Source organism: Bacillus sp. FSL R5-0512, assembly GCF_038593295.1.
Classification (GTDB): Bacteria; Bacillota; Bacilli; order Bacillales; family Bacillaceae; genus Bacillus; species Bacillus safensis.
In genome coordinates this window covers 2866672-2923971 of record NZ_CP151982.1, presented here as the reverse complement: position 1 = coordinate 2923971, position 57300 = coordinate 2866672, and the positions used below count along the sequence as shown (strand labels likewise).

Genomic DNA, 57300 nt, shown 5'->3' with positions numbered 1-57300 from the left:
ACGGTGGAGATGAATGTGCTGCAAACAGATGCAGCGATTAACCCAGGAAACAGCGGGGGGCCACTGATCAATACTGACGGTCAAGTCATTGGCATCAACAGCTTGAAAATCAGCGAAAGCGGTGTGGAATCACTCGGATTTGCGATCCCAAGTAACGATGTCAAACCGATTGTAGATGAGCTGTTAAAAAATGGAAAAGTTGAACGTCCATACCTTGGCGTACAAATGATTGACCTTGAGCAAGTGCCTGAGACATATCAGGAAAATACGCTCGGCTTATTTGATAAACAAATCGGCAAAGGCATTTACGTAAAGGATGTTTCAAAAGGTTCACCTGCACAAAAAGCAGGCTTGAAATCTGGAGATGTCATCATCAAGTTCAAAGGGAAAGACGTAGTGAACAGCTCTCAGCTGAAAGAAATTCTTTACAAAGAAACAAAAGTCGGCGATAAAACCACAATGACTGTCATCCGTGAAGGAAAGAACAAAAATCTAGATATTACCCTTGGACAGTCAGATAGCGAATAAATGAAAAAAACAGGTGGACATGTTGACATATCCACCTGTTTTTTTGTGCTTATTTTTTTGAAGAGAGTGTCCGTAGAATGATGTGTTCCCACATGTTCCAAGGCAGAAGCTGCTTTGCTGTGAATGAAAGCCGTACGCCTTTTCCAACAAGATATCTCAGCCGTTTCAGCCGCTTCTTTTCTGCTAATCGTACAACAAGCTCTGCCACTTCACGAGGATCTCCATAGTTGGATTTCTGGGCATCAATATGGGCCATCATCTTTTGATAGAGTTTTGTGTATTTCGATCCTTCTGCTGGCTGAATCATTTGCTCGTTCATGGAGGTGTTCCAAATATTCGTCTGGAAAGAGCCTGGCTCGATCAAGGCCGCCTGTATACCGAACGAAGCCAGTTCAATCCGCAAGCTTTCTGTATAGCCTTCCAACGCAAACTTAGACGATACATATGGAGAAAGTGCAGGCATCCCCATTAATCCGCTGATGCTGCTCATATTGAAAATCTTTGCACCACTCGTCATAAACGGCAGCACTGCTTGGGTCATTTCCATCACACCGAAGACATTCACTTCAAATTGCTGGCGGTACGTGTCGACAGGAACCTCCTCCGCAAAACCAGCAAAGGCTGTTCCCGCATTGTTCACAAGCAGGGTAATGGGTGCATAGGCATGAAGCTTCTTCTGAAATGCTTGAATCGACTGCGTATCGGTCACATCTAACGCTTCAATATGTATCATGCCAGATAAAGAGGCTTGATCAATTTCTTCAGCGAGCTTTTTGGCATTGGTTTCCTGTCTGACGCCGGCAATCACTGTATAGCCCCGCTTGGCGAGACGCATCGTGATGAGCTTGCCAAAGCCGCTATTGGCACCAGTTACAATGGCTGTTCTTTTCATCATCCCATTCTCCTTTTTGTTTCAATTTATCATAGTGCGATGTTTTATTGAATAACAAAAAGGAGCCTGGAGAAGAATAAAAAGCGATGCTGTGAAATAGGAGGAAACACATGATGTGTTGGAAGAAGGCGGGACGAATAGGAGTGCTGCTCTTTATGCTGTCCGGCTGTCAATCAGTTGAACCGTTACAACAAACACATGAAGCAGAAGCAGAAAGTCTGTCAGCTGTTCAAATGAAGGAACTGCCATTTCAGCATGTGCATCTGCATGTACAATATGGACAGAAAAACGAATTATACGAAGCGACTTATCGTCAGGCAAGAGGCAAAGAGGAGGCGATCATTCGTGATCATATGAATGGGGTCCGCTATGAAGGAGAAGAAGCCTTGCGCGAAATGAAGATGAAGCTGAATGATATGTCGATTCCTAGTGAAAAGATCAATGAAGTGTATGTAAAGGAACTATTAGCTGCTTTTAATTTAGATGATGATTATCAGCGGATACAGATCGATCTGAAGCTAGAAGATGGGACCAAACGTACATTCCAAAGGAAGAAATAAACGAGACTTTCTCATTTTTTAAATGAAAATGATTTTCAAGATCACTTAAATCTGATACACTAAATTGAGATAAGTGATCTTTTACGTCTGTACATAGACGATATTTCATATAAAAATTTGGATGAGAAAAGGAGCGTTTGAGCGGAATGAGTGCCATTTCTACTGAAGGTTTAAGCTTAGGCTACGGAGAAACAATGATCATCGATGAACTAAATGTATCAATCCCTAAGGGTGAAATCACAGTATTTATTGGCAGTAATGGATGCGGTAAATCCACGCTACTTCGCTCTTTGGCCCGTCTCATGAAGCCAATGGGTGGTTCTGTCCTGCTTGAAGGTCATTCCATTGCAAAATTACCTACAAAAGAAGTAGCAAAACAACTCGCCATTCTTCCACAAGGACCAGAAGCGCCAGAAGGATTAACCGTGCATCAGTTAGTGAAGCAAGGCAGATATCCTTATCAAAATTGGCTGAAGCAGTGGTCGAAGCAAGATGAAGAAGCAGTGAACCGCGCATTAAAGTCAACAAAGATGGAAGACCTTGCTGATCGGACCGTTGATTCATTATCAGGTGGACAAAGGCAGCGTGCATGGATTGCGATGACGCTGGCCCAAGAGACCGATATTATTTTGTTAGATGAGCCGACGACATATTTAGACATGACACATCAAATCGAAATTTTGGACCTTCTGTTTGATTTAAATGAGAAAGAGCAGCGCACGATTGTGATGGTTCTTCATGACCTCAATCTTGCATGCAGATATGCTCATCATCTTGTGGCGATTAAAGACAAGTCAATCTATGCAGAAGGCAGACCAGAAACAGTGATTAATTGTGATCTCGTGAAAAATGTCTTTGATATGAATTGCCAAGTGACAACAGATCCTTTATTTGGAACACCATTATGTATTCCGCACGGTAGAGGACGCTGTATTGTGCAGCAAGCGCAAGCTGAAACATTTCTTGCTGCAAGATAATCGTATGTCAAAAGCCTGACATCTGTATCTCACAGAGTCAGGCTTTTTTCTGAAAAAGGAGCGGAATATCAATGGGAAATGAATTAGATGAAAAGCTGAAAGGCTTGCTTGATAAATATACAGAGCTGCTGCTCGGTGAATCAACAGACGAGCTGAAACAAGATGTGAAACAGTGGGTGATCTACTCTCATATTGCAAAAAGCATGCCGCCGCTAGCAAAGCATTTCAATGAAACGTATCCAGAAGCAAAAGAAGAAATCAAACACACGATTCAACGGATCAAACAGTTGAACGAAGCTCATCGCGCCAATAAAGACCGTTAAAAAACTGCCAGCAGCGTGTAGACAAACCCTCGCATTCTTTGTCAGTCCTGTGCGCTGGTGCTCACGAATGTTCAATTCGCTCCGCGCCAGTGCTCGTCCTTCCTAGACTGCAAAGGTTTTCTATCACGCTGAAAAGAAGACAAAGGGCTAAAATAAAAATCATTTTAGCCCTTTATCAACAATTGACTGCCAGCACTAGACTGGCAGTTTTTTTCTTATGACATTTGTGATGAACCGTACGGCGATTGATCTATCAGTGTTTGCTGGAATTTCTGGTGTGCCTGCTGGAGCTTTTGCTGATCAGCGGCTTCAACAGAATACCAGCCATATCGGAACATGACATCATATAAATGTCTTTGTGTTTTCTGTGTTTCCAGTGCAATTCGCTGAATATCCTGATAAAGAGATTCATGACTGAATTCATTGAGCGCTGTGTTGTATCCACTTGTCATATATTTTTCAGTCGACAAGAGATCTGTGACAAAATCACGATCGTTCATGTTGGTTGTTGTGGGAACCGGAGTTTGTGGATTCCCGATTTTTTGTTGGTTTTGCTGTTCCATGTTTTTTCCTCCTATTGCATAAAGCCAGTAGACAGGCCTTGCCCTGAGCTGCCTAAATGCTGAAGAATTTGTGTATAATGCTGATGATGCATTTGCCCAACTTGATTCAATTCTTGTTTCAAGGTTTGATCCTGGCAATGCTCGGCCATAAAATGAGCCTTTTTCATGGCGATCAAGTTCCAGTTGAGCATATCCTCTAAGTACAAGGAATCCTTCACTGAAATGACTTCTGGGGGCATATTCATTTGCTGATTATTCAACATGTGTTCCTCCTTACGATTTTGTTTCCTTACTGATTCTTTTTATATTGCTGATTTTGACTGGTTTTTTTCCCGCCAAGGTCTGCTTCCTGTGATGGACCTGCGTTTCCTTTTACACTTGCAGCACTTACGCCTGCTTTCGATGGGTTTTTCTTCAAACGAGACATGTGGACATCACCTCCATTCTTACAATTCCCTCTCATCTTTAATTCATACGCCGCAAAATAAGGCACACGAGAATGTGTAAATTTTTGAAATCTGCTATTGAACTGTTTCGGAAAATCTTTTAAGATAAAGAAAGAGGCATTGCTTTTTTTTGGACAAAAAATGAATGACTGTTCATTCAAAATGTTTAGGGGGATATTTATGGGCAAACATATTCGCAAGGCGGCTGTCATTGGTTCAGGTGTCATGGGCTCAGGCATTGCTGCACATTTAGCCAATATTGGGATACCAGTTACACTGCTAGATATTGTGCCAAATGAACTGACAAAGGAAGAAACGGCGAAAAAGCGGACGCTTGATCACCCTAGTGTTCGGAATCGATTAAGTCAAGAAGCGATGAAAAAATTATTAAAGCAAAAGCCAGCACCTCTTACTTCAGCAAAAAACCTATCATACATCACACCGGGAAATCTCACAGACCACCTTTCCTTATTACACGATGCTGACTGGATCATTGAAGTCGTCACTGAAAAGCTCAGCATCAAACAACACGTATTCTCTCTCATCGACGAACATCGCAAAGAAGGAAGCATCGTATCAAGCAATACATCCGGTATTTCAGTTGAAAAAATGGCAGAAGGCCGATCAGATGACTTTAAACGCCACTTTTTAGGCACACATTTTTTTAACCCAGCTCGTTATTTAAAGCTCTTAGAAGTCATTCCTATTCAAGAAACAGATCCAGAAGTACTGTCATTTATGAAAACATTTGGCGAGGATGTACTCGGCAAAGGTGTGGTTGAAGCAAAAGACACACCGAACTTTATTGCAAACCGCATTGGCACTTATGGACTTCTTGTCACAGTGCGTGAAATGCTTGAGAACAAATACACCATTGGAGAAGTGGATTCTGTCACAGGACCCCTCATTGGAAGACCGAAAAGTGCGACCTTCCGTACACTGGATGTAGTGGGACTCGACACGTTTTCTCATGTGGCACGAAACGTATATGAACAGGTAGAAGGAAAGGAAAAAGAGATTTTTCAGCTGCCTGAGTTTATTGAAAGAATGCTCGAAAAAGGATGGATTGGCAGCAAGGCAGGCCAAGGTTTTTATCAAAAAAATGGGAAGGTCATTTTAGAGCTTGACCCAGTGACGCTCACATATGGAGAACGCACAAAGCTAAAAGATCCAGGCATTGAGATGGCGAAACAGCAAAAGGGTGCAAAAGCAAAGTTGAAAGCGCTTATTTATCAGGATGGCCGTGCAGGGCAATTGCTTTGGAATATGACAGCGCCCGTGCTTCTTTATTCAGCTCATCTAAAAGGTGAAATTGCGGATGATATTCAGTCTATCGATAACGCCATGAAATGGGGATTCGGCTGGCAGCACGGCCCATTTGAGCTGTGGGATGCAATAGGTGTCAAAAAAGCCGCCGAACGCATGGAAGCAGAAGGTCACAGCATCCCAGCGTGGGTGCAAGACATGCTGTCAAAAGGACACGAGACATTCTATCAAGAGAATGCTGATGGAGAGCGAGCGTTTTATCATAACGGGGCTTATGAACAGGAAAAAGGAAACGACAAACATATTTCTTTAGCTAGATTGAAAAAGAAACACGACGTCATCTTCAAAAATTCTGGTGCGAGCCTGATCGATATTGGTGATGATGTCGCCTTGCTCGAATTTCACTCTAAAAGCAATGCCATTGGACTAGATGTCATCGATATGATCAATCGTGCTGTTGATGAGACAGAAAAGAATTATAAAGGGCTTGTCATCGGAAACCAAGGGAAGAACTTCTGTGTTGGCGCTAACCTTGCCCTGATTTTAATGGAAGCACAGGACGACAATTTCTTTGAAATTGACTTTGTGATCAGACGCTTCCAGCAGGCAATGATGAAGGTGAAATATAGCAATCGCCCAGTCGTAGCCGCACCGTTTGGGATGACATTAGGAGGCGGAACAGAAGTTTGTCTGCCGGCAGCAGCTATTCAGGCGTCCAGCGAAACGTACATGGGACTTGTGGAAGCGGGAGTAGGACTGATTCCAGGAGGCGGCGGAAACAAAGAGTTATATCTTCGTCACCTGCAAGGGTCAGTGAAGCCGTCGCAGACGGCTATACAGGATGCCACGCTGAAAACATTTGAAACAATTGCGATGGCAAAAGTATCAACTTCAGCTGAGGAAGCGCGGGATATGAACATGCTCCGCGTGAACGACCGGATCAGTATGAACGGGGATCACCTGATCTATGATGCAAAACAACTGGTGCTCTCTCTTGATGAAGCCGGTTATCGTGCGCCGCTCAAGCAAAAGGTGCCGGTCATGGGAGAAACAGGCTATGCAGCGATGATTTTGGCTGCTGAAAATATGAGACTGTCTGGATACATTTCAGAGCATGACATGACCATTGTAAAAAAATTAGCTCATGTCATTTCCGGCGGGAAACTGCCATTTGGAACAGAGGTAGAGGAGCAATATTTATTAGAGCTTGAAAGAGAAGCCTTTTTAAGTCTTGTAGGAGAAGTGAAATCACAGGCACGTATGCAGCACATGCTCGTCAAAGGAAAACCTTTACGTAACTAAGGGGGAGTCAAAATGAGAGAAGCAGTCATTGTCGCTGGCGCAAGAACACCAGTAGGAAAGGCGAAAAAAGGATCGTTAAAACATGTCCGGCCTGATGATATGGGCGCATTATGTGTAAAAGAAACGTTAAAGCGTGCCGGTGAATACGACGGACAGATAGATGATTTAATCATTGGCTGTGCAACGCCAGAAGCAGAGCAGGGGTTAAATGTGGCGCGGAATATTGGGGCATTAGCGGGACTGCCTTATACAGTACCTGCCATCACCATAAACCGTTACTGCTCGTCTGGTCTTCAATCTATCGCTTATGCGGGTGAACGTATTATGCTCGGGCAGGCAGACACGATTTTAGCCGGAGGAGTCGAATCAATGTCGCAGGTGCCGATGATGGGTCATTCTATTCGTCCAAATGCTCTCTTGGCAGAGCAAGCACCTGAATACTACATGAGCATGGGTCACACGGCAGAGCAAGTGGCGCAAAAGTATCAGGTTACACGTCAAGATCAGGATGCCTTTGCGGTGAGAAGTCATCAAAAGGCAGCAAAGGCACTTCAAGAAGGGAAATTTTCAGATGAAATTGTACCCGTTGATGTAACAGAGCGACGGGTAGGAGATCAATATCAATTAGAAGAGCATCAATTCACGTTCTCACAGGATGAAGGTGTGAGAGCAGGCACAACGGAGGAGATTCTTTCCACATTGCGTCCAGCCTTCTCAACAAAAGGCACGGTGACCGCAGGGAACTCTTCGCAGACAAGTGACGGGGCTGCGTGTGTGATGATGATGGACCGCGAGAAAGCATCCTCACTTTCTCTTCAGCCGCTCGCTAAATTCAGAGCATTTGCTGTTGGCGGTGTACCGCCTGAAGTGATGGGAATCGGTCCGGTTGAAGCCATTCCGCGTGCGCTGAAAATCGCTGGACTTGAGCTGAAGGATATTGGCCTGTTTGAATTAAACGAAGCGTTTGCTTCTCAGGCAATTCAAGTCATTCGCCATTTAGGAATTGATGAGGAAAAGGTGAATGTCAATGGCGGGGCCATTGCGCTCGGACATCCGCTCGGCTGTACAGGAACGAAACTAACGCTGTCACTGATTCATGAAATGAAACGGCGAAACGAGCAATTTGGCATTGTCACAATGTGTATCGGCGGGGGCATGGGAGCAGCAGGCATTTTTGAATTGATCTAAAGGGGGAAATCAGGATGAAAGCATTGGAAGATGTAAAAAAGGGTGGAAGCTTTTTAATTGATGAGACGAATTATGAGCATATTTTTACACCGGAGGATTTCTCTGATGAACATCAAATGATTGGAAAAACAACAGAGGATTATATTTTACAAGATGTGGTTCCGCATATTGATCAAATTGAAAACCATGAGTTCGAGCATTCGGTCAGGCTTCTCAAAAAGGCTGGTGAGCTTGGGCTGCTTGGAGCTGATGTGCCTGAGGAATTCGGCGGGCTTGGATTAGATAAAATCAGTTCAGCGATCATTACTGAAAAATTCGCTAGAGCAGGAAGCTTCTCACTTTCCTATGGCGCTCATGTTGGTATTGGTTCTCTGCCGATCGTGCTCTTCGGAAATCAAGCGCAAAAGGAAGCGTACCTGCCTGGACTCGCCTCTGGTGAAACCATTGCAGCGTACGCACTCACTGAGCCAGGATCAGGCTCTGACGCTCTTGGAGCAAAAACAACCGCAGTTCTGAATGAAGCAGGTACTCATTATGTCCTGAATGGAGAAAAGCAGTGGATCACAAACTCCGCATTTGCCGATGTCTTTGTTGTGTATGCGAAGATTGATGGTGAACACTTCTCTGCTTTTATCGTCGAAAAGGATTTTCCAGGTGTCAAAACGGGACCTGAGGAGAAAAAGATGGGCATTAAAGGATCATCGACAAGAACATTAATTCTTGAAGATGCCCAAGTACCGAAGGAGAATTTGCTTGGTGAAGCTGGCAGAGGTCATGTGATTGCGTTTAACATTTTGAATATTGGGCGCTATAAGCTGGCAGTCGGCACAATCGGTGCATCAAAGCGCGTCATTCAATTGTCGGCAGAATATGCGAACCAGCGTAAGCAGTTCAAAACACCAATTTCTCAATTCAGCTTAATTGGTGAAAAAGCAGCCAATATGTCAGCAAAGCTCTATGCGATGGAAAGTGCTGTTTACCGTACGGTTGGATTATTTGAACAGCGGATGGGGCTCTTAAGTGATGAAGAGCAAAAAGACGGCAAACAAATTGCCCAATCCATTGCGGAATATGCGATTGAATGTTCTCTCTGTAAAGTGCTCGGCTCTGAAACGTTAGATTATATTGTGGATGAAGGCGTGCAGATTCACGGCGGATATGGATTCATGCAAGAATACGAGGTCGAAAGAGCCTATCGCGACTCACGAATTAACCGGATTTTTGAAGGGACAAACGAAATCAACCGTTTGCTTGTACCAGGTACATTCTTGAAGAAAGCGATGAAAGGAGAGCTTCCGCTGCTTCAAAAAGCGCAAACCTTACAGGAAGAGCTGATGATGATGATGCCGGAAGAGCCAGGCGATCAGCCGCTCGATCAAGAAAAATATTTGCTCGCTCATGCGAAAAAGATCGCCTTAATGGTGGCTGGTATGGCAGCCATGAAATACGGGAAAGCCTTAGACAAAGAGCAAGAAATTCTTGTGAACATAGCCGATATCGTCAATGAAATTTTTGCTGCTGAATCAGCGATTCTGCGCACAGAAAAGGCAATCGCTGCAACAGGGGCAGAAAAGAATGAACAAAAGCTTGCTTACACACAAATTTTCACGCAGGAGGCTTTCTTAAAGATTGAAGCCCATGCAAAAGAATCCTTGATTGCGATGGAGGAAGGAGATTCACTCCGCATGAGCCTGTCAGCCCTTCGCAAGCTGACGAGATTTACGCCGATCAATGTCATCGCCAAAAAGCGCGAAGCGGCAAAACGAATCTTTGAAGCAGAGAAATATATCGTATAAGGACGGCTTAAAAGGTGCGGATATCACTCCGCACCTCAGCGTGTAGACAAACCCTCGCATTCGTTGTCAGTCCTGCGTGCCGGTGCTCACGAATGTTTCATTCGCTCCGCTCCGGTACTCGTCCTTCCTAGACTGCAAAGGTTTTCTATCACGCTGAAAAGAAGACAAAGGGCTAAAATAAAGATCATTTTATCCCTTTGTCAACAATCTGAGGTGCGGATATCACTCCGCACCTTTTTGTAAGCATACATTTAGGTTTTTAAAATATTTTGTGATAAAATGTTGTCACAATTTGCAGGAGGTGAAAATGGTGGCTTTAGATTTTTACGAATACCCATCTTGCGGTACATGCCGAAAAGCAAAAAAGTGGCTGGAAGCACACAATAAAGACATCAACAGCATACATATCGTCGAAGAGACGCCTGATAAAGAAACATTAAAAGCTCTTTACGAAAAAAGCGGTTTAGAGCTGAAGAAATTCTTTAATACAAGCGGACAAAAATACCGGGAGCTGCAGCTGAAAGATCAACTTCCTGCAATGTCAGAGGACGAGCAGCTAGAATTACTCGCGTCTAACGGAATGCTGATTAAGCGCCCGATTACAACAGACGGAAAACGAGTCACGGTAGGATTTAATGAAGATACATTTAAAAGCGTCTGGAAATGATGTAACTTTCATTCAGATTGTGGTATCTTCAATATAGATTGTAAGAAAAGACTGGAGGGGTATTGAATGAGCACACCAAAAGATTTACGTTATTCAGAAGAACATGAATGGGTCAAAGTAGAAGGAGATAAGGTGCGTATCGGTATTACGCATTTTGCTCAATCTGAGCTGGGCGATATCGTGTTCGTTGAGCTTCCTGAAGTAGGAGACAAAATCACAGCGGACGAGCCTTTCGGAAGTGTAGAATCAGTAAAAACTGTTTCTGAACTTTATGCACCGATCAATGGCACAATCGTTGAAGTGAACGATGAGCTGGATGACAGCCCAGAATTCGTCAACGACTCTCCATACGAAAAGGCATGGATGATCGTTGTAGAACCAGCTGATGCATCTGAAATCGAGAACTTAATGACAGCTGAGCAATATGAAGAAATGACAAAAGAAGACTAATTCATGAGAAATTGGACACTCTACCTTTATGGGGGGTGTCCAATTTGTCTTTTCAAAAAGAACACGTGGATATAACAGAGCATGTCACTGGACGATTCAAAGAAAGCGGCATGGTGCTTTATCATCAAAATGAAGAGATTGGCACGATGATTAGTGAAAACCAATATGAGCTGAAATCGGGATATTCCTATGATCAAAATCGTTTTTATCGTTTAACGGATACATTGACCGATGGGACAGAAAAATATGTTGACTGTGACGATGAAAATGGCTGGTGCTAATCACAGATGAGACTGCAGTGAACAGAAGCTGCAGTCTTTTTGATGACGAGGCGCTCAATCTTTACAACCTGAATGAAAGATTGTAATCTAAGGAAGAAGTGAATCAACGTCAAAAGGGCCGGGTGATCGTGATGAATGTCGAGATAGAAAAGGTCATCATTGTAGAAGGTAAAACAGACAAACAAAAGCTAAAAGAAGTCATAAGTGAACCTGTTACCATCATTTGCACCAATGGCACGATCAGTACATCGAAGCTGGATCAGCTTGTGGACGATTTATTGGGGAAAGACGTTTACATATTAGCTGACAGTGACGATGCAGGCGACAAACTGCGGAAGCAATTTCGAAAAGAATTCCCTGAAGCACTTCATCTTTTTGTCGACAGAACGTACCGCGAAGTGGCCGCTTCACCCTCAGCCCACATTGCATCTATCCTATTAGCTGCAAACATTGATGTTCATTCGAAATATTTATGAGGGTGGACGTATATGAAAGAGATTGAAGAACACGAATTCAAGGAGATAGAGGACGATTTATTTCTTTTATACTTATATACACCGTTTTGCGGAACATGCCAGCTGGCAAAGAAAATGCTGGCAGTCGTAGACGCTATGCAGCCGGATGTACCATTTTACGAAAACAATTTAAACTATTCACCAGGCTTTGCGAAAGCATTTGAAATCGAGAGTGTTCCTTGCTTTCTCCTGTTTAAAAAAGGTGAATTGGTGCAAAAAGGCTATGCCTTTCACTCAGTTCCATATCTTCATGAAATGATTGAAACCGCTAAATAAAGCGGTTTTTTGTCATATTTCAAGAAATTCATTTGAAAATTTGTCGAGTTATTTATAAAGGACAAGAAGATGTTTGTAGAGAAATGTTATGTATAACCAAATGACAGGGAGGTTATACATGTGGAAAATGTGAAAGCCCATGGTAACACAGGGCAGCGTTTATTATTAAAGCCGCTGCTCTCATCATCATCCTTGAAGATTACATTTGAGGCGGAAACTGACTCTTGTACATTGATTGTGGATGAACGTGGTGAAGTGAAGAAACTACCTGCAATTGAGTTATCGGATCTCATCTTTTATGGTGAGAGGAAAGAAATTCTTCAATTATTAGACGGAGATATGTCCTTACAGCAGTTAATCAGCAGGGGACAAGTCAAAGTCAAAGGGTCATTCCGTGCGCTTCTTAGACTAGAGGCAGTGCTTTGGCTGACGAACGGCTTTTTTCGAAAAATGATAACGTAGTTGTTTACTTGGAAATTAGCGATTTACAGCGTTGACATATCTCGGGTAGCATGATATTCTACGTTAGTAAAAACATGAACATCACATAAAACAACATATTTTCTCTTATTAAGAGAGGTGGAGGGACGTGCCCTATGAAACCCGGCAACCGTCAGCATAGCTGAAATTGGTGCCAATTCACTCAAAGCCGCAGCGCTTTGAAAGATGAGAGAAAGGCGTAATTGACATAAAAGGCCTTTCTGCTTGCGTTGCAGTTAGGTCTTTTTTACTGACCTGGCGCCAGGCTAGAGTCATGACAGAAAGAAGAATAAATAACGTATGTGATGGAAACCTATAGATTCAGCAAGAAAGCAGGTGATCAGACTGTGATCCATTTACAGAATGTATCAAAAACGTACCATTCAAAAAGCGGAAATGTTGATGCCGTGAAAGACGTCAACCTGGATATTGATAAAGGTGAAATATTCGGAATTATCGGGTATAGCGGTGCAGGAAAAAGCTCGCTTATTCGCCTATTAAACGGTCTGGAGCTGCCAACAGAAGGAATTGTTGAAGTGGCAGGCAACCGGATCAATGAAGTATCGAATGCGAAACTTCGGAAAGCAAGACAAGAAATCAGCATGATCTTCCAGCACTTTAATTTGCTTTGGTCAAGAACGGTGAGACAAAATATTATGTTCCCGCTTGAGATCGCAGGTGTACCGACATCAAAACGGAGAGAGCGTGCGAATGAACTGATTAAATTGGTCGGTTTAGAAGGAAAAGAAAATGCGTATCCGTCTCAGCTGAGCGGCGGGCAAAAACAGCGTGTCGGCATTGCGAGAGCATTAGCGAATGATCCAAAGGTTCTTCTATGTGACGAAGCGACATCTGCGCTAGATCCGCAAACGACCGATTCGATCCTTGAGCTTTTGGCGGATATCAATAAACGATTAGGGCTCACGATTGTGCTCATTACACACGAAATGCACGTCATTCGCAAAATTTGTCATCGCGTTGCGGTCATGGAAAATGGACGCATTGTCGAAGAAGGCGAAGTATTACGCGTCTTCAGACAACCGAAGGAAGAAATGACGAAACGATTTGTGCAACAGCTTGCAGAACCAGAGGAAGCGAAAGAAACAATTGAGCATGTGCTAGAGCGAGTAAAAGAAGGTCAGGTCGTACGATTGTCCTTTATCGGAGATTCTGCCGAGCAGCCGCTGATCACTGAAATCATTCGATCCTTCAACGTCGATGTGAATATCCTTCAAGGGAAGATTTCTCAAACGCAGGAAGGCGCGTTTGGAACACTCTTTATCCACATTAATGGAGAAGAGACCGAGGTAGAAAAAGCCATCGCCTATATCCAAAGCAAACAGGTTGAAATCGAGGTGATGACACATGTTTGAGAAATGGTTTCCGAACGTTGATTTAGACGTCATCTGGAGTGCAACAGGTGAAACAGTGTATATGACACTCATTTCATTGGCATTTGCTTTTGCCATTGGTATCATCCTTGGACTATTACTCTTTCTAACGAGTAAAGGCGGTCTTTGGGAAAATAAACCGATTAATGCTGTCATCGGCGCTGTCGTCAACATTTTCAGATCGATTCCTTTTATCATTTTAATTATTCTATTACTAGGGTTCACGAAATTCTTAATGCATACGATTCTAGGCCCAAATGCAGCACTCCCTGCCCTTGTCATAGGGTCAGCTCCATTCTATGCACGTCTTGTCGAAATTGCACTGCGTGAGGTAGACAAAGGAGTCATTGAAGCAGCACGATCAATGGGAGCGAAAACGTCGACAATCATTTTCAAAGTATTGCTGCCAGAATCATTGCCAGCCCTTATTTCAGGTATTACCGTAACAGCAATTGCTCTGATTGGCTCTACTGCGATTGCAGGTGCAATTGGAGCAGGCGGACTTGGTGACCTCGCCTATGTGGAAGGGTACCAATCTGGTAATACAGATGTCACACTTGTAGCTACTGTGTTTATTCTCATCATCGTCTTTATTATTCAAATAATCGGTGATTTGATTACAAATAAAATTGATAAACGTTAAGGGAGGATTTATTCATGAAGAAATTGATATTAAGTGCACTATTTCTAGCATTTGCAGGTATTTTAGCTGCGTGCGGTTCATCAAATAACGCAAGTGAAAGCAAAACCATTACGGTTGCCGCTTCAAAAACGCCTCATGCCGAAATTCTTGAAGAAGCAAAACCACTTCTAAAAGAAAAAGGCTACGATTTAAAAGTGAAAGTGCTTAGCGATTATAAAATGTACAACAAAGCGTTAGCTGAAAAAGAAGTGGATGCGAACTTTTTCCAACATATCCCTTACTTAAACGAAGAAAATAAATCAAACAAAGATTATAACCTAGTGAGTGCTGGTGCGGTTCACCTTGAGCCTTTCGGTATCTACTCTAAGAAATACAAATCTGTAAAAGATATTCCAAACGGCGGCACAATCATCATGACAAACAACGTAGCTGAACAAGGCCGTATGCTTGCCCTGCTGCAAAATGCTGGTGTCATCAAGCTTGATCCAAAGGTTGATACAATCAACGCAACAGTAAAAAACATTAAAGAAAACCCAAAGAACCTAAAATTCAAAAAAATCGCGCCTGAATTAACTGCGAAAGCTTATGAAAACAGTGAAGGCGATGCTGTATTCATCAACGTCAACTATGCGATCCAAAATAAATTGAATCCGAAAAAAGATTCAATTGAACTTGAGCAAACAAAGAACAACCCATATGCAAACATCGTTGCGGTTCGCAAAGGTGACGAAAAATCAGATAAGATCAAGGCACTAATGGAAGTTCTTCACTCTGATAAAATCAAAGAATTCATCGACAAAAAATATGACGGTGCAGTATTGCCTGTATCTGAATAACAACATTTCAACCTCGCTTCTATCAAAGCGAGGTTTCAGCATGTAGACAAACCCTCGCATTCTTTGTCAGTTCTGCGCTCCGGTACTCGCCCTTCCTAGGGCTGCAAAGGTTTTCTATCACGCTGAAAGGAAGATAAAGGGCTAAAATAAAGATCATTTTAGCCCTTAATCAACAATCTGCAACCTCGCTTCTACCAAAGCGAGGTTTTTTGTGTATTTTTTCAAATCTCGCTCATAATAAAAACGTACAAATGACCTGAAGGGATGGAATCAAGATGAATGAACAGCATATGAGCGGATCCATGCAGCAATCACTGACTGATTATAAAACCGCAATGGGTGAATTCCAGAAGAAAATGCCGGTGTTTGGAAAGAAATTCAATGAATTTACGGAGCAGTGCTTCCAAAGCGATTCATTAACGCAAAAGGAAAAACAAATGATTGCCCTCGGTATCAGTATTCATGCGCAGGATGAATACTGCATGATTTATCATACAAAGGGAGCGCTCGATCAAGGGGCGACAGAAGAGAATTTGCTGGAGGTTGTCAGCGTGGCGGCAGCTTTTGGCGGCGGAGCAGCACTAAGCCAAGGAATCACTGTCGTTCAGCAATGTATTGATGAATTTGGAGGACAGACGCATTAAGGGAAGCATAACACGGTATTTTTCCATCTCAGGGAGTTGAGCGCTTCTCATCCGTTTGTGTGAGAAAATATGCCAGCATAGGGTGTCATATCCCTTTTGAGTGAAGCCGCATACGTTTGCTACAATAAAGCTACACTCAAGGAAGGGAATGGTTTATTATTTGTTCGGACCATAGTACACTAGGATTGGATTATACCGCCGAGATGGAAAAGGCCATGCATCAAGCTCATGGCATGAGCTATGCAGAGTACGAAAGAGACCATGACTTACGGATGAAAGTGGAATATAAACGAGAGCAGTCCTACCGAGATGAGAAAAGACAGCTCGCAAAAATGAATATACGAGGCTAATAATAGCTGAGGGGCGGGGAGAACAGTTTCCCGCCCTTTCTTTATGAAAACAGTCTTTTCGACATAAATCCTTTTATCTACCTGCTTTTTTTGTTAGAATTTTGAGAGCATCCTCTCACGCTTATCGTGAATGTGTTGTATTCAGTTTTAATTTGTTATAAAATTAGAATGAGAATAAATTGAGAATAATGATTATTTTGGAGGTATCGATATATGACTGCTTCGACATTAACAATTAAGGACTTGCACGTTGAGATTGAAGGGAAAGAAATCTTAAAGGGTGTAAACCTCGAGATAAAAGGTGGAGAATTCCACGCAGTAATGGGACCAAACGGAACAGGTAAATCTACTTTATCTGCTGCCATTATGGGTCACCCAAAATATGAAGTAACAAAAGGCAGCATCTTGCTTGATGGCGAAGATGTCCTTGAAATGGAAGTAGATGAGCGCGCTCAAGCTGGTCTTTTCCTTGCGATGCAATACCCATCTGAAATCAGCGGTGTTACAAATGCTGACTTCCTTCGTTCTGCAATTAACGCACGCAGAGAAGAAGGCGATGAAATCTCTCTTATGAAATTCATCCGCAAAATGGACGAAAACATGGAGTTCCTTGAAATGGACCCAGATATGGCACAGCGCTACCTAAACGAAGGTTTCTCAGGCGGGGAGAAAAAACGCAACGAAATTCTTCAATTAATGATGATTGAACCAAAGATCGCCATCCTTGACGAAATCGATTCTGGTCTTGATATCGATGCCTTGAAAGTTGTTTCTAAAGGAATTAACAAAATGCGCGGCGAAAGCTTCGGCTGCTTAATGATCACTCACTATCAGCGTCTGCTGAACTACATCACACCAGATCACGTTCATGTCATGATGCAAGGTCGTATCGTGAAATCTGGCGGACCAGAACTCGCGCAGCGTCTAGAAGCAGAAGGCTATGACTGGATTAAAAAAGAGTTAGGAATTGAAGACGAAACTGTTGGTCAAGAAGCGTAAGCGTTAGGAGGATTATTGATGACATTAGAAACGAAATTATCAGTAGATCAAGATTATGTCAAAAGCTTCTCCGAGAAGCATCAGGAACCGGCATGGATGAGCTCCCTTCGCTTACAGGCTCTTGAAAAAGCAGAAGACCTCCCAATGCCAAAGCCTGACAAAACGAATATTTCAAAATGGAATTTAACGAATTTCAAACAGCATACAGTCGAAAGTGCGCCATTTGGATCATTAGAAGAGCTTCCAGAAGAAGTGAAATCTCTGATTGATTTAGAGGACACAGATAAGACAGTTTACATTCAGCGTGATCAAACGCCGGCCTATTTGTCTCTTTCAGCTGAAGCAAAAGACAAAGGTGTGATCTTCACTGATCTTCATACATCGATTCGTGAGCATGGAGATTTAGTGAAACAATACTTCATGACAGATGCAGTGAAAGTGGATGAGCATAAACTAACAGCTTTACATGCTGCTTTAGTGAATGGCGGAGCTTTCCTCTATGTACCGAAAAACGTAGAGCTTGAAGCACCAATTCAAGCTGTTTATCTTCATGAAAATGATGAAACGACTTTGTTCAACCATGTCATCGTCGTAGCAGACGATCATAGTGCTGTGACATATGTAGAAAACTACATCAGTACAGCAAAACCGGAAGAAGCGATCTTCAATATCGTTTCTGAAGTGTTCACAGGCGCTAACGCCCGCGTCACATACGGTGCTGTAGATAACCTTGCAGAAGGAGTCACAGTATATGTAAACAGACGCGGTATGGCAAATGGCCGTGACAGTAAAATCGAATGGGCGCTTGGCTTGATGAATGATGGAGACGTCGTATCTGAAAACATCACAAAACTGATGGGCGACGGTACATTCGGTGATACGAAATCAGTTGTTGTCGGCCGAGGAAACCAAACAGAAAACTTCACAACAAGCATCATCCACTTCGGTAAAAACTCTGAAGGGTATATCTTGAAGCATGGTGTGATGAAGGATCAAGCATCTTCTATCTTTAACGGAATTGGCAAAATCGAGCATGGCGCAACAAAGTCAAATGCAGAGCAGGAATCACGTGTCCTCATGCTGAGTGAGAAAGCACGCGGTGACGCAAACCCAATTCTTTTAATTGATGAAGATGATGTGACAGCAGGGCACGCCGCTTCTGTTGGACGTGTTGATCCAATTCAATTGTACTACCTCATGAGCCGCGGGATTTCCAAAGAAGATGCAGAAAGACTTGTGATTTATGGCTTCTTAAATCCAGTTGTAAAAGAACTGCCGATTGAAGGAGTTAAAAAGCAGCTGATTTCTGTGATTGAAAGGAAAGTAAAATAATGAATATCAAAGACGTTCGTGAGCAATTTCCAATCCTTCATCAGCAAGTGAACGGACATGATTTGGTGTATTTGGACAGTGCAGCGACTTCTCAAAAACCAAGAGTGGTCATTGATGCAATGAATGAGTATTACCGGTCTTACAACTCGAACGTCCACCGGGGTGTTCATACCCTTGGCACAAAAGCAACGGACGCATACGAGGGTGCGAGAGAGAAAGTTCGTGCATTCATCCGTGCTTCATCTGTCCAGGAGATTATTTTTACTAGAGGTACAACAACTGCACTAAACACAGTGGCGATCAGCTATGCTAGAGCCAACCTCAAAGAAGGCGATGAGATTGTCATTACGCATATGGAGCATCATGCGAATATCATCCCTTGGCAGCAAGCAGCAAAAGCAACTGGCGCCACATTGAAATACATTCCGTTACAGGAAGACGGCACGCTATCGCTTGAAGATGTGAAGCAAACGATCACACATCAAACGAAAATTGTCGCAGTCACACATGTCTCAAACGTATTAGGAACCATCAACCCGATTAAAGAGATCGCCAAAATTGCCCACGGTCATGGGGCAATCATTGTCGTCGACGGTGCGCAAAGCACCCCGCACATGCAAATTGATGTTCAGGATCTAGATTGTGACTTTTTCGCATTCTCTGGGCATAAAATGTGTGGACCGACTGGCATCGGTGTGCTTTACGGGAAGAAGGACCTTTTGAATAATATGGAGCCTGCTGAGTTTGGCGGTGAAATGATCGACTTTGTGGATCTATATGATTCTACATGGAAAGAGCTGCCGTGGAAATTTGAAGCGGGAACACCGATTATTGCTGGAGCAGTTGGACTAGGAAAAGCAATTGACTTCTTAAATGACATTGGTATGGAGGAAGTCAGCCGTTACGAGCATCAGCTTGCGACTTACGCGCTTGAGCGCTTTAAAGAGCTTGACGGTGCGACTGTTTATGGACCGCAGCACCGAGCTGGGCTTGTGACGTTTAACTTAGACGACGTCCATCCGCATGATGCGTCAACTGTTCTGGATACGGAAGGTGTCGCCATTCGTGCTGGACACCACTGTGCACAGCCGCTCATGAAATGGCTTGGTGTATCAGCGACTGCAAGAGCAAGCTTCTATCTGTATAATACAGAAGAAGAGATTGACCAACTTATTGCAGCGCTCCGTAAGACAAAGGAGTATTTTACGAATGTCTTTTAATGTAAACTTAGATACACTGTACAGACAAGTGATTATGGATCATTATAAAAATCCGAGAAACAAAGGTGTGCTAAACGACAGCATTGTCGTCGATATGAACAACCCAACGTGTGGTGACCGCATTCGTCTCACGATGAAAATCGAAGACGAAAAAGTCATCGATGCGAAATTTGAAGGAGAAGGATGCTCGATTTCGATGGCATCTGCCTCTATGATGACGCAGGCGATTAAAGGGAAAGATATTGAAACAGCTTTGAAAATGTCTCAGATTTTCTCCGATATGATGCTAGGAAAAGAATACGACGATTCCATTGATCTTGGAGACATTGAGGCGCTGCAGGGAGTGGCAAAGTTCCCTGCCCGCATCAAATGTGCAACATTATCCTGGAAGGCGCTTGAAAAAGGCGCATCTGCCGAAGATAACGGCAAATCATAAGATTGGAGTGAAAATGGATGGCTAAAAAAATGCCAGATGTTGGTGAATATAAATACGGCTTTTCTGATAAAGACGTTTCCATTTTCCGTTCAGAGCGCGGACTGACAAAAGAGATCGTTGAAGAAATTTCTCGTATGAAAGAAGAGCCTCAGTGGATGCTCGACTTCCGTTTGAAATCTCTTGAGCACTTTTACAACATGCCGATGCCACAATGGGGCGGAGATTTAAATGCATTAAACTTTGATGAAATTACGTACTACGTAAAGCCATCAGAGCGCTCTGAGCGTTCTTGGGATGAAGTACCAGAAGAAATCAAACAAACCTTTGATAAGCTTGGTATCCCAGAAGCAGAGCAAAAATATTTAGCTGGTGTATCTGCTCAGTATGAATCTGAAGTTGTGTATCACAACATGAAGCAAGACCTTGAAGATCTAGGAATTGTGTTTAAAGATACAGACAGCGCATTAAAAGAGAACGAAGACATCTTCCGTGAGCACTGGGCAAAAGTCATTCCTCCGACTGACAACAAATTTGCTGCGCTTAACTCGGCTGTATGGTCTGGTGGTTCATTTATCTACGTACCAAAAGGCGTAAAAGTAGATACTCCACTTCAAGCATACTTCCGTATCAACTCTGAAAACATGGGTCAGTTCGAACGTACACTGATCATCGTTGACGAAGGCGCACATGTGCATTACGTAGAAGGCTGTACAGCTCCAGTTTACACAACAAACTCACTTCACAGTGCGGTTGTTGAAATCATCGTCAAAAAAGGCGGCTACTGCCGTTATACAACGATTCAAAACTGGGCAAACAACGTTTTCAACCTTGTGACAAAACGTACAGTATGTGAAGAGAATGCAACAATGGAATGGATTGATGGAAACATCGGTTCTAAGCTGACAATGAAATACCCAGCGGTCATCCTAAAAGGTGAAGGTGCTCGTGGTATGACATTAAGTATTGCCCTAGCAGGTAAAGGTCAGCACCAAGATGCAGGTGCGAAGATGATTCACCTTGCACCAAACACATCTTCAACAATCGTATCGAAATCGATTTCCAAACAAGGCGGTAAAGTCACATACCGCGGAATCGTTCACTTCGGACGCAAAGCAGAGGGTGCACGCTCAAACATCGAGTGTGATACACTCATCATGGATAACAAATCAACGTCTGATACGATCCCTTACAATGAAATCTTAAACGACAACATTTCATTAGAGCACGAAGCGAAAGTATCAAAAGTATCAGAAGAACAGCTATTCTACTTGATGAGCCGCGGAATTTCTGAAGAAGAAGCAACAGAAATGATCGTCATGGGCTTCATCGAGCCATTCACAAAAGAACTTCCAATGGAATACGCCGTTGAAATGAACCGTTTGATTAAGTTTGAAATGGAAGGTTCAATCGGGTAAGATATTAAAAACCTTTATATATCAAGGGTTTAAGAGGTTATTATTAGTAGTAAAATTGCAAGCGTGCCGATTTTGTGCCGATTCAGTTTTATCTTTTGGTGTAGGAGGCGAACTTTTGAAGTTCGTCTTCTTCTATTTTTTCCGTAATATCAAGATAAGTATCCGCAGTTGTTTTAATGGTCTTATGTCCTAAACGATTTGATACATACTTTAGGCTTGCTCCGGATTCAAGTAACAAAACCGCGTGCGTGTGTCTGAATCCGTGGGTGCCTATATATTCAACACCAGCCTTTTTACAATATCCTCTGATCGTTTCACGAATAATAGAAGGTGTTAAATAATGACCGTTATAATTTTGAAAGATAATTCCATCTCCATTTTTTCTGAATCTTGGACTTCCTAGAATTAATTCATTTTGCTTCATTTTGAATTTTTTCAATTCACGTAATAAATCGTTATCAATTTTGATTGTTCGATATGACGAAGAGTTTTTTAGTGTTGTCAGTTTTACTTTGTTATTATCATCACGACTTGTTTGTTTGTTGATGGTTATCTTATCCCCATCAATATCCGACCATCGCAGTGCCAATGCTTCACTAATCCTCAAACCAGTTTTGCTTAAAAAATACATAAGCATATAATAAAGCTTTATTATCTAAAATTTACGAAGAAATGGTAAGTTTATTAAATTCAGTGAAGTGTGTGTAAAACGTAAAAGCTGTATTGTTTTTATACATAGATACACAAGCACCTAAATTGTTTTATTGAATAATGTATTTATGAACAAATTTAAGGTGGTATCAATAAAATGAATTACATGTCAGAGAATCCTTATTATTATTATTATTATTATTATCCAAGCTCCTATCCTTATTTTGATCCCTATCCTCCAGATACACGTTTATGTATTGCTAGAAATTCAGAGGGATTTATTATCTCGACTAATCCTTTTTATGAGATGAGAGAAAATGTTGTTAATGAAAGGACACTTTTATCTTTATCAGGGGTACCTGAGGTTAAGACAAAGAATTGTACCAGAACTATAAGGGTGCCTTGTCCTACTATTCCAAATCCTGGGAGAACTTGTCCGAGAGAAGTAACCTATCCATGTGGTGTTCAAACTAGAACAGGTACTCATAAAATAATTGCTAGGTTGGAATACCCAAGTAGTGCAAATGATGTAATTAGAAGGGAGTTAAATGCTTGTTTTGGAGCTGCAATTACTAAAGCTTTAACTACATTATATGGATTAACATCAGCTTCGGCAGCTTCTTTAGGGACAGCAATTCCTGCTGCAATTACTACTGCATACGCTGAGTTTAATGCTATATTTTGGCCATGTGTTCAAGCGATAGCCGGTATTGAAACAATAAGGCAATATGTTAAAGTTAATATTTACCACAAACAAGAAAGTGGACAATGGAGATAAAAAAATCAACGGTACTAATCTTTGTGGCATTTTGACTACAAAAAATTAAATAATGATTGTTCTTCCTCAAATTATAAATACACAAATAAAAGGTTAATAAATCTAGGGTTTGCATTAAGAGAAATCAAATTATATTAAGTAGTAATTTAAAGTTATAAATATGCTTAATAATGGGGTTACTGTAGTAGTTAAAGGTAAGGGAAAGCTCCTTACCTTTTGGTCATAAAAATGCCCATAGAATTCTTTTCTTCTATTTTGAAATATATGTAATTAATGGTAAAAAATGTATTAATTCAATGATCATTTAAATCTATTTTTTTCTATTTTGTAACTTGATAAATGGGCACAGTGATGTAGAAAATTAATCTTAACCCTTGTTACGTGTGGTATTTTACAGTAAACCTTCATGCCGAGTCATGCCGATTTCGTGCCGAAATGATTTTGTTTTGCATTTTATTGTATTTTAAAAAAATCGTCAAACCCTTGTTATAAGGCCATTTCTTTATATTTGATTTAAAGCTGTTTTTCGCACAATTAATCAAGTTTGAGATGGAAGGTTCTATTGGTTAATAAAGAACATTGATGCACAACGCTTTTTGAAGGCATTTAATTTCGAGTGATACCACTTGTTAATTAAGCCTTCATGGCGTTGTGTTTTTTTATGTAAATGTGGAGAAGTATCCAGTGTTCATCATCAACAAATGGCTCTTACTCACATTCCTGAAGAAACGACAGATGTATTTAGTTCGTGAAGTCAGATCCATCCCTCCAATATCATCATCATTAAAGCCATCATATTTTTCTGTGGAATCAAACTTATTTCTAAATGAACATAAATACTTGCAACATTTAAATTAGTACTGTATAGTTCTAATTATGACAAAGGTAAAATTAATGAATCAAAAACGTGTGCTTGAAGTAGCTGCTACATTATTTTTGGAAAAAGGGTTTACTTATACAAGTATGGATGAATTAGTTCGTGTAAGCAAAGTATCAAAGTCGAATGTGTATTATCACTTTTCTAATAAGGAGGAATTATTAGCAGGGGTCGTTGATTATTGGATTGACATGTATCAAGCTGCAATAGACGACGTAATTTCTCAGACCCAATTTTCAGTTGAAGATCGTATCCAAATGTTTTTAAAGCAATTATCACAAGGCGTCCAGTCGAGAGAGTATCAGGGAGGCTGTCCATTTATTACTCTTTATATTCAAAGTCCTGCACAGGCCACGCAAATAAAAGAAAAAATAGGTCTTTTTTTTACAGGATTACAAAAGAAAGTTTCTCTATTACTGAAACAAGGTGTAGAGAACGGGGAATTCAGAGATACGATTCAGATTGATGAGGTGGCATCACTTTTTATTACAAATCTTGAAGGGGCGTTATTTATTTCAGAAACACTGAAGGATGCCACTGTCATCACAAAAACAGCAGATCATTTATTTAACTTGCTTCGATAAAGAAGCATTTTTTTTACATCAAATTAGTACTGAATAGTACTAAAAAGGAGATTTTATATGAAAACAGTATTTTTAACAGGTGGAACAGGCTTTATTGGAAAGCAATTAGTTGAAGAATTAGCCAAAGAGGATGTGAACATTCTTCTTTTAGTGAGGTCGAAAAGTAAAGCGACACGCATTTTTCAAGAAAGAGGTATTTTAAAAGAGTCAGTGATGCACTTTGTTGAAGGTGATTTGACGAAAATAGATTTAGGTCTAAGTGCTAAAGATATGGAGATGGTGTTGAAAACGGATGTGATGATTCACGCAGGAGGCCCTATGGATATTCAAGCGACAAGTAAAGAGGCAGCTTCCGTCTTTTTAAATGGCGCCAAATATATTGGTGAATTGGCTAAAAATATTCATCAATTGAAGGGCTTGCAGCATTTTATTCATGTTGTCGGTTATATGAGCCCCTTTGATGATGAAAATAGCAAGATTGCAATTGATGTGTTTAAAGAAGGAAATGATTACCTGAAAATAAAGAATCCTTACGAGAGAACAAAATTTTTAGCAGATCTTTATATCCGTCAACAAGCATCAGCTGTCGGTTATCCGCTGTCTGTCATTAATCCGCCAACTGTGGTCGGCAGTAGTAAAACAGGGAGTACAGAACAGATAGCAGGATTAGGATTGCTTGTGACAAGTATGCGAAGAGGGCTTATGCCAGTGATTCCTGGAGGTAAAGGATATAGGCTGCCACTGATTTCAAACGATGAGTTTGCGAAGTTAATTGTGCAGGTTTTCAGGATGGAGCAGCCGGCTATTCAAACATATACACTTGTGGAAGACAAAGAGCATGATCAGAACATTGCTGAATTATTAAGTGTGATGTCGGAAAGTATGAATATGAGGGCACCAAAAATCTCTGTCCCAATGCCGTTTATGAAAGCAATGATGAAAAGTGGAGTAAGTAAAATAACAAACATTCCTTCTGATGGACTCAATTTTATGACAAAACGAACATTTTCAAATGCTTCAGTGAAAAAAATGATGGGGGAAGATTGGTTTAAGAAGACGAGTGTCATGAACTTTTTCCCTGCTGTAGTAGCTGATCTGGATTATCGTATGATGGATCAACATGGTGAGCATTATCATGTATTTGAGCGAACATTATGCGATAACAACACCCTTTACCAATTACAAGGAGAAGGGAAACCGTTTATTTTATTACATGGTTTATTGAGTGATGGAGAGGATTTATTCCCTTTAGCACAAGAGCTTCATGAAAAAACGGGTCAGCCTGTATGGATCTTGGATCTTCCAGGTTTGGGGCGTTCCCCATTTAAACGAGAGAAACATCTTCTAGATATCTATTTGAATGTAGTGAAAAAGGTATTGGAGAAAGCGGCTCATGGTGCACATCTAATTGGCCATTCATTCGGTGCGTTTATTCTATTGAAAGCATTGGGACAAGGGTATATAGATAAGAAATATTCAATCACTTTACTTCAGCCGCCTGTTGCTAAAAAAAATGCTAAATCGCTAAATGTTCCACAACGGATGAACAAATGGTCTTTAAAATTAGCAACTCCTAAAATGATAGAGCGTTATTTATTAAGTAATGGTTTGTTTGAAAGGGCGGAGAGCATCCCTGAACATTATATTGAAAAAATCAGAAACAGTTTTACGTCTCCTAGAATTTTAAATACGACGGTTCAGCTTAATCATTTACTACTGAAAACCGATCAAGGTGAATTCAATGAATTAACAAAGGATAATCCTCATATTATCTGGGGGGAGTATGACAAAGGCTATTCTGCTCCGTTGCATCTTGGTAAGGTTGATTTTGTTCCATATGGCCATCATTTTCCTCTTAGCCATCCGAGTGAAACGGCAGCATTGGTTATAAAAAATAGTCTTACCAGCAGTTGAGAATGTGGGATAAATAAAGAATGTCGTAATTGAAATGAAATCGCAGTGCTTGTGATCCCGCCGATGCACACCAACTGAAAGATTTTATAGCACCCTAAAACGACAAAGGTGATTTTTATTAAAAAAAGCACGATTTTTCGTTTTGGGTCTTTTTGATTAAATAGAGATTAATTCGGGTCATAAAACTCCTCTAAGGTTTTCGTCATATCATCAGATGCAGATTGTAAGATCGCATCTTGTTCTAAAATCGCTGTTCCTTGTGCTCGGACAATATGAAATTGATGAAACCCCATCAAGTTTTGAAATATTTCTTTTAGGTAATGATGTGAAAATTCCAGAGGTGTATATCGATCGTTATTTGTGAAAATTGAGCCGCTTGCTTGAAGTAAAAGTACACGATAATCGTCAGTCATCAGACCAACAGAACCATTTTCTGTATATTTGAACGTTTCTCTCGCAATAAAGATATTATCTATATAATCTTTCATTCGTGAAGTCACATTGAAATTGTGAACAGGTGACACGATCACAATTCGATGATGTGCTTTGAATTGAGCCAATAAAGCAGATGAAGCAGCGGCGATTTTTTCCTCGGCGGCCGTTAATGCTTGTTCGGATGCTTGTTTATCCCAAATTCCTAGCAGCTGCTCTTTTTCGATACGAGGAATTTCAGTTCCATATAAATGCAAAATGGTTGGTTCCTCATGAGGAAACCTTTCTTTAAATTGTGTTAAAAATAGTGTTTGCAGTTTGTTTGAATAACTTTCTCGAGTGAAATCTGGGTGCGCGTTAATGATTAATGTTTGCATGTACATGCTCCTTTTCTTTTGATAAGCTGAGTATAAATGATAAAGGTGACAAAAGAAGGCACCTTTTTAAGAGGGAAAACAAATGAAAAAATCAGAACGATTAAACCAAGAACTTATTTTTTTAAGCGATAAACACTCTTTTCAGTTAAAGGACTTACAATCCGAATTTGACATTTCTAAACGTACGGCTTTAAGAGATATAGAAGAGCTAGAGTCAATGGGCTTAGCTTTTTACGTTGAACCTGGCAGACACGGAGGATATCGACTGGTGAATCAATCTCCATTGGTTCCTATTTATTTCAATATAGAAGAAGTCCAAGCTATTTTTTTCGCTTTAAAAGCTCTAGATCTAGTGTCAGCAACACCATTTAAAAAATCCTACTCACAAATTCGGCAAAAGTTGTTTGCCACAATGTCTGATGAGAAAAAGCAAATGATTACGGAGACTTTGGATGTGATTCATTACTATAATGTCGCACCAGTTAGTGAACAAAATCATTTGGAATTGATTTTACAGGCAATGATGAAAGATCAAATCGTGAAGATGACGTACACTCAATATGAAAATAAATGGATCAGGCTGCAATTTCTTGAGCTGTTTTATCGAAATGGTATTTGGTTTTCTCAAGCATATGATGTTCAAAATAAAAAGTGGGGCATCTATAGATGTGACTTTATGAAGGACATGGTGATTGAAGAAGACGGCAAAGACACCTTTACGAAGGAAGAATTAAAAGAACTGCAGCTCGAATATGAAAAAACTTATCATGATATCTCATTTAAATGTCGATTAACGGAACAAGGAAAAGAAAAGTTTTTAAAGCATCATTACCCAAATATGAGATTGGAGATCATTGATCAGATTCCTTATATTGTGGGTGGGTACAACCAAGAAGAATTATCGTATATGACACACTATTTGATGTCTTTTGGGAAACATGTGAAAATTGAATACCCAGATGAATTGAAAGAAAGTTATTTGAATCAATTGCGAGAAGTGATTGATCAGTATTGAAAGTAAACGAATTGTCTCTGAATCACAAAAAACTCCACATATTAAAAGAGGCGAATTATAGCAATTCGCCTCTTTTTTTTACTTCGCCGCATGAAAGGTATTTGTTTTCGGTTGATCATCAACCTTCCCATACGTCAGCTGACGCCAGATAAACTCCATCGGACCGTATTTAAACCGCTTTAACCATAATGTACTAAAGAGCAAGAGGAAGACATAAACCCCGAGTCCAATCATGAACGTGCCAGCCGGCTGAAGATGATCGGCAAGTCCGGCTCCATATTTCAGAAATAGCATTGTGCCAATGATGGAGTGAAGCAAATAGCAGGTCAATGACATCCGTCCAACTTTGGTAAAGACCATCAAAGCACCACGCAGCTGAGGGACGTGAAGAAACAGCATCGCAAGTGTACTCATATAGAACATACTGCCTGTTAATCCGCCGTTTTGTTCAAGGGCAGAGGCTATGTTCATCCAGAGTGTATTTTCAAAAGGATTGACCGCTGTTATGATCGTACTGCCTTGGGTGATGAGAAAAGCAATAGCAAAAATGATCCAAATGCGATTCCAAATCGCTTTTTTCGCCTCCATGTTTTTGAAAAACTTCATTTTCACAAAATACACACCAAGTAAAAACATGAAAAACATAGAATAGACGGTGGAAAAAGAACTGGAAGCCATTGTGACCATATCTGTCCACCGATCACTAATTGATGCTAAATAAGTCAGACTGTTGTGGCTGGTCAGCTCGAAATCAGCAAAATCCGGCTTGGCTGATGATGCTGTGTTCATGGTATTGAACAGCATCGTGAAAAAAGGTGTAAGCAATTGAATCACAAATAGTGTAATCAGCCAGTATAGGATGGTTTTAGCTGTGCGTTTGTAAAAGAAAAGCAATAAAAAGCCAGCGACTGCATAATAGGCCAAAATGTCACCAATCCAAACAAAGGTCAAATGCAGAAGGCCAAATCCTAAGAGAATGGTTAATCTGCGGGCAAACAGCTTGTTCGGGCTGTCCACCTTCTGAGCAGCTCGGTCCATAAAAATCATAAAACCAACCCCGAATAGAAAGGAAAACAGTGTAATGAATTTCCCCGAGGCAAACCAATTCACCACATTGTGAAAGACATCATTTGACAGCATGTCAAATCCCTTGGCTGAATCCACGATCAAAAAGTAATTGACTAGAATAATCCCCATTAAGGCGAATCCTCGTACGATGTCCAAGAAATGAACCCGTTCGCGCAGACTCATCGGTTGTCCGTGTGCTACTTTGTTTGCATTCATATCCATGCTCCTTTTCTTGTTATGATAAATGTAATGCGGATCAATTCATCGATCCTTACAATGAATCAATATACGGCCCAATTCTTAACAATTTATGAAGATCCAATTTTTTGAAAATGAATGTGACGAATTGATGGCAGATGGTCAAATTCATAAACTGTTAAGGTTTATGCTGTATCTTTTCATATAGCTAGATGATATATAGTAAAGACATAAAAGAAAGAGCATCACATTACATGAGGTGAGAGACATGACCCATCGAATATTAGTCGTAGAAGATGATCAGGATATTGGTGACCTTCTGCAGGAATCCCTTACACGTGCAGGATATGAGGTGCTAAGAGCGATGAATGGCGAGCAAGCATTGAAGCTTGTGGAGGATTCGCTCGATTTGGTGATCTTAGATGTGATGATGCCGGGGCTCTCAGGCATCGAAACATGCCAACACATAAGAGCCTCATCTAACGTTCCGATTCTATTTCTGACAGCCAAGTCGAGCACTTTCGATAAAACTGAAGGATTACTTGCCGGCGGGGATGATTATATGACAAAGCCCTTCTCAGAAGATGAGCTTCATGCTAGAGTCATTGCACAATTACGCAGATATACCATTTATCAGGAAAAAAGGGAGCAGGAAGATACGTTTCTTGTCGGGGGCAAGTTGAGGGTAAGTGAAGAATTTAATGAAGTATGGAAAGAAAGCCAGCAAATTAAGCTTTCTGATCTAGAATATCGGATGTTAAAGCTGCTCATGAGCAGGCGAAACAAAATATTTTCTGCTCAAAATATTTATGAAAGCGTGTGGGGACAGCCCTATTTCTATTGTTCCAACAATACGGTGATGGTGCATATTCGAAAGCTTCGTGCCAAAATTGAAGATGATCCTGCGCGTCCTGTATATATCAAAACTGAATGGGGAAGAGGATACCGATTTGGCACATCGTAAATATACACTGGCCAAAAAGCTGTCACTGCTGATTTTGGCGGCTGCAATCGTGAGTGGTATTGTCTTTTTGACGCTGCAAAAGATCACCAATGATTTGATCGATGGATATTTGAGTTCAGACGAGTATTACGAGCAGGAGTCAGCCAAGTACATTCAAAAATTCAGCCGCTATGTGTCTGAGAATGAGCTGTCTTCAACGGATCGAAAAGCGTTTGGCGAGTGGGTGAAAAAAGAAAATTACATTAATTTGACCATCTTCAAGGATCAAGTGCTGCAATATGACTCTATTTATTCCGCTGACGATGAATCGGCGTACGGAAAAGAAAGGATGACCCAGTACGCTGAGCATCATTCATATCCGGTTCAGTTTAGCGACGGTAAAGGCTGCGTCATGGTGGACGGTTTCTATTCATCTCGCTACCACGATCTTGCCTTTACACTCGAGCTGCTCGGGGCGACGCTTATTTTTCTCCTCATTGTTCTTCTCGGTATTCGCAAAAGTCTGCGCTATCTGCAAACGATTCATCAAGAGATTCATATTCTTGAAGGCGGAGAGCTGGACTATGAAATGACGGTAAAAGGGCATGATGAATTAGCGATGATTGCCAAAAGTATTGAGGATCTGCGTAAAGCCTTTTTGGACAAGCTTCAAGCCATTGATGAGCTGCAAGAAGAGAGCCGCAGCTTGGTCACCGAAATGTCCCATGATATGAGGACACCGCTGACGTCGCTGATGATGAATCTGGAGTTTGCGAAAAAAGAGGAGACTGGAGCGGATACCCGTAAGGATCAATATATAGCGAGTGCCTACGGGAAAGCACTGCAATTAAAAAATCTGTCTGACAATCTGTTTGCCTATTTTCTGCTGGATAAAGAACATGAATCTGAGCTTGAGACCGTTGCAGTCAAAGAGGTGATTTACGATCTTCTGTCAGATCAGGTGGCCATCCTGCATCAAGAGAACTTTAAGGTTCATCTTTTAGGAGAGCTGCCTGACAGCTATATCAATGTGAATGTCGAACTGCTTGGCCGAGTATTTGATAATGTGATGTCCAATTTACGGAAATACGCAGATCCTAAAAAGGATATCAATCTCACGTTTTTATCCGATCAAGAAATCTTTGAGATCCATGTCAGCAATGCGATAAAAGAGACAAAGGTTACGCCGGAAAGCAATGGACTTGGTGAACGAAGTATCAGACGAATGATGACCCGCATGCACGGGCAGTTTGAAAGTATAGAAAGGAACGATGTTTACTACATCGTGCTGCGATTTTGGAACATCAAAATGTAGAAAACAAATGAATATACTGGAATGGAGAGACAGCCCAATGAAACGATTCAACAATTTCCAAAAGATACCTGATCTCTTGCAAGGCCTTCTCAATATCTGTTTGTTCTTTTTGGCCATTGCCTTAAGCGTTCTATTAATCAGTGAAACATGGTACATTGTCCAATTTGTTTATAAGACACTGTTCAACAAAGGAGAAAGCTATTATGGAATGCTTGGGGAACTGCTGATCTTCTTTATGTACTTTGAGTTTATTGCCTTAATTATTAAATACTTTAAATCTAACTTTCATTTTCCGCTTCGTTATTTTATTTATATAGGGATCACAGCTGTCATCCGTTTGATTATCATTGATCATGAAGAGGCAGTATCGACATTCTGGTGGGCGCTGGCCATTCTTGCCATGACCTGTGCACTCTTTATCGCGAGCAAAAGAAATGCTGCTCAAGAGCATGAGGAAGTGAAGTAAGGAAAGAAGACGAACGATGACCGTTCGTCTTTTTTGTATAGAATGATTCATGAAACACCGTGTGACGTACATGTAACAAGTGCCTTTATGTGTGATGACAAACAACATGTTCCTGGCTTATTTACTTACTGACACGTACACATATACAATTTTCATCGTATAGTGTTTGTTCAGCTAAGGAATTGGAGGAAGAACATGATTAAATTAATAATTACGGATTTAGACGGCACCTTTTTAAACCGCCAAGGATCATTTGATCAAGCTTTATTTCAGAAAATAAAAGCATTAATGGAAGAGAAAAATGTGGCGTTCGCTCCTTGTACGGGTAAGCAGTGTGAACGAGTAGAGGCATTGTTTGGTGATGATGCAAAGGATTTTTGGATTTTAGGGGATAGTGCAACGCGAATTAAAAAGGATGGGCAATTTGTTTATGAATCATTAATAAAAAATGATCTAGGTTTATCGATCATCCATAAACTGGAGGAGATAAGCAAAGAGCAAACGATCATTGCATGTACGAAAAATGGTGCAGTGGTCAATGAGCATTTATCTGAGAGTGAAATGAGATTTGTGACGGGCTCTTATACAAATGTACTCAAGGTATCAAACTTTGCAGACATACAAGATGACTTTGTGAAAATTACCGTTCATGATCCTGAGGCAAAATGCGTACAAACAAGGGAGAGAATAAGTGAATTCTTTGAACAAGTATATGTTGTTGCTTCAGAGGATACGTGGATTGACATTGCCAATATTGGCGTTCACAAAGGAACCACCGTGAAACAGCTTCAGCACATATTGGGTGTGACAGAAGAGGAAACGATGGCATTCGGTGATGGTCGTAATGATCTAGAACTGATGGAATCCGCTCAATACAGTTTTGCTGTAAGAAATGCCATCCAAGAGGTAAAAGATGCTGCTCATTTTATTACGCTTTCAAATGAAGAGAGCGGGGTCATGCATACGATTCAAAAAATCCTAAGCTTGCAGCCTTAATCGTACTCAATTAAGAAGACGAACTTGTCCAGTTCGTCTTTTTTCATGTCTAGACATTGACGAGATGAACACTCGGTCGTTATCTGTCTATTAATGAACGGTTAGGGTCAGATTGACAATTGATTGTCATGCGTCTAAAAAGTAGAATATGAGTAACAATAAATAAACAGTTGTTCATTAATGAATAAGTGTTTGTTGTGGTGAGTGATCAGCTGGATAAAAGGTTTTTCCTGATGTACGTCTTCATATGGTATGCTTTAGAAGCCTTATCTTTCCATCGGCATCGATCATCATGATTCTATGAACAGGGGTCGATCATATGCGAAGTATTCAAAGTTTTTTAGTAGAACAGCTGCTTATTTTGACGAAAAAGAAACTCAACGTAAATGATTATCTAGAAGAACGAAGAAGGGCGAATCAATTACCTTATGAATTGCCTGAAAAACTTAAGAATAAGTACAAAATCACTCAAAATCACTCGTTTCCAGTCGATACGTATATGCTGAAATCAAATGTCCAGCCGGATGACCATCAAGTGTTGTTTATACACGGTGGCGGCTATATTGAACAGCCTTTGACTTGGCATTGGCGTTTTTTAGACCGATTGACGAAGCAATTAAATAGTAGGGTGTATGTGCCGGTTTATCCAAAAGCACCAAACCATCAGTATATGGATGCGATCGAAAGTGTCCTTCCTGTGTACCAAGCTCTTTTAGAGAAAGGAACGCCTGAAAATATCGTCATCATGGGTGATTCTGCTGGCGGAGGTTTATCGTTAGCCTTTGCTCAATACTTGGCAAAAAAGGGATTGCCGCAGCCAGGGAATATCATTCTTTTATCACCATGGCTAGATGTTACATTAAGCAACCCTGATATCGCTGCTATGGTTCCAAAAGAACCAATGCTCAATCTAGCATTATTAATTGAAGCAGGAAAAAGATATGCGGGTGACATGGATGAAACACACTACTTAGTCAGTCCAATCTATGGAGAGATCAAGTCACTGGGGCGAATTTCTGTTTTTATAGGCACTCACGAATTCTTCCTCCCAGATGCCCGTAAATTCAAAGAGATGGCAGATAAGCAGGGGGTTCCAATAAACTATATAGAATATCCTAAAATGAATCACGTGTTTCCTGTCTTCCCTATACCAGAAGCAAAAAAAGCGTTAAACCAAATTGTCGCGATTATTGAAAGTAATACCTTTCCTTTGAAAGAGTGCAATGAATAAGAAATAGAAATGAGGATGACTAGCGCGGCTGGCCATTCTTGTTTCTGTTTGAAGGAGCGAAAAAATTGACAGACATCAAGACCGAACCATTCTCGTTTGCAAGTATGCAGCAGGCAGTCCCTGTACATATTCCAGAAAAGACAATACATTTCATCACATGATGGTACAAGCCTTGCGTATTATCCATTTTTATCAGAAAAGAAGACGATGGCCAATGTGATCTTAATTCATGGCGGTGGTGCTCATAGTTTGGCTGGTTATGAGCATATCGCCCATACGCTGCAGCATGAATTTCATGTGAATACGTTTTTGCTCGATCTAAGAGGTCACGGCCATTCGGATGGAAAAAAGGGTGATACACCTAATATCACGGATGTGTGGCAGGATATTTCGCAGATCGTGGATGCGGTTAAACAGAAGCATAAAGGAGCCGTTTATCTTTGCGGTCATTCATCTGGAGCGGGATTGCGGTTAAACTATCTATCTTGGCAAGAAAAAAGAGAGGTTGATGGCTACTTTTTTATTGCACCTGAATTTGGCTATCAATCAGATACTGCGAGGCCAGATCAAATTCCTTTTGCGGCCGTTCAAGTATGGAAATTCGTTCTGTCTGCCATGACAAAAGGAATGCTGATGAGTCATTCTGAAGCCGTACGTTTTCATTATCCAAAATGGGCAGTCGAGCAGGATCCGCTTTTATTGACAGCCATCACCGTCAAACTATCACTTGCCTTAACCCCATCAGCACCTAAAAAACAATTTGCGAGAATGGATCGGCCATATGCGATGTTAGTAGGCAGCAAGGATGAACTGTTTGATATAGAAAAATTTCCTGCCTATCATGAGCTGCCAAATGAAGCGATTCAACAACAATCAGTCTATCAAGTGCTGGATGGACACACCCATTTGTCGATTCTACTAGAAGTGGGAAAACAGATTGGAAGAACTATCCAAGTGTGGAATCGTTCTATTTAGCATGAGCAACTAGTCAACACTCTCCCGTTTTCTTAAAAATTTACATTGACACCATCCTTTTCTATGATAAAATCATAGTGTGATAATGAGAATCGTTATCAAACGATATGACTACATATAGAATGGATAGGTGAGGTACATGTTCAAGAAATCTTTTTGGTCGCTTTTAGTTGTGCTCTCCATCGTTTTACTTGCAGCTTGCGGCAGCAATAGCAGTGACGGCAAGTCAGGTAATAAAGAGAAAACAAGGACCGTTGAAAGCGCTATCGGTTCAACTGACAATATCAAGGATAAACCAAAGCGTATTGTGACGCTGTACCAAGGAGCAACGGATGCAGCAGTCGCTATGGGCATTAAACCAGTGGGTGTTGTAGAATCTTGGCTTGAAGCACCTACGTATAAATATTTAAGAGATGACTTAAAGGATGTTAAAATTGTTGGGCAGGAAACACAGCCAAACTTAGAGGAAATTGAAAAGCTCAAGCCTGATTTGATCATTGCATCAAAAATCCGCCATGAGCAAATTTTTGATCAGCTACAAGAAATCGCTCCAACTGTTGCAACAGAAACAGTGTTCACCTTTAAAGACACAGTGAAATTAATGGGTGAAGCATTAAACAAGCAAGACAAATCAAAAGAATTGCTGACGAAGTGGGATGACCGCGTCGCTGATTTCAAAGAAAAAGCGAAAAAAGACATCAAAAACTGGCCGATGAGTGTATCTGTGGTGAACTTCCGTGCAGATCATGCTAGAATCTATCAAACTGGTTTCGCAGGATCCATTTTAACAGAGCTAGGCTTTGAAGGACCTAAGAATGTCAAAGATAAAAAGCAAGACATCATTACACTTACAGACAAAGAGAGCATTCCGCAAATGGATGCAGATGTGATCTATTACTTTATGGATGATCAGGATAAAGCAGTTGAAAAAGCATATAAAGAGTGGACGAGTCATCCTTTATGGAAGCAGCTTGACGCAGTGAAAGCGAAACAAGTGCATAAAGTAGATGAAATCACTTGGAACATGGGCGGCGGTATTATCGCAGCAAACATGATGCTTGATGATATTTACGATCGTCTAGGAATTGATAAATAAGACATAACAGAGGAGAAAATGTGAACATACCATTTTCTCCTTTTTTCCATAACAGATTGAAAGCGGGAATCAGATGAGAAGTTTATTAAAAAAGGATTCAAGCAAGGCACTGCTTTTTGCTGGATTCATTGTGTTGATGTTGGTCTTTTTTATGCTCAGTATTTCCCTTGGGCAAACCTCTATTTCCCTCAAAGCCACCATCCATGCTTTTCTTCAATTTGATGAATCGGATCCAAACAGTGTCATTGTCATGACATCCAGATTATCAAGAGCTTTAATCGCAACGGTCGTTGGATCTAGCCTGGCGATTTCAGGTGCACTCATGCAGGCATTGACAAGAAATCCGCTTGCGGCGCCTGATTTATTAGGAATTAATGCAGGCGGGCTATTTTTTATCGTGATTTCGATTGTTTTCTTTTCAACAGAGTCGTTAACAGGCTACATGTGGACAGCCTTTCTAGGCGCAGCGATTGCAGGGATGCTCGTTTTTCTATTGGGCTCCATTGGAAGAGATGGATTGACGCCGGTCAAAATTGTCCTTGCAGGTGCGGCGATATCTGCACTGTTTGCGTCTTTTACACAAGGTCTTTTAATCGTGAATGAACAGTCGATTCAAAGTATTCTGTTCTGGATGGCTGGTTCAGTGTCTGGAAGAAGCATTGATATGTTAATCCCTGTTTTGCCTTATATTTTAGGTGCGACTATTGTGGCGCTGCTTCTGGGACGTTCTATTAATGTTCTTTTGTCGGGAGACGATATTGCCAAAGGACTTGGCCAGCGTACACTGCTGCTGAAAATAACGATGGGTGTACTCGTTGTCTTTTTAGCAGGTGGTTCCGTCGCTGTTGCTGGTTCAATTGGTTTTGTTGGTTTTCTTGTGCCGCATATTGTGAAAAAGCTTGTCGGGCCTGACCACCGCTGGGTACTGCCGTATTGTGCCGTAGTGGGGGCGTCGCTTTTACTTGCCGCGGATCTGGCGGCTCGTTTTCTGATCATGCCGCAGGAAGTGCCGATTGGTGTCATGACGGCGGTAGCAGGAGCGCCTCTATTTGTTTATCTCGTGCGCAAGGGGTTGAAGACAGGTGGCTAAAACATATACAGTGCGTTCTAAAGGCGGGCGCATTTCATTTCAATTTTCAAAGCGGACGTTTTTGATTTTACTTTTATTGACGGCCATTGCCTTTTGTTTATTTATTCTCAGTCTCAGTATGGGAAGCCGGTTCATTCAGCCGATCGATGTGCTGCTTCATTTAATCGGTCAGGGAGAGGGAAACTCCTTTGTGTTAAATACGCTGAGGATTCCACGAACGCTGCTGGCTGTCTTAGTCGGAGCCGCGCTTGCGGTATCAGGGCTTATTTTGCAAGGATTGATCCGCAACCCGCTGGCATCACCTGACATCATTGGAATTACAAGTGGTGCTTCGTTTGGTGCGATTATGTTCATTGTCTTTTGGATGGGCACTGTGCCCATTGCTTATCAATCCTTATGGGCGATTGCGGGTGCTTTTGCAGTATCGTGCCTGATCTATTTGCTTTCATGGAAAAAAGGGGTCAAGCCGATCACACTTGTCCTGATGGGAATCGGGATTTCTGCCATTATGAAGGCATGTGTGACGTTTACGCTTGTACTTAGTGATACGATGACAACGACAAAGTCATACATCTGGCTGACGGGCAGCTTATATGGTTCTACGATGAAAGACGTCACTGCGATGCTTCCTTGGGTGATGATCATTTTACCGATTGTCATGGTGTTAGCAAGAACGATGAATGTAAAAGAACTTGGCGATGATCTTGCAACAGGTCTCGGGGTAAAAGTGCAGGCGAAACGATTATTCTTTCTCCTGATGAGTGTGACATTGGCTGGTGTTGCAGTCGCATTTGCAGGCGGCATTGAATTTGTTGGACTCATGGCGCCGCACGTTGCACGGATGATTATTGGCCGTTCTTTCATAGCACTTGTCCCAGCATCTGCGCTTGTTGGAAGTATTCTCGTGATGCTGGCTGATCTTGTGGCTAGAACCGCATTTCTACCGTTAGACGTCCCAGCAGGTGTATTTACGGCGGCCATTGGTGCACCATTCTTTATTTATTTGTTATATCAACAGCGCAATCGATAAACAGAAGAGGGGGGTTTTGATATGAGGCCAGAGTGGGTTGAGAGAGAATTACTTGATTTTGGGGTACACATCACAAATGGACCAATGACATCTGATCGCACACTTGCTGCGCTTTTTTCAGAAGCAGCCGTCATGCGTTTATTAGAAGCTGAAAAGGAAGCGATGCATGCACCGAATCTTGCGGTAGCAGCTTCTATGTTTTCAAAGCGGTACGCCTACTTAGCCGTCAGTTCCTCTTTATACTTGATGACGATGTATGACGGTGTCTATCAGTTTCCACCAGCAGCATGTGCATTTAGAGAGGATCGGAAAATTGAATTGGATGAGACGGCGTCTTCGTTTGTTCCACTAGAAGGAGACCGGCATGAGTGGAGAGAGAAGGTCGTGCGTGCACTGTTTACGGAGTGTGTCACGCCTCTTTTAGACGTGCTGAACCGCACATCAAAACTCTCTTATCGTATTTTATGGGAAAATGTAGCGGTACGAATCAACTCTCTTTATCGAAGCATGATGCGGGAAGCGGAAGAACCTGCGGTGAAGCAGCGTGTGCGGGAGGATTATCTGTATCTGAAGCAAGCGGCTGGTGATGTATTCGGAGCTCAGCAAAATCCATTTCAGCACAGCCTAAACCTAGACGACAGTTTACTAGAAACATCCAACCGGAAGACCTGCTGTATGTATTATAAGCTTGAGAAAAAATCGGAGAGTCTCGATTATTGTCTTGTTTGTCCGCTTGAACAAAAGAAAGGCACTGCTTGCTCGTAGCAGTGCCCTTTTTTTATTCCCAAATCTCGCCTGCCCATTCAGGATGATCAATAAAAGGGTTGCGGTTGTGCTGATACGTTTGATAGATGATCTCATTGCGGTTCCGTTCGATTTGATCGACTGGGTCCTGCTTGTGCCATTTGAGAAGTACAGACATTTTGCCGTGAAGGGGAGAGCTTCCATTATTCACTTTGTCGTTCAATTCTAAATCTGGAAAGCGGTCATCGCCTTCGTAGCGAACCGCCATATAAAAGAGCATTCTCGCGACATCTCCTTTGACCCGGTTGTGAGGTTCGAATGAGTCGCTGTCGTAGAAGTTGCCCGGCGCTCCTTTGTATTCATTACCACCCGTGTCAAAATCTAAATTTCCGCGTGTGCTGTTCGTTTGCACATCTGCCGCACGAAGGTGATGGAGATCTGTCCCAGGCCCTTGGCTTGTCCCGAAATTGCCGTGAGACTTGGCCCAGACATGCTCCCGGTTCCACTGGCCCACATTTCCGCCATTCGACTGCTTTGAGCGGGAGGCACCACTATAAAGCAGCAGCACATTGTTTGGGTTATTGGGGTCTTCATCTGTTTCCTTTAATGCATTCCAAACCTGGCTGTAGGAGAGCTGCGTATGATCATCAATGATATCGTGTAAGGCTTTCTTAAGAGCGGGTCCTGACTTGCCAGCAGCAGATTGGTAATAGGAATCGATTTGACTTGTGGCGGCAGTTTGCGTTTGTTGTGCAGATGTTTCGTTTTGAAGCTGTAACGGGGAAAAGGTGATCGTTTGACTTGGTTCATTCAGCGTGAAGGCTTGAGCATTTGCAGCTGGAGGCAGCGGGGCGGCGAATGTGCCGAATATCATGATTCCGGCGGCCACAGTTCCAAATAAAGTTCTTTTCATTCGATTTCCTCCTTGATAGGGAATGTATTCTCTTTATTTCTATCATATTGCCATGAAGAAATAAATGGATTTCTCGTAAATTTTATGTAATAAGTTCATAGGAAAAGAGATTGCTATTTTAAGCGCATTCCTGTATAAGTGGGCTTATAAGGATGGACAGCAAGGGAGAGGATGGATCACGTGAAAGAACTGCAAACACCTTCAAGAACAATTATGACACCGGGACCCGTAGAAGTAGACCCGAGAGTACTCCGTGTAATGAGCACGCCTATTCTCGGTCAATTTGATCCAGCATTTACACACATTATGAATGAAACAATGACCTTATTGCGGTCACTTTTTCAAACAGAAAACAGATGGGCTTATCCAATTGACGGTACGTCCCGTTCAGGGCTTGAAGCTGTGCTCGCCAGTGTGATTGAGCCGGGAGATTCAATGCTTGTACCTGTCTTTGGCCGCTTCGGTCACCTGCTCATTGAAATAGGACAGCGCTACGGTGCTGAGGTACATACAATGGAATGTGAATGGGGGACGGTTTTTGACCCTGACGACATCATCAAAGAAATAAATCAGGTCAAGCCTAAAATCGTTGCCATGGTTCATGGGGAAACATCCACCGGGCGATTACAGCCGCTCAAGCAAATCGGGCAAGCATGCCGGGCTCTTGATGCGCTGTTCATTGTAGACGCTGTGGCAACCATTGGCGGTGTCGAGGTAAAAGTGGATGAATGGAAAATTGATGCGGCGATTGGCGGCACGCAGAAATGTTTATCTGTTCCATCAGGTATGTCACCTATTACGTATAATGACCGGGTCGCAGCTGTCATTGAATCGAGAAAGAAAGTAGAAAAAGGCATTGCGACACAGGATGAATTACAAAAACAAATGGACATTTCTCCAATCAAAAGCAATTATTTTGATTTAAGCCAGCTTCAGGATTATTGGAGCCCAAGACGATTAAATCATCATACAGAAGCGACAACGATGCTCTATGCACTGCGAGAAGGGGTTCGTCTTGTGCTGGAAGAAGGGCTGTCTGAACGTTTTCAAAGGCACGCATTTCATGAGAAAGCCTTGATGAAAGGTCTTGAAGCAATGGGGCTTGAATTGTTTGGTGATCCAGATTGTAAAATGCCGGTTGTGACTTGTATTGTCATTCCAAGTGGTATTGACGGAGAAGCGGTCCGTGCCGACCTGCTCCATCATTTTGGGGTTGAGATTGCAAGCTCCTTTGGACCACTTGCCGGCCGTATATGGAGAATTGGGACAATGGGCTACAGCTGCCGAAAGGAAAATGTGCTGTTTGTGTTAGCAGGGCTTGAAGCGATCCTCATCAAACATGGTGCGTCTATCCATTGCGGAGCAGGGCTTCAGGCGGCTCTTTCTATCTATGAACAAGCTGAATAACGATATCTAAAATACCCGCCATTGGCGGGTATTTTTATTTTGGAAAAGAACGCTAATTTTTGAAAAACTAGACTTATAGATGAGGTTATCGCTATACTGGAGAAGTTCTCACCATTTTTGTCATCATTTTCATTTATTTTGCAGAAAGAGGTTTTTATATGAAGAAGATGGGCAGATTATACATTTTGATGCTCAATATTTTTATTGCCATGCTTGGCTTTGGCCTCATTGTACCTGTTATGCCGAGTTACATCGAAGCCTTTGGTGCAACAGGGAAAACACTCGGTTTTCTTGTCGCTGCAACAGGTTTTACACAATTTGCGTTATCGCCGGTTGCCGGGGCACTGACCGATCGATTTGGACGAAGAAAATTGATCATTGCGGGGATTGCGGGTTTTACGATTGCTCAGTTTATTTTTGCTTTTGCTGATCAGCTTTGGATGCTGTTCGTGTCTCGGTTTTTAGGCGGTGCTGCTGGGGCTTTGCTTATGCCGGCCATGTTTGCATACATCGCTGATATCACAAGTGAAAAGGATCGAGGGAAAGGAATGGGTCTATTCAGTGCAGCGATGACACTAGGTTTTGTCATTGGACCGGGCGTAGGCGGCTATTTGGTTGAGTACGGGATCGCATTTCCATTTCTGATTGCCGGTTCCTTTGCTGCTCTTTCTACTTTGTTATCCATCCTCTTCTTACCTGAAACATTAACAAAGGAAAAACAGGAAGAGGCACGCCTCAACAAGGATATTCATTTCAATCCTTTTGTACAAATGATCGAGGCTCTAAGGACATCGTACGGCTTTTTGTTTATCTTGGCCTTTGTCCTCAATTTCGGAATCATTCATTTTGAATCGATTTTTGGCTTATATGTAGACCAAAAACACGGATTTTCACCTAAAGATATTGCGTTTGTGATTACGGTTGCAGGTCTTGCCGGGGTGCTTGTTCAAGGGGCGTTAGTGAATGCCTGTGTGAAACGATTTGGAGAGATGAGAGTCGTCCGTTATGCGCTGTTAGGTGCGGCTTTCATGCTGATCGCCTGCCGTTTTGCGCCGTCCTTTTGGTTGATTTTTACAGGTTCGATTTTATTTTTATCGGCTACGTCATTCGTCCGTCCAGCCCTCAATACATTGCTGTCCAAGATGGCAGGCAATCAGCAAGGGGTAGCAGGCGGTCTCAATACATCCTTTATGAGCCTTGCCAATATCGTCGGACCGAGTCTTGCGGGTATATTATTTGATATGAATATTGAATTTCCTTTTATGTTTGGAACACTGGTGCTTTGCGTAAGCTTCGCTGCATCCATCGTGTGGGGGAAAAAAGTGCAGCATGCTCATGCAGCGCAAGGAAGATTGTAGTTGATCTACAGTCTTTTTTTATTGAATGAAATGTATTTAGAAAAATTTCAATTAGAAATAGTATATGTTTTATATTTTATCTAAATGAATAGTAGAGTTTATCAATATTTCTAAGAGAGAATCCATATATTTAGGTCTTTAGGATCGATAAAAATTTGTTAATAAAATACTAAATTGTGCATTTTATGTAAAAAGTGATTGATTGGTTTTTTCCGCAATGGTAACATCAATCTCGACAGCATGAGGTAACTGAGATAATCAAGAGAAAAGGGGATAGAAAATGAAGAAGTTTATTTTTGCCATTATATTTTTTATCGTCACCATGTTTAGTACAGCAGTGCCTTCAGCAGTCATGCGGCAGAAATTGATCATGACAAGGTAGTTGGTTTTAGAGAAGTCAACCCAACAACTGTTACACAAAAAGCGGCGAAAAAATTTCAGCCTTATTTGAAAGTATGGCATGGATGTGTACCATTCCCAGCTGTAGATGCTGCTGGAAACACAAGCAGAGGGTTAAAAACGAGCGGTTCACATAATGGTGGATGCAGCAGTAATATCGGTCAAGTATATTCACGTTCAGATTGGTACAATGGCAGCTGGGCGATTATGTATGCTTGGTATTTCCCAAAATATAATCCTTCACCAGGCTTTGGTCATCGTCATGATTGGGAATCCATTGTCGTTTGGATTGACAATCCAGCTGTAGCCAATCCGCGTGTTCAATCGATTGCTTACTCAGGTCATGGACAATATAAGAAAGTAGCACCGAGTGCAGCAAGTATTTTAGGGACAAATCCTTTAGTAGGTTATGATAGCAACTGGCCATTAAATCATGAGTTGAATGTAAGCGGCAATGTGAGCGGAAAAGGAATGCAGCCTTTAATTGGCTGGGATGATCTAACGCCGGCTGCAAGACATGCACTGAATACAACAGACTTTGGTAGTGCAAACGTACCTTTCAAAGATAGTAACTTTAAAAACAATTTAGCAAAAGTGTGGTATCGATAAGGGTTAACCATGATTAAAAACCGATCATCTAAAAATGATCGGTTTTTTTATAAACAAAATCGCATCATCTCTCATATTTCACGACAGGTGATTTTTCTTTATGAAGCGCACGAATCATCGCTTCATCTACGTGTAAATGCTCTTTCACTAATTGAGGCGGGGTTAAGGCCATCCACTGATTCAACGAAATATCTGCAAACCGGTCACTTTTAAAAATCTCTAAAAACCAAAGGCTCGTTTGGCCGATATTTTGGATGTAATGCCCCATGCCAAAAGGAACATATCCAACATCACCGGCTCTGTAATTAAAGGTGCGGGCAGTACCTCCTGCTCCAAAGACCGTCATTTTAGCTGTACCTGTTAAATAGTATTGCCACTCATCATTATTAGGGTGCCAGTGCATTTCTCTCATGCCGCCAGGTTTTACTTCAACAAGTGCAGCTGCAATCGTTTTTGAAATCGGGAAATTCCGTGAATCGACAATTCGGACGGTTCCGCCAGAGGTCGTTATCGGTTTTTGACGAAGAAGCTGGTGCGTAAATGGCGGCTTGATGCTGCCGTATGGATCAGATACCATTTGGCTTTCTAAGGATGACGGCGGCGAGCCTTGAAACATATAGCGCTGCTTTTTCGGAATATGGTCAAACAATTTCTTAGGAACACCAAAATTGGCGGAGAGAATCTCTTTCGATGTATGGGCAAACCAGTCTGTAATCGTGAATGTATCAAATTCAGAAAAATCGCCATCATCAAATACAAGAAGGAACTCACAACCATCCTCAAGTCCTTGAATAGAGTGCGGGATACCAGGTGGAAAATACCACAAATCGCCTTCTTCTATATCAGCCATCATATTTCGCCCTTCTGCATCTACAGATGTGATGCGGGCTTTGCCTAAAATCATATATGCCCATTCCGCCTGCTTATGCCAATGAAGCTCACGAACACCTCCGCGTGTGAGCCGCATGTTGACACCTGCAATCGTTGTTGAAACCGGCAGCTCCCGCTTTGTAATTTCCCTCGACCAGCCGCCGTGATTCAAATGCATGTGTGTATCAGAAAATGAAAATTTTAAATTGGGGATTGTTCCGGCATCGGTTTTAGGGGGAACGAGCATATCTGGGTTCTCTAAATCTCGAAGGACATCGCGCGGGCCTAAGTCGGTGGCACCCGCGCCATCCTTTCGAATGGGCTGCGGGATGTGACGGAGCTCATCATCCATTTATCATCCCTCCTTGAGTCTCATTTTTCTCCTCCAAACTATATGAAGTTTCAGAAGAAAAAATTCAATCAGGATGGGATGAGAGAAACATTTGAATACGGAATGCTAAGCGCAGCCGCAATGTTGCGTCAGAATCTTTTAAGCTGATTCGAAGCAATTCTTCACACTTCTCGAGGCGATAAATGACCGTGTTGCGATGAATGGACAATCGTTTGGCTGTTTCTGAAATGTGGCAATGGGTTTCTAAATAGACAGATAAGGTGTGAAGAAGGCTTTGATCGACTTGTGATGGTTCAGATAACGGGTGAAGGTGCAGCTGGTGAAACGTGATCATATCCTTTCTTGGAATGAGCCTTAGTAAATCTGGCACATCCTTCGCTTGATAAAATTGAATATATTCAGTACGCGATGAGAGATGTCCTGTTTGAAGAGCCTCTAATGCTTCATTGTAGCCTTCAGACAGATGGGAGATGAGGCAGCCCGTCAAGCTCACCCCAAAAGAAATAGTATGATTCACTTGCAGTTTAACAAGCATCTGCAACTGTTTTAAAAAAGAGCTGAGCCTGCCGCTAACCTCCGGCCAACTGCCAGTCTCCTCCATCAATACAACACCCATATCACCTTTGACAAACAGAAAAGCAGGAAATGGGCAGCTTGGAAGTGCACTTTCGAGCAGATCAACCATTTGATCTAAAACCATTTGCTGCTTCATAAAACATGTGGAATCACTGCGCTCGTCAAGCTGACAGATCATACATAGATAGCGGCATTCGGCGTTTAATCCAAATGCCTGAGCGAAATGTAAGGGATGTTGCTGGGAAGACGATGCCCTCTCTATCCATTTGCGAAAGCCCTCATTTCTAGCACGCTTGGCCGTTTGCAGGGCGGCATATTGTCTCATACGTGCAATCGACATTTCGTTTACTGCTTTTGCAATGATCCCATGCAAAGTTTTATTCTGAAGGTGAATGAAAGCAAGGATGACCAGATAATCACATGTTTGTTCGTTTAGATCAATTGGAAAGATGGAAAAGGTTTGTTTTGCATGTATCATTGAAAAAGAATGAGTTGTCCTGCTTTGGAAAAAGGGGAGAATGTGCATCCATTCTGGGCTCGTGATCATGGGGGAAGAGGTATAGAGAATACGTCCATGCTGGTTAAACAAATAGATGGGCTTGTGAATCTTTTTGGCCAATTTTTGTAAAATTTTAAACTGATTATCGTCTATGTTCATATCCACTGGGTCTCCTTTATTGGTGAAGATGAATAAAAAAATGGACAATCACTGTCAACATCTCTGATATGCATTTTATGTTATCAGCTAAAATCATTTTAGATAGAAAGTTGTCAATTCATATAACAAACAAACAGAGCGTCAGGACAAAATCACGTGCCGCCAGTCATCTTCATTCAGAATTACGAGCAAATATGATATGTTGTAGACAGAAGAATTTCTTTCAGAAATATGGGTATCACAAGGAATAAAGGCTTTGATGTGAGGAAGCCGTCTATACATGAGAGTGGCAAGAGGTGAGAAACATGATTTATATCGGATTAACTGGCTGGGGAGATCATGACAGTCTTTATCCGCCGAGAATCGGCAGCGCGCAAAAGCTGTTTCACTACGCATCAACGTTTCCGATTGTGGAACTGGATGCCAGCTTTTATGCGGTTCAGCCTGAGCGTAATCATGAAAAGTGGATAAAGGATACGCCAGATGACTTTCAATTTGTTGTGAAAGCATACCAAGGAATGACTGGACATCAAAGGGGCGAGATTCCGTTTGCTTCGAAGGAGGACATGTTTGATGCATTTATTCTTTCGCTGACTCCGCTCATTCGTGAAGGGAAACTGGCCATGGTGCTCTTTCAATTTCCACCTTGGTTTGATTGCAAAAAAGAGCACGTTCACTATTTAAGATGGTGTAAGGAGAAGATGGGAGATATTCCATGTGCTCTCGAATTCCGAAACCGTACATGGTTTTCAGAGGAATTTTATGAGCAGACTTTGTCTTTTATGGAAAAGGAAGGATGGATTCATTCCGTCTGTGATGAACCGCAAGTCGGAGAAGGCTCCATTCCGCCAGTCATACAAGCTACACACCGTGATAAAACCTTGGTCCGATTTCACGGGAGGAATAAACAGGGCTGGCTTCACCCGGCAGACCATGAGAATTGGCGTGAAGTAAGATACTTATATTTATATAATGAAGCTGAATTAAAAGAGTGGAAAAAGAATCTCGACATCCTGCATCAGCAATCGAAAGATGTCTATGTCGTGTTTAATAATAACTCTGGCGGAGATGCAGCGGCGAATGGCCAGCAGATGATTGATTTGCTGGATATCACCTATTCAAACCTGTCTCCGAAGCAGTTAGATTTATTTAGTTAACCGAGAGCTGACTGAAGCTTTCAACCTGAATGAGACGGTCAGTGACAACTTGAGGGAGAGATCAACATGCTGCAGAAGCTATGGTTATATCATACAAACGACTTGCACAGCCACTTTGAGAACTGGCCAAAAATTGCAGCTTATATTGAAGAAAAGCGTCAAGTTCACGATCAGATGCTCTTGTTTGATATTGGCGACCATATGGATCGAGTGAACCTCGTATCCGAAGCGGATTATGGAAAGGTAAACGTCAAGCTCCTCAATCAGCTTGGCTATGATGGAGTCACGATCGGGAATAATGAAGGCATTACGCTGCCCCATGATCAGCTGGATCACTTATATGAGAATGCACAATTTCCAGTGGTCCTGTCTAATTTATTTGAGAAAGGCAAAAGGCCATCATGGGCAAAGCCCTATCATATGATCACAATGGAAAACGGACTGAAGATATGTCTCTTAGGCGTGACCATTGCGTATACACCTGTATATGAAAAGCTGGGCTGGAACATTACTGATCCGTTTGACAGCATACGGGACATGCTGCAGGAAGTGAAGGGACAGGCAGATGTCATTGTGCTTTTATCCCATCTCGGTATCATCCATGATCGAGAGGTCGCCCGTGATTTCCCTGACATCGACATCATCCTAGGCTCACACACGCATCATCTGTTAGAACAAGGTGAAATGGACAATGGTGTGCTGCTTGCATGCGCTGAAAAGTATGGGCATTATATTGGCTGTGTTGAGCTGACGATCGATACAGCGCGCAAAGAGCTGATAGAGAAAAAAGCGACAGTACAGTCAGTAGATCAGCTCATCAGTGAATCAGATGAAGCCATCACCACCTTACAGCAAGCAAAAAGAAGAGCGAAAGCACTCATGCAGGAAAAAGTGACAACGATTGAGTCGAAGCTAGAAACGAAATGGTTCGACGAATCTCCGCTTCCGCAGCTCTTAACAGATGCCATTAAAGATTGGTGCGGAGCAGATATTGGCATGATGAATGCAGGAATGGTGCTTGATTCATTAGAGGCAGGGATCGTCACAAGAGAAGAAATCCACCGGATATGTCCGCATCCCATTAATCCCATTCGGGTGACGCTTACCGGTCAACAGCTTATCGAAACAGTTCGACGGGGCTGTGAAGAAAAAATGGAACAGCTGCGCATCAAAGGCTTCGGATTTAGAGGTGAGCTAATGGGGAAAATGCTATATAGCGGACTCAGCTATACGTTAGAGGAAGGCGATGCCAAACGGGTGAAGGATGTCTTTGTACATGGTCAATTGATCAAAAAAGACGCCTCCTATACAGTTGGCACAGTCGATATGTATACATTAGGCTCTCTTTTTCCTCATATCCGTGATCACGAACACATTGAATATTTCATGCCTGAATTTTTACGTGATGTTCTGACATGGCGCTTGAAGGAAGCCAATTGAAATCCGCTTCAGCCTAACAACACGCGCCCTCTTTTCACATAGATTGTGATGAGAGGAGTGAAGGGATTTGGTGAATTTAACACCTATTACAATTGATGGCCATTCCTTTACAGCGGTCACCGTCAAGCTGCCGAAGACAAATTTTATGGCAGTATCAAATGAACATGGGTATATTATGTGCGGTGCACTGGATGTCGGGCTCTTGAATGAAAAGCTTGCAGATAGAGGAATTATTGCAGGAAGAGCAGTTGGTGTAAGAACCATTGAGCAATTGCTCGATGCTCCTTTAGAATCTGTGACATACGCCGCAGAAGCGCTGGGCATCTCAGCTGGAACAATTGGAAGAGATGCATTATTAAAAATGGTGAAATAAAATAGAGAGATGATTCCTATCCCCCCGCCTGTCTGCATACACATGTAATGGAGAAGGGGGGATTTTTTATTGAGAATGAACCGCCGTTATCGCCCCTACAAGAAGGGCCCTTTGCCATTTCGTTACGTCATGCTGCTTGCGATCTTATTCTTTGTGCTCTCAACCGTGATTAGTTTATTTTTTATCAACCGATCCATTAAACCTACCCTTATTCACATTGCTGAACTCGAAACAGAGCGCATCGCCAATCACCTCATACAATATTCAGTGCAAGACTTTGCAGATGATCAGGAGAATATGAAGGATATGGTGGTCATGAATACAAGTGAGAACGGAAAAGTGACGACCATCGATTTTAATGCGCAAGCAACATCGAAAGCAATGGCTGACCTCTCGCGTCATCTTCAAAAAAATTTAGAGGACATTGAAAAGGGGAACTTTCAAAAAGAGGCAAAAGAAGCATTAAAGGATCAAACAGATGGACATGACGGCATTATATATAACATTCCGCTTGGGCAAGCATCCGGAAATGCACTCATCGCCAACCTCGGACCAAAAGTGCCTGTGCGCTTTAGTGTGATTGGTGATCCGCATACGGACGTTGAAAAAAACATTAAGCCTTATGGTATCAACAATGCCTTGATTGATATTAGTGTTCTGATCGAGGTCAAGGTAAGAGTCATTATCCCATTTGCTTCTGAAACAATCGTAGTTAAAAACTCTGTTCCTGTCTCCATACAAGCCGTTCAAGGAGACGTACCAGATTATTATAATGGCAGTGGAACAAACTCAGGTGCTCCATCAATTGTTCTCCCAGAGAAAAAGGAGAAAAAGGAATAACAGCCCAACAAAGATTGGGCTGTTATTTACTTTCGTTTCCGTTCAGCTCTTTCCCACGCCCTCAAATGAGGATATGGATCAAATGACCATTCCGTTCTGCCGTTGTCTTTGTACATGCCATAGTGAAGATGCGGCGGAAACTTTCCTGCAGTGCCAGGAGGGCCGTAACCGGAGCTTCCGACAGACCCAATCACCTGGCCAGGTTCAACAATTTGACCTGTCTTGAGTCCTTTCGCAAAGCCATTTAAGTGAGCGAAGTAATGATAATGATTATGAATATCTCGAATACCTATCCGCCAGCCGCCAAAACGGTTCCAGCCTTTCATTTCAATCACGCCATACGATGTCGCACGAACGGGAAGTCCATAATGGGCAAATAAATCGGTTCCCTCATGAATTCTTCTGCCTCCAAACCCTCTCGCATCTCCCCATGTACTTCGGTAGCTGTAGTCAGCTCCAACTGGAAGAGGAAAAGCATGCTTTCCAAGATCAAGATGGCCGTAGTGCTTATATAGCTTCATAAAAGATGAAATGATTCCAACGGTTTGATCACGTCCATAATAGTCCCATAAGCCAATTTTTAATTGATCAATGCTGCTGCCGTAGTGAAGCAAGTATTGAGCAAACGTGAACAATACATCCTCATCGTCATCGCTGCTTGCTTTGCCATCCCCATTCCCATCAAGACCAATTCCATCAAACACTTTAATGCTTAAAGGAGAGGTATCCTGTTTATTCGGGTTTTCTGGTCCAATCCACATTTCCCGGGGAATGTAGATGCCAATGACGCCTTTTTGTTTCGGTAAATCTCTTCTGCTTTTTCGAATATTGTGTTCATACTGATCAACTGCAGCAAGTACATACCATGGAACCTGTGTTGTGATGGAGACTTTTTCATATAGGGCCATTCTTTGCTTCAATTCATCTGGCTGCTTGCCCGTCCCTTTTGCATGAACAGGTAAAGGGAGCATTGAAAGAGCAATCATGATGGCTAAAACCACTTTCACAAACGTCCATCTCCTTTCATCGAGCATCATCTTCTACCGTTTAGTGTGGTTAGAACACTCTATTTCATAAGAAGAAAATGTTAGTAATTTTCTTCTGTTTTTTTAGGAGGCTTTTGGGTATTTTTGCAGCTCATTCCCTTGTTGTTCAATCTGTACTATGTTAAAGTGTCTAAAGAAAAGGCTTTAGGCCGAAGATTCAATTTTTTGCAGCTTCTTGGCTGCATCCATCGTATATAGCAGGAAGATTTTTGTAGATGCACCTTTAACGAATTCATATGGAGATGATGGAATTGGCAAAGAAGGAAGAGCACGTAAGAAAACCGGACTGGCTTAAAATTAAGCTGAATACGAATGAAAACTATACCGGTTTAAAGAAAATGATGCGGGAAAACAACCTGCATACCGTTTGTGAGGAAGCAAAATGTCCGAATATTCATGAATGCTGGGCAGTGAGAAGAACCGCTACATTTATGATCCTTGGATCTGTTTGTACGCGCGCATGCCGTTTCTGTGCGGTGAAAACTGGACTTCCGACTGAGCTTGACCTGCAAGAGCCAGAACGCGTGGCAGATTCAGTAGCCTTAATGAATTTAAAGCACGCTGTCATAACAGCGGTTGCAAGGGATGATCAAAAGGATGGCGGAGCAGGTGTGTTCGCTGAAACCGTTCGTGCGATTAGAAGAAAAAGCCCATTCACGACCATTGAAGTTCTCCCTTCAGATATGGGCGGTAATTATGATAACTTGAAGACGTTAATGGACACTCGTCCTGACATTTTAAATCACAACATTGAAACAGTTCGCAGATTAACGCCAAGAGTTCGTGCGCGTGCTACATATGATCGTTCATTAGAATTCTTGCGTCGTGCAAAAGAAATGCAGCCAGACATTCCAACAAAATCAAGCATTATGATTGGACTTGGTGAAACGAAGGAAGAAATCATTGAAGTCATGGATGATCTTCTTGCCAATAATGTGGATATTATGGCGATTGGCCAGTATTTACAGCCTTCGAAAAAGCATTTGAAAGTTCAAAAATACTACCATCCGGATGAGTTTGCAGAGCTGAAGGAAATTGCGATGTCAAAAGGTTTTAGCCACTGTGAAGCTGGGCCGCTTGTGCGCTCTTCCTACCATGCAGATGAACAAGTAAACGAAGCGTCTAAAAAACGTCAGGCGCAAGCATAACAAAGAAAACGCCAGAGCTCTCTGGCGTTTTTCTCGTATTAATTTTGGCCGTAAGGGGCGTTTCTTCTCATCGTACGGTCGGAATTCGTCATCCCATTTGCATCTTCTTGATTCGATATGTTCCCGCCTTGAGGAGAATACTTCATTTGCTGAATCGTTTTGGTTAAAATTTGGTCAAAATCACGTGAATTGGTTTGAAGACGTGAAAAATTGGCAATGGATTGAAAGTGCTCTGGATTATCAGAGACGTATACATGATAATAACGAGGGAGAACAGAAACCGCCGTTTTCTTTACTTGATCGGCAGATTCATCACGATTTTTGTTTCCTGTTCGATACACGATGAGTGCATCCTCATCTGTCACAAGTGTGGCTGCATCTTTGATGTTTGGCAGCTGCACCGTTAAACTTGTAATCACGTGGGCAAGATGCTCACGATTTAAAGCAGGGGTTCTTTCTTTTTGATCCGTTACTTGCTGGCGCTGATAACGAACATATCCTGCTCTGTTTGTATCTGCTTCTGGCATGTTGGAATTATTTCCTTCATGACGATCCGACAGACGGATGGTTTTACTTGAAGAATCTTCATCCACTTGCCGGTTCATACCTGATTGAAAGCCGCACCCGCCTAAAAGCATGCTGAGGAGAATCGCGGCTGTCAGTTGTTTCTTCATAAATGTGACCTCCTTTTTCCTTTAGCTTCGTCTAAATCGTAAAAAACATGCTTTAGCAATTGATGGAGTTCTTCCAATGAATTATCATTAAAGATGGATCGTTTAAAAAGAGGTGAGAAGATGATCGTCGTTCAGAATGCTACCTTTGATCTTGTAAGAGATATCAAAGACGGCTTTAATGAAGAAGCGTTTAAAGCAAGGTACTCAGATATTTTAAATAAGTATGATTATATTGTGGGGGACTGGGGCTATAATCAGCTCAGGCTGAAAGGGTTCTTTGATGACCAAAACCAAAAGGCCACATTTGATACTAAAATCAGCACACTCGATGAATACATTTATGAATACTGTAATTTTGGCTGTGCCTATTTTGTCTTAAAGCGAATCAGAAAATAACGCAAAGGGGAGCGTCATAATGTATTTCGTAGACAGAAAAAAGATTGAAGAGACATTACGTTTTTTCGAGGAGCAATATGGATTGATGCAGAGTCATCAAACATGGACAAGTCCTCTTGAGAAAAAAGCGCTGGAACGAATTGTTCATTTGCTCGTCGAATGTATTCTTGATACTGGAAATGACATGATTGATGGCTTTATTATGCGTGACCCAGGAAGCTATGATGACATCATGGATATACTTGTTGATGAAAAGGTTGTACCAGAAGTGGAAGGAAGTCAGCTGAAAAAGCTTGTCTCATCCCGCAAAACACTTGTGCAGCAATATCAGGAAGTGGTTCATCATGACTTATTGCAGGTGATCAGCGAAGTAGAGCAGGCGCTAGAGGTCTTTCCAAGCCGCATCCGTACCTACTTGGAACAGGAGCTTGGCCCAGTATCAGCGTTTAAATAAACCATTGGAGTTGTGAGCATCATGAAATACAAAGGCTATTTAATTGATTTAGACGGGACCATGTATAAAGGAACAGAAAAGATCGAGGAAGCAGGTCAATTTGTTCAAAAGTTAAATGAGTTGAACATCCCTTACTTGTTTGTCACGAATAACTCATCACGTACGCCAAAGCAGGTAGCGGAAAAACTCGTTTCATTTGATATTCCAGCAACAGAAGAACAAGTGTTTACAACAAGTATGGCGACGGCCAATTATATTGCTGAACAAAAGAAAGATGCGTCAGTTTACGTGATCGGTGAAGAAGGAATCAAGCAGGCCATTGAAGAAAAGGGGCTGACGTTTGGTCAGGAAGACGCTGATTTCGTTGTTGTTGGAATTGATCGGGGCATTACATATGAAAAATTAGCAGTAGGTGCGATTGCCATTCATCAAGGCGCACAATTTGTCTCAACAAATGGAGATATAGCTATTCCAACAGAAAGAGGGCTTTTGCCAGGGAACGGCTCGTTAACATCCGTACTGACCGTGACGACAACGGTTCAGCCGACATTTATCGGAAAGCCGGAATCCATTATTATGGAACAAGCGATGCGTGTACTTGGGACAGATGTGTCTGAGACGCTCATGGTGGGGGATAACTATGATACGGATATTATGGCAGGAATGAATGCAGGAATGGACACATTACTCGTCCATACAGGTGTGACAACAAAAGAGCTGCTTCAGAAGTACGAAAAGCAGCCAACCTATGTCATTGATTCATTATCCGAGTGGATTGAGCGATTATCATAAAAAAAGAGGACAAGCGTTACGCGCGCGTCCTCTTTTTCTTTATTCTGCATTTCTTGCACTATGTGCCAGCCTGCTTGATGCGGCAGCAGCAATAGCGCCAACAATGTCATCTAAAAAGGTGTGGCATTCGCCTGTGGATTTATCGTTGAGTTTCCCCAGAATACCTGGTTTTTCTTTATCGATATATCCGTAATTTGTAAAGCCGATTGAACCATAAATATTGACGATAGCAAAGGATAAAATTTCATCAACGCCATACAGGCTTTCGTCCGTTTCAAGTATTGATTGAAGCGGCTCAGTCAGCTTCTTTTGCTCGGCGAGTACGTCTAGTTCAACGCCCGTTAATATCGCATTTTGGACTTCACGTTTTGCGATGACACGCTCCACATTGTGGATGCACTCTGTCATGTCTAAGCCAGGATGATATTTTTCCTGTAAAAAGTAGACAAGGTCTGCTATATCTTGAATGGTTACGCCTCGTTCTTGTAAACGGCGTCTTGCTGTTTTTTCTACTTCGTTCATCTCATGATGATGCGGCATGTATTCCTCACCCAATCCTCGTAATTTGTCCACAACGTGTAAAAAGCTTCGGATAGTAAATAGTATTCATAAATCCCTCAACCTGCGACTACGATATGATAAGAGATTGATCATAGGAACGCAGGTGAAAACATGAAAGAAACCATTTATCACACATTTGGTATTGATGTTCGTCAATTTACGCCATATGGCAGTTATCAGAGCTTTCAAACGGCGGAGGCTCTCTTCCTCATTGTTCCTGTGTCTCATTTGCGAGAAGAAGAACTCTCGGAGTTGTATCATATCAGTCAGTATTTACTGAATGCTGGAGACCCATACGTCGCTGTGTTTGAATTAACAAATGAAGAGAAGCCCACCTTTACTCATGGAAAGGAGCAGTACGCTTTATTAAAAGCGGCGCCACCGCTCTCAAGCCGCTCGTTTCAGCAAGCTTCAGAGCTGGCAGCCTTTCATGTCAGGGGAAGAGGCTTTCCATATGAAGTATCCGAAACAAAACGTGTCGGTGCCTGGAAGGAATTATGGGCAAAACGATTAGATCAGCTCGAAGGCTTTTGGATGCAGCAAATGCATCAAAAACCGCTGGAACGGTTTGAACAAAAATTCATTGAATCGTTTCCGTATTATCTTGGATTAACGGAGAATGCCATTCAATATTTAGTCGATACTGAGCTTGATGATGAACCGAAAGAAGGTGACTCAGGCACTGTCTGTCATCAGCGCTTTTCACGTATGACATGGCCGCATGAGCAGCCGCTGCGTTTACCTGTGGATTGGGTCTTTGATCATCCAACCCGTGATATTGCTGAATACTTAAGAGAGACCTTTGTACAGCATAAGGAGGATTTAATTGAAGAAGGCTTTTCCTTTCTTCAGCAATATGAGGAGGTGACACCTCTTTCCTCCTTTTCAAAGCGTTTGTTATACAGCCGCCTGCTGTTCCCGCTTCATTACTTTGAAATTGTGGAAGGCTACTATATGTCGGGAGAAAATGAAAAGTCATACTATGAAGAGCGGTTAGATTACGTCTTAAATGATGCCAATCGCTATGAATACTTTCTAAAGGTCTTTCAAGAAATGAGTGCCATGCGAAGCGGCGGGACCCCCATTCCGGCTGTTGGCTGGATTCAGCCTGCAGCTGATTTGAAGTTTTAGTGAACAGACGAAACGTCTCTTTTCTCTTGAGACGTTTTTCGTTATGCTTAAAGAAATCAATTAAAGGAGTGTTCTTCTTGCCAAAACCTTATGTCTATATCACAAGAAAGCTGGATGAAGCATCACTTACACCATTAAAAGAAGTCGCTCATGTTGAGATGTGGCCAAGCGAGGATGAGCCGTGTCCAAGAGAAGAGTTAGAAACACAAGCTGCTAAAGCGGATGCGCTTCTCACCATGCTGTCAGATCAAATAGATGAGCCGCTTTTATCAAAGGCTCCGAATATCAAGGTGGTTGCAAACCTTGCTGTTGGCTATGACAATATTGATCTTGAAGCAGCCAAAAAGCACGGAATCACCGTATGTCATACACCAGACGTCTTAACAGAATCGACGGCGGATTTAGCCTTTGCTCTTCTGATGGCGTCAGCTAGACGCATTGTCGAGGCGAGTGATTGGATTAAGAATGGAAACTGGACAGGCTGGGGGCCGCTTCTTCTTGCCGGTGCTGATGTTCATCACAAAACGCTCGGGATTGTCGGAATGGGCAGCATTGGAACAGCACTTGCCAAGCGGGCCAAAGGCTTTAAT

The 57300-nt window shown here is 41.9% G+C and carries 63 protein-coding genes and 1 riboswitch (2 of these 64 cut by a window edge); of the genes, 50 read left to right on the top strand and 13 right to left on the bottom strand.

Going from position 1 to position 57300, the window contains the following annotated elements; genetic code table 11:
- On the top strand, positions 1-528 hold the 3' end of the coding sequence (locus NSQ25_RS15155; RefSeq protein WP_326135767.1) for a trypsin-like peptidase domain-containing protein. It extends 873 nt beyond the left edge of the window; 528 of the gene's 1401 nt are visible here — the last part of the coding sequence; its start codon lies beyond the left edge, outside the window; it ends in the stop codon at positions 526-528.
- A 49-nt stretch (positions 529-577) separates the two neighbouring features.
- Here NSQ25_RS15155 and NSQ25_RS15150 read toward each other — a convergent pair whose 3' ends face one another.
- Positions 578-1420 carry an oxidoreductase gene (locus tag NSQ25_RS15150; protein WP_326135766.1) on the bottom strand — a complete coding sequence of 281 codons (843 nt, stop codon included), beginning with the start codon at positions 1418-1420 and terminating at the stop codon, positions 578-580.
- A 113-nt stretch (positions 1421-1533) separates the two neighbouring features.
- Between NSQ25_RS15150 and NSQ25_RS15145 the strand changes: the two genes are divergently transcribed.
- From NSQ25_RS15145 to NSQ25_RS15135, 3 genes are all read left to right on the top strand, one after another.
- A complete protein-coding gene (locus NSQ25_RS15145) occupies positions 1534-1980 on the top strand; it encodes a YusW family protein (RefSeq protein WP_176544474.1) in 447 nt (148 codons plus the stop codon).
- Positions 1981-2126: 146 nt separating this feature from the next.
- Positions 2127-2957 carry an ABC transporter ATP-binding protein gene (locus NSQ25_RS15140; protein WP_008347057.1) on the top strand — a complete coding sequence of 277 codons (831 nt, stop codon included), beginning with the start codon at positions 2127-2129 and terminating at the stop codon, positions 2955-2957.
- 71 nt (positions 2958-3028) lie between these two features.
- Positions 3029-3280, top strand: coding sequence for a YusU family protein (locus NSQ25_RS15135; protein ID WP_034280853.1), 252 nt, complete (start codon positions 3029-3031; stop codon positions 3278-3280).
- A gap of 215 nt (positions 3281-3495) precedes the next feature.
- Here the strand turns inward: NSQ25_RS15135 and NSQ25_RS15130 are convergent, their stop codons facing one another.
- Genes NSQ25_RS15130 through NSQ25_RS15120 form a run of 3 tightly spaced genes read right to left on the bottom strand, consistent with a single transcriptional unit; the run spans position 3496 to position 4270 of the window.
- Positions 3496-3843 (bottom strand): spore coat protein, encoded by a 348-nt coding sequence (locus NSQ25_RS15130; protein WP_065215193.1) that lies wholly within the window; start codon positions 3841-3843, stop codon positions 3496-3498.
- A gap of 11 nt (positions 3844-3854) precedes the next feature.
- A complete protein-coding gene (locus tag NSQ25_RS15125) occupies positions 3855-4106 on the bottom strand; it encodes a hypothetical protein (protein WP_326135765.1) in 252 nt (83 codons plus the stop codon).
- A 26-nt stretch (positions 4107-4132) separates the two neighbouring features.
- A complete protein-coding gene (locus NSQ25_RS15120; protein ID WP_003212904.1) occupies positions 4133-4270 on the bottom strand; it encodes a YuzL family protein in 138 nt (45 codons plus the stop codon).
- A 199-nt stretch (positions 4271-4469) separates the two neighbouring features.
- Here NSQ25_RS15120 and NSQ25_RS15115 point away from each other — a divergent pair, with 199 nt between their 5' ends.
- The 19 genes from NSQ25_RS15115 to sufB all read left to right on the top strand — a co-directional run bounded on the left by NSQ25_RS15115 (position 4470) and on the right by sufB (position 21776).
- Positions 4470-6857 carry a 3-hydroxyacyl-CoA dehydrogenase/enoyl-CoA hydratase family protein gene (locus tag NSQ25_RS15115; protein ID WP_065215194.1) on the top strand — a complete coding sequence of 796 codons (2388 nt, stop codon included), beginning with the start codon at positions 4470-4472 and terminating at the stop codon, positions 6855-6857.
- A gap of 12 nt (positions 6858-6869) precedes the next feature.
- Entirely contained in the window at positions 6870-8045 is a 1176-nt protein-coding gene (locus NSQ25_RS15110) for an acetyl-CoA C-acetyltransferase (protein WP_041115740.1), read from the top strand.
- Between the two features lie 14 nt (positions 8046-8059).
- On the top strand, positions 8060-9841 hold the full coding sequence (locus NSQ25_RS15105; protein ID WP_065215195.1) for an acyl-CoA dehydrogenase family protein: 1782 nt from the start codon (positions 8060-8062) through the stop codon (positions 9839-9841).
- 310 nt (positions 9842-10151) lie between these two features.
- Positions 10152-10508, top strand: a complete 357-nt coding sequence (locus NSQ25_RS15100; RefSeq protein WP_024423406.1) for an arsenate reductase family protein — start codon at positions 10152-10154, stop codon at positions 10506-10508.
- A gap of 66 nt (positions 10509-10574) precedes the next feature.
- Positions 10575-10958 carry a glycine cleavage system protein GcvH gene (gcvH, locus tag NSQ25_RS15095; RefSeq protein WP_008347039.1) on the top strand — a complete coding sequence of 128 codons (384 nt, stop codon included), beginning with the start codon at positions 10575-10577 and terminating at the stop codon, positions 10956-10958.
- Between the two features lie 44 nt (positions 10959-11002).
- Positions 11003-11239 carry a YusG family protein gene (locus tag NSQ25_RS15090; protein ID WP_024423405.1) on the top strand — a complete coding sequence of 79 codons (237 nt, stop codon included), beginning with the start codon at positions 11003-11005 and terminating at the stop codon, positions 11237-11239.
- A gap of 131 nt (positions 11240-11370) precedes the next feature.
- Positions 11371-11715, top strand: a complete 345-nt coding sequence (locus tag NSQ25_RS15085) for a toprim domain-containing protein (protein WP_034281437.1) — start codon at positions 11371-11373, stop codon at positions 11713-11715.
- Positions 11716-11727: 12 nt separating this feature from the next.
- The gene (locus NSQ25_RS15080) at positions 11728-12030 is read left to right on the top strand and encodes a thioredoxin family protein (RefSeq protein ID WP_024426005.1); all 303 of its coding nucleotides are present in this window, start codon (positions 11728-11730) and stop codon (positions 12028-12030) included.
- Positions 12031-12150: 120 nt separating this feature from the next.
- Entirely contained in the window at positions 12151-12492 is a 342-nt protein-coding gene (locus NSQ25_RS15075; protein WP_024423403.1) for an SCP2 sterol-binding domain-containing protein, read from the top strand.
- Positions 12493-12594: 102 nt separating this feature from the next.
- Positions 12595-12703, top strand: a riboswitch (SAM riboswitch).
- Positions 12704-12857: 154 nt separating this feature from the next.
- The gene (locus NSQ25_RS15070; RefSeq protein ID WP_041115930.1) at positions 12858-13883 is read left to right on the top strand and encodes a methionine ABC transporter ATP-binding protein; all 1026 of its coding nucleotides are present in this window, start codon (positions 12858-12860) and stop codon (positions 13881-13883) included.
- On the top strand, positions 13876-14544 hold the full coding sequence (locus NSQ25_RS15065; protein ID WP_034280845.1) for a methionine ABC transporter permease: 669 nt from the start codon (positions 13876-13878) through the stop codon (positions 14542-14544). Before NSQ25_RS15070 ends, NSQ25_RS15065 begins: the two co-directional genes overlap by 8 nt.
- 14 nt (positions 14545-14558) lie before the next feature.
- Complete coding sequence (metQ, locus tag NSQ25_RS15060) at positions 14559-15380, top strand: methionine ABC transporter substrate-binding lipoprotein MetQ (protein ID WP_024423400.1); 822 nt, start codon at positions 14559-14561, stop codon at positions 15378-15380.
- A gap of 275 nt (positions 15381-15655) precedes the next feature.
- The gene (locus tag NSQ25_RS15055) at positions 15656-16024 is read left to right on the top strand and encodes a carboxymuconolactone decarboxylase family protein (RefSeq protein ID WP_003212803.1); all 369 of its coding nucleotides are present in this window, start codon (positions 15656-15658) and stop codon (positions 16022-16024) included.
- A 215-nt stretch (positions 16025-16239) separates the two neighbouring features.
- The gene (locus tag NSQ25_RS15050) at positions 16240-16374 is read left to right on the top strand and encodes a hypothetical protein (protein ID WP_254965641.1); all 135 of its coding nucleotides are present in this window, start codon (positions 16240-16242) and stop codon (positions 16372-16374) included.
- 213 nt (positions 16375-16587) lie between these two features.
- Positions 16588-17373 carry a Fe-S cluster assembly ATPase SufC gene (sufC, locus tag NSQ25_RS15045; RefSeq protein ID WP_007500355.1) on the top strand — a complete coding sequence of 262 codons (786 nt, stop codon included), beginning with the start codon at positions 16588-16590 and terminating at the stop codon, positions 17371-17373.
- An 18-nt stretch (positions 17374-17391) separates the two neighbouring features.
- Positions 17392-18705 (top strand): Fe-S cluster assembly protein SufD, encoded by a 1314-nt coding sequence (gene sufD, locus NSQ25_RS15040; protein WP_326135763.1) that lies wholly within the window; start codon positions 17392-17394, stop codon positions 18703-18705.
- A complete protein-coding gene (locus NSQ25_RS15035; RefSeq protein ID WP_024426002.1) occupies positions 18705-19925 on the top strand; it encodes a cysteine desulfurase in 1221 nt (406 codons plus the stop codon). Before sufD ends, NSQ25_RS15035 begins: the two co-directional genes overlap by 1 nt.
- The gene (gene sufU, locus NSQ25_RS15030) at positions 19915-20361 is read left to right on the top strand and encodes a Fe-S cluster assembly sulfur transfer protein SufU (RefSeq protein WP_008347017.1); all 447 of its coding nucleotides are present in this window, start codon (positions 19915-19917) and stop codon (positions 20359-20361) included. The genes NSQ25_RS15035 and sufU overlap by 11 nt, the downstream gene beginning before the upstream one ends.
- A 17-nt stretch (positions 20362-20378) precedes the next feature.
- Positions 20379-21776: a Fe-S cluster assembly protein SufB gene (gene sufB, locus NSQ25_RS15025; RefSeq protein ID WP_007500362.1), complete on the top strand. Its 1398-nt coding sequence runs from the start codon at positions 20379-20381 to the stop codon at positions 21774-21776.
- Positions 21777-21864: 88 nt separating this feature from the next.
- On the opposite strand, the gene NSQ25_RS15020 is transcribed toward sufB, so the two are convergent.
- Positions 21865-22407, bottom strand: coding sequence for a site-specific integrase (locus tag NSQ25_RS15020; protein ID WP_257802528.1), 543 nt, complete (start codon positions 22405-22407; stop codon positions 21865-21867).
- A gap of 177 nt (positions 22408-22584) precedes the next feature.
- Here NSQ25_RS15020 and NSQ25_RS15015 point away from each other — a divergent pair, with 177 nt between their 5' ends.
- From NSQ25_RS15015 to NSQ25_RS15005, 3 genes are all read left to right on the top strand, one after another.
- The gene (locus tag NSQ25_RS15015; RefSeq protein WP_326135762.1) at positions 22585-23205 is read left to right on the top strand and encodes a hypothetical protein; all 621 of its coding nucleotides are present in this window, start codon (positions 22585-22587) and stop codon (positions 23203-23205) included.
- A gap of 894 nt (positions 23206-24099) precedes the next feature.
- Positions 24100-24666 carry a TetR/AcrR family transcriptional regulator gene (locus NSQ25_RS15010; protein WP_326135760.1) on the top strand — a complete coding sequence of 189 codons (567 nt, stop codon included), beginning with the start codon at positions 24100-24102 and terminating at the stop codon, positions 24664-24666.
- A gap of 57 nt (positions 24667-24723) precedes the next feature.
- Positions 24724-26580 (top strand): alpha/beta fold hydrolase, encoded by a 1857-nt coding sequence (locus NSQ25_RS15005; protein WP_326135758.1) that lies wholly within the window; start codon positions 24724-24726, stop codon positions 26578-26580.
- 167 nt (positions 26581-26747) lie between these two features.
- On the opposite strand, the gene NSQ25_RS15000 is transcribed toward NSQ25_RS15005, so the two are convergent.
- The gene (locus NSQ25_RS15000) at positions 26748-27389 is read right to left on the bottom strand and encodes an NAD(P)H-dependent oxidoreductase (RefSeq protein WP_326135757.1); all 642 of its coding nucleotides are present in this window, start codon (positions 27387-27389) and stop codon (positions 26748-26750) included.
- 82 nt (positions 27390-27471) lie between these two features.
- On the opposite strand from NSQ25_RS15000, the gene NSQ25_RS14995 reads away from it, so the two are divergent.
- Positions 27472-28404: a WYL domain-containing protein gene (locus tag NSQ25_RS14995; protein ID WP_326135755.1), complete on the top strand. Its 933-nt coding sequence runs from the start codon at positions 27472-27474 to the stop codon at positions 28402-28404.
- A gap of 78 nt (positions 28405-28482) precedes the next feature.
- Here the strand turns inward: NSQ25_RS14995 and NSQ25_RS14990 are convergent, their stop codons facing one another.
- Positions 28483-29688: a DUF418 domain-containing protein gene (locus NSQ25_RS14990; protein WP_061110047.1), complete on the bottom strand. Its 1206-nt coding sequence runs from the start codon at positions 29686-29688 to the stop codon at positions 28483-28485.
- Positions 29689-29938: 250 nt separating this feature from the next.
- Here NSQ25_RS14990 and NSQ25_RS14985 point away from each other — a divergent pair, with 250 nt between their 5' ends.
- The 10 genes from NSQ25_RS14985 (at position 29939) to NSQ25_RS14940 (ending at position 39577) form a co-directional block, all read left to right on the top strand.
- Positions 29939-30634 carry a response regulator transcription factor gene (locus NSQ25_RS14985; RefSeq protein WP_061110046.1) on the top strand — a complete coding sequence of 232 codons (696 nt, stop codon included), beginning with the start codon at positions 29939-29941 and terminating at the stop codon, positions 30632-30634.
- Complete coding sequence (locus tag NSQ25_RS14980; RefSeq protein WP_061110045.1) at positions 30621-31928, top strand: HAMP domain-containing sensor histidine kinase; 1308 nt, start codon at positions 30621-30623, stop codon at positions 31926-31928. The genes NSQ25_RS14985 and NSQ25_RS14980 overlap by 14 nt, the downstream gene beginning before the upstream one ends.
- Positions 31929-31965: 37 nt before the next feature.
- Positions 31966-32394, top strand: coding sequence for a phosphate-starvation-inducible protein PsiE (gene psiE, locus NSQ25_RS14975; RefSeq protein WP_046313283.1), 429 nt, complete (start codon positions 31966-31968; stop codon positions 32392-32394).
- A gap of 195 nt (positions 32395-32589) precedes the next feature.
- Entirely contained in the window at positions 32590-33390 is an 801-nt protein-coding gene (locus NSQ25_RS14970; protein WP_041115760.1) for an HAD family hydrolase, read from the top strand.
- Between the two features lie 319 nt (positions 33391-33709).
- Complete coding sequence (locus NSQ25_RS14965; RefSeq protein ID WP_326135752.1) at positions 33710-34621, top strand: alpha/beta hydrolase; 912 nt, start codon at positions 33710-33712, stop codon at positions 34619-34621.
- Positions 34622-34828: 207 nt separating this feature from the next.
- Positions 34829-35596, top strand: a complete 768-nt coding sequence (locus NSQ25_RS14960; protein WP_326135751.1) for an alpha/beta fold hydrolase — start codon at positions 34829-34831, stop codon at positions 35594-35596.
- 139 nt (positions 35597-35735) lie between these two features.
- The gene (locus tag NSQ25_RS14955) at positions 35736-36692 is read left to right on the top strand and encodes an iron-siderophore ABC transporter substrate-binding protein (RefSeq protein ID WP_326135750.1); all 957 of its coding nucleotides are present in this window, start codon (positions 35736-35738) and stop codon (positions 36690-36692) included.
- A 73-nt stretch (positions 36693-36765) separates the two neighbouring features.
- On the top strand, positions 36766-37782 hold the full coding sequence (locus tag NSQ25_RS14950) for an iron ABC transporter permease (RefSeq protein ID WP_034282660.1): 1017 nt from the start codon (positions 36766-36768) through the stop codon (positions 37780-37782).
- Positions 37775-38812, top strand: coding sequence for an iron ABC transporter permease (locus tag NSQ25_RS14945; protein WP_326135749.1), 1038 nt, complete (start codon positions 37775-37777; stop codon positions 38810-38812). The genes NSQ25_RS14950 and NSQ25_RS14945 overlap by 8 nt, the downstream gene beginning before the upstream one ends.
- Positions 38813-38833: 21 nt before the next feature.
- The gene (locus NSQ25_RS14940) at positions 38834-39577 is read left to right on the top strand and encodes an IucA/IucC family C-terminal-domain containing protein (RefSeq protein WP_326135747.1); all 744 of its coding nucleotides are present in this window, start codon (positions 38834-38836) and stop codon (positions 39575-39577) included.
- A gap of 13 nt (positions 39578-39590) precedes the next feature.
- Here NSQ25_RS14940 and NSQ25_RS14935 read toward each other — a convergent pair whose 3' ends face one another.
- A complete protein-coding gene (locus NSQ25_RS14935) occupies positions 39591-40469 on the bottom strand; it encodes an endonuclease (protein ID WP_326135746.1) in 879 nt (292 codons plus the stop codon).
- Positions 40470-40640: 171 nt separating this feature from the next.
- Between NSQ25_RS14935 and NSQ25_RS14930 the strand changes: the two genes are divergently transcribed.
- From NSQ25_RS14930 to NSQ25_RS14920, 3 genes are all read left to right on the top strand, one after another.
- Complete coding sequence (locus tag NSQ25_RS14930) at positions 40641-41876, top strand: alanine--glyoxylate aminotransferase family protein (RefSeq protein ID WP_326135744.1); 1236 nt, start codon at positions 40641-40643, stop codon at positions 41874-41876.
- 158 nt (positions 41877-42034) lie between these two features.
- Positions 42035-43234: an MFS transporter gene (locus NSQ25_RS14925; RefSeq protein ID WP_061110038.1), complete on the top strand. Its 1200-nt coding sequence runs from the start codon at positions 42035-42037 to the stop codon at positions 43232-43234.
- A gap of 447 nt (positions 43235-43681) precedes the next feature.
- Positions 43682-44242 (top strand): NPP1 family protein, encoded by a 561-nt coding sequence (locus tag NSQ25_RS14920; protein WP_342497911.1) that lies wholly within the window; start codon positions 43682-43684, stop codon positions 44240-44242.
- Between the two features lie 64 nt (positions 44243-44306).
- Here the strand turns inward: NSQ25_RS14920 and NSQ25_RS14915 are convergent, their stop codons facing one another.
- On the bottom strand, positions 44307-45464 hold the full coding sequence (locus tag NSQ25_RS14915) for an oxalate decarboxylase family bicupin (protein WP_326135742.1): 1158 nt from the start codon (positions 45462-45464) through the stop codon (positions 44307-44309).
- Between the two features lie 64 nt (positions 45465-45528).
- A complete protein-coding gene (locus tag NSQ25_RS14910) occupies positions 45529-46698 on the bottom strand; it encodes a helix-turn-helix domain-containing protein (protein WP_326135741.1) in 1170 nt (389 codons plus the stop codon).
- Between the two features lie 305 nt (positions 46699-47003).
- On the opposite strand from NSQ25_RS14910, the gene NSQ25_RS14905 reads away from it, so the two are divergent.
- The 4 genes from NSQ25_RS14905 to yunB all read left to right on the top strand — a co-directional run bounded on the left by NSQ25_RS14905 (position 47004) and on the right by yunB (position 50508).
- Positions 47004-47855: a DUF72 domain-containing protein gene (locus NSQ25_RS14905; RefSeq protein ID WP_034282640.1), complete on the top strand. Its 852-nt coding sequence runs from the start codon at positions 47004-47006 to the stop codon at positions 47853-47855.
- Between the two features lie 66 nt (positions 47856-47921).
- Positions 47922-49295, top strand: a complete 1374-nt coding sequence (locus tag NSQ25_RS14900) for a bifunctional UDP-sugar hydrolase/5'-nucleotidase (protein WP_326135306.1) — start codon at positions 47922-47924, stop codon at positions 49293-49295.
- A gap of 67 nt (positions 49296-49362) precedes the next feature.
- Entirely contained in the window at positions 49363-49668 is a 306-nt protein-coding gene (locus tag NSQ25_RS14895) for a DUF1805 domain-containing protein (RefSeq protein WP_034282637.1), read from the top strand.
- 69 nt (positions 49669-49737) lie between these two features.
- On the top strand, positions 49738-50508 hold the full coding sequence (yunB, locus tag NSQ25_RS14890) for a sporulation protein YunB (protein WP_080701219.1): 771 nt from the start codon (positions 49738-49740) through the stop codon (positions 50506-50508).
- 26 nt (positions 50509-50534) lie between these two features.
- Here the strand turns inward: yunB and NSQ25_RS14885 are convergent, their stop codons facing one another.
- Positions 50535-51479: a M23 family metallopeptidase gene (locus NSQ25_RS14885; protein WP_229137106.1), complete on the bottom strand. Its 945-nt coding sequence runs from the start codon at positions 51477-51479 to the stop codon at positions 50535-50537.
- A gap of 326 nt (positions 51480-51805) precedes the next feature.
- Between NSQ25_RS14885 and lipA the strand changes: the two genes are divergently transcribed.
- Positions 51806-52702 carry a lipoyl synthase gene (lipA, locus tag NSQ25_RS14880; protein WP_008360456.1) on the top strand — a complete coding sequence of 299 codons (897 nt, stop codon included), beginning with the start codon at positions 51806-51808 and terminating at the stop codon, positions 52700-52702.
- A 38-nt stretch (positions 52703-52740) separates the two neighbouring features.
- Here lipA and NSQ25_RS14875 read toward each other — a convergent pair whose 3' ends face one another.
- Positions 52741-53376 (bottom strand): YhcN/YlaJ family sporulation lipoprotein, encoded by a 636-nt coding sequence (locus tag NSQ25_RS14875; RefSeq protein ID WP_024425978.1) that lies wholly within the window; start codon positions 53374-53376, stop codon positions 52741-52743.
- A gap of 120 nt (positions 53377-53496) precedes the next feature.
- Here NSQ25_RS14875 and NSQ25_RS14870 point away from each other — a divergent pair, with 120 nt between their 5' ends.
- The 3 genes from NSQ25_RS14870 to NSQ25_RS14860 are packed head-to-tail and all read left to right on the top strand — an operon-like array spanning position 53497 to position 55018.
- Positions 53497-53772 carry a YutD family protein gene (locus tag NSQ25_RS14870; protein ID WP_024423368.1) on the top strand — a complete coding sequence of 92 codons (276 nt, stop codon included), beginning with the start codon at positions 53497-53499 and terminating at the stop codon, positions 53770-53772.
- A 19-nt stretch (positions 53773-53791) separates the two neighbouring features.
- On the top strand, positions 53792-54226 hold the full coding sequence (locus NSQ25_RS14865) for a DUF86 domain-containing protein (protein WP_034282630.1): 435 nt from the start codon (positions 53792-53794) through the stop codon (positions 54224-54226).
- An 18-nt stretch (positions 54227-54244) separates the two neighbouring features.
- Positions 54245-55018, top strand: coding sequence for a TIGR01457 family HAD-type hydrolase (locus NSQ25_RS14860; protein ID WP_326135997.1), 774 nt, complete (start codon positions 54245-54247; stop codon positions 55016-55018).
- A gap of 39 nt (positions 55019-55057) precedes the next feature.
- On the opposite strand, the gene NSQ25_RS14855 is transcribed toward NSQ25_RS14860, so the two are convergent.
- Complete coding sequence (locus tag NSQ25_RS14855) at positions 55058-55558, bottom strand: phosphatidylglycerophosphatase A (RefSeq protein WP_025094161.1); 501 nt, start codon at positions 55556-55558, stop codon at positions 55058-55060.
- Positions 55559-55690: 132 nt separating this feature from the next.
- Between NSQ25_RS14855 and yutH the strand changes: the two genes are divergently transcribed.
- Both yutH and NSQ25_RS14845 read left to right on the top strand, forming a co-directional pair.
- Positions 55691-56710, top strand: coding sequence for a spore coat putative kinase YutH (gene yutH / locus NSQ25_RS14850; RefSeq protein WP_034282627.1), 1020 nt, complete (start codon positions 55691-55693; stop codon positions 56708-56710).
- A 77-nt stretch (positions 56711-56787) separates the two neighbouring features.
- Positions 56788-57300, top strand: partial view of a D-glycerate dehydrogenase gene (locus NSQ25_RS14845; RefSeq protein ID WP_034282624.1) — the 5' portion only. 456 nt of this gene lie beyond the right edge of the window; the window shows 513 of its 969 coding nt (coding positions 1-513); its start codon is at positions 56788-56790; its stop codon lies beyond the right edge, outside the window.

Excerpts from the sequence above, each read along its gene's own strand:
- sufB (WP_007500362.1), top strand. The coding sequence starts at position 20,379 with ATGGCTAAAAAAATGCCAGATGTTGGTGAATATAAATACGGCTTTTCT.
- NSQ25_RS15150 (WP_326135766.1), bottom strand. The coding sequence starts at position 1,420 with ATGAAAAGAACAGCCATTGTAACTGGTGCCAATAGCGGCTTTGGCAAG.
- psiE (WP_046313283.1), top strand. The coding sequence starts at position 31,966 with ATGAAACGATTCAACAATTTCCAAAAGATACCTGATCTCTTGCAAGGC.
- NSQ25_RS14950 (WP_034282660.1), top strand. The coding sequence starts at position 36,766 with ATGAGAAGTTTATTAAAAAAGGATTCAAGCAAGGCACTGCTTTTTGCT.
- NSQ25_RS15120 (WP_003212904.1), bottom strand. The coding sequence starts at position 4,270 with ATGTCTCGTTTGAAGAAAAACCCATCGAAAGCAGGCGTAAGTGCTGCA.
- NSQ25_RS15065 (WP_034280845.1), top strand. The coding sequence starts at position 13,876 with ATGTTTGAGAAATGGTTTCCGAACGTTGATTTAGACGTCATCTGGAGT.
- NSQ25_RS15055 (WP_003212803.1), top strand. The coding sequence starts at position 15,656 with ATGAATGAACAGCATATGAGCGGATCCATGCAGCAATCACTGACTGAT.
- NSQ25_RS14915 (WP_326135742.1), bottom strand. The coding sequence starts at position 45,464 with ATGGATGATGAGCTCCGTCACATCCCGCAGCCCATTCGAAAGGATGGC.
- NSQ25_RS15010 (WP_326135760.1), top strand. The coding sequence starts at position 24,100 with ATGAATCAAAAACGTGTGCTTGAAGTAGCTGCTACATTATTTTTGGAA.
- NSQ25_RS14990 (WP_061110047.1), bottom strand. The coding sequence starts at position 29,688 with ATGAATGCAAACAAAGTAGCACACGGACAACCGATGAGTCTGCGCGAA.
- NSQ25_RS14985 (WP_061110046.1), top strand. The coding sequence starts at position 29,939 with ATGACCCATCGAATATTAGTCGTAGAAGATGATCAGGATATTGGTGAC.
- NSQ25_RS14925 (WP_061110038.1), top strand. The coding sequence starts at position 42,035 with ATGAAGAAGATGGGCAGATTATACATTTTGATGCTCAATATTTTTATT.
- NSQ25_RS15035 (WP_024426002.1), top strand. The coding sequence starts at position 18,705 with ATGAATATCAAAGACGTTCGTGAGCAATTTCCAATCCTTCATCAGCAA.
- NSQ25_RS15105 (WP_065215195.1), top strand. The coding sequence starts at position 8,060 with ATGAAAGCATTGGAAGATGTAAAAAAGGGTGGAAGCTTTTTAATTGAT.
- NSQ25_RS15140 (WP_008347057.1), top strand. The coding sequence starts at position 2,127 with ATGAGTGCCATTTCTACTGAAGGTTTAAGCTTAGGCTACGGAGAAACA.
- NSQ25_RS15085 (WP_034281437.1), top strand. The coding sequence starts at position 11,371 with ATGAATGTCGAGATAGAAAAGGTCATCATTGTAGAAGGTAAAACAGAC.
- NSQ25_RS15050 (WP_254965641.1), top strand. The coding sequence starts at position 16,240 with ATGCATCAAGCTCATGGCATGAGCTATGCAGAGTACGAAAGAGACCAT.
- NSQ25_RS14885 (WP_229137106.1), bottom strand. The coding sequence starts at position 51,479 with ATGCTCCCTTTACCTGTTCATGCAAAAGGGACGGGCAAGCAGCCAGAT.
- NSQ25_RS14960 (WP_326135751.1), top strand. The coding sequence starts at position 34,829 with ATGGCCAATGTGATCTTAATTCATGGCGGTGGTGCTCATAGTTTGGCT.
- NSQ25_RS15145 (WP_176544474.1), top strand. The coding sequence starts at position 1,534 with ATGTGTTGGAAGAAGGCGGGACGAATAGGAGTGCTGCTCTTTATGCTG.
- gcvH (WP_008347039.1), top strand. The coding sequence starts at position 10,575 with ATGAGCACACCAAAAGATTTACGTTATTCAGAAGAACATGAATGGGTC.
- NSQ25_RS15130 (WP_065215193.1), bottom strand. The coding sequence starts at position 3,843 with ATGGAACAGCAAAACCAACAAAAAATCGGGAATCCACAAACTCCGGTT.
- NSQ25_RS15015 (WP_326135762.1), top strand. The coding sequence starts at position 22,585 with ATGAATTACATGTCAGAGAATCCTTATTATTATTATTATTATTATTAT.
- sufU (WP_008347017.1), top strand. The coding sequence starts at position 19,915 with ATGTCTTTTAATGTAAACTTAGATACACTGTACAGACAAGTGATTATG.
- NSQ25_RS14865 (WP_034282630.1), top strand. The coding sequence starts at position 53,792 with ATGTATTTCGTAGACAGAAAAAAGATTGAAGAGACATTACGTTTTTTC.
- NSQ25_RS14870 (WP_024423368.1), top strand. The coding sequence starts at position 53,497 with ATGATCGTCGTTCAGAATGCTACCTTTGATCTTGTAAGAGATATCAAA.
- NSQ25_RS15080 (WP_024426005.1), top strand. The coding sequence starts at position 11,728 with ATGAAAGAGATTGAAGAACACGAATTCAAGGAGATAGAGGACGATTTA.
- NSQ25_RS15020 (WP_257802528.1), bottom strand. The coding sequence starts at position 22,407 with ATGTATTTTTTAAGCAAAACTGGTTTGAGGATTAGTGAAGCATTGGCA.
- sufD (WP_326135763.1), top strand. The coding sequence starts at position 17,392 with ATGACATTAGAAACGAAATTATCAGTAGATCAAGATTATGTCAAAAGC.
- sufC (WP_007500355.1), top strand. The coding sequence starts at position 16,588 with ATGACTGCTTCGACATTAACAATTAAGGACTTGCACGTTGAGATTGAA.
- NSQ25_RS15135 (WP_034280853.1), top strand. The coding sequence starts at position 3,029 with ATGGGAAATGAATTAGATGAAAAGCTGAAAGGCTTGCTTGATAAATAT.
- NSQ25_RS14970 (WP_041115760.1), top strand. The coding sequence starts at position 32,590 with ATGATTAAATTAATAATTACGGATTTAGACGGCACCTTTTTAAACCGC.
- NSQ25_RS15125 (WP_326135765.1), bottom strand. The coding sequence starts at position 4,106 with ATGTTGAATAATCAGCAAATGAATATGCCCCCAGAAGTCATTTCAGTG.
- NSQ25_RS14935 (WP_326135746.1), bottom strand. The coding sequence starts at position 40,469 with ATGAAAAGAACTTTATTTGGAACTGTGGCCGCCGGAATCATGATATTC.
- NSQ25_RS14995 (WP_326135755.1), top strand. The coding sequence starts at position 27,472 with ATGAAAAAATCAGAACGATTAAACCAAGAACTTATTTTTTTAAGCGAT.
- NSQ25_RS15110 (WP_041115740.1), top strand. The coding sequence starts at position 6,870 with ATGAGAGAAGCAGTCATTGTCGCTGGCGCAAGAACACCAGTAGGAAAG.
- NSQ25_RS14855 (WP_025094161.1), bottom strand. The coding sequence starts at position 55,558 with ATGCCGCATCATCATGAGATGAACGAAGTAGAAAAAACAGCAAGACGC.
- NSQ25_RS14875 (WP_024425978.1), bottom strand. The coding sequence starts at position 53,376 with ATGAAGAAACAACTGACAGCCGCGATTCTCCTCAGCATGCTTTTAGGC.
- NSQ25_RS14930 (WP_326135744.1), top strand. The coding sequence starts at position 40,641 with ATGGATCACGTGAAAGAACTGCAAACACCTTCAAGAACAATTATGACA.
- NSQ25_RS14955 (WP_326135750.1), top strand. The coding sequence starts at position 35,736 with ATGTTCAAGAAATCTTTTTGGTCGCTTTTAGTTGTGCTCTCCATCGTT.
- NSQ25_RS15005 (WP_326135758.1), top strand. The coding sequence starts at position 24,724 with ATGAAAACAGTATTTTTAACAGGTGGAACAGGCTTTATTGGAAAGCAA.
- NSQ25_RS14965 (WP_326135752.1), top strand. The coding sequence starts at position 33,710 with ATGCGAAGTATTCAAAGTTTTTTAGTAGAACAGCTGCTTATTTTGACG.
- NSQ25_RS14940 (WP_326135747.1), top strand. The coding sequence starts at position 38,834 with ATGAGGCCAGAGTGGGTTGAGAGAGAATTACTTGATTTTGGGGTACAC.
- metQ (WP_024423400.1), top strand. The coding sequence starts at position 14,559 with ATGAAGAAATTGATATTAAGTGCACTATTTCTAGCATTTGCAGGTATT.
- NSQ25_RS14910 (WP_326135741.1), bottom strand. The coding sequence starts at position 46,698 with ATGAACATAGACGATAATCAGTTTAAAATTTTACAAAAATTGGCCAAA.
- yutH (WP_034282627.1), top strand. The coding sequence starts at position 55,691 with ATGAAAGAAACCATTTATCACACATTTGGTATTGATGTTCGTCAATTT.
- NSQ25_RS14900 (WP_326135306.1), top strand. The coding sequence starts at position 47,922 with ATGCTGCAGAAGCTATGGTTATATCATACAAACGACTTGCACAGCCAC.
- NSQ25_RS15000 (WP_326135757.1), bottom strand. The coding sequence starts at position 27,389 with ATGCAAACATTAATCATTAACGCGCACCCAGATTTCACTCGAGAAAGT.
- NSQ25_RS15115 (WP_065215194.1), top strand. The coding sequence starts at position 4,470 with ATGGGCAAACATATTCGCAAGGCGGCTGTCATTGGTTCAGGTGTCATG.
- NSQ25_RS14905 (WP_034282640.1), top strand. The coding sequence starts at position 47,004 with ATGATTTATATCGGATTAACTGGCTGGGGAGATCATGACAGTCTTTAT.